A 56,724-nucleotide genomic window follows, 5' to 3' on the forward strand; every position below is an offset into this window, starting at 1 on the left:
GACCTCGGCGGCGCGGTCGCCGCGATCGAGCACGGCTTCCAGAAGCAGGAGATCGAACGCTCCGCCTACCGCATCGCCCAGGAGACCGACTCGGGCAAACGCGTCGTCGTCGGCGTCAACCGCTTCCAGCTCGACGAGGAGGAACCCTACGAGCCGCTGCGCGTCGACCCCGCCATCGAGGCCCAGCAGGCCCGACGCCTCGCCGCCCTCCGCGCCGAACGCGACCAGCAGGCCGTCGACACCGCCCTGACCGCGTTGAAGAAGGCCGCCGAGGGCGACGACAACGTCCTCTACCCGATGAAGGACGCCCTCAAGGCCCGCGCCACCATCGGCGAGGTCTGCAACGCCCTCCGCGACGTCTGGGGCACCTACTGCCCCACCGACAGCCTGTGACCCGACGGGCCTTGACCCGATAGGCCTCGGCCCGACGACCTCCGATCCGACGGGCCTCGACCCGACAGCCTCCGACCACGAACGGAACACGACCATGACCAAGTTCCCCTCACCGGCCGGTGGGCCGCTGCGCGTGCTCGTGGCCAAGCCGGGCCTCGACGGCCACGACCGCGGCGCCAAGGTCGTCGCCCGCGCGCTGCGTGACGCGGGCGTCGAGGTCGTCTACACGGGACTGCACCAGACGCCCCCGCAGATCGTGGCGACCGCGCTCCAGGAGGACGTGGACGCCATCGGACTGTCCGTCCTCTCCGGGGCCCACGTCCCCCTGTTCGGCAGGGTCGCCGAACTCCTGCGCGAGCACGACGCCACCGACATCACCCTGTTCGGCGGCGGCATCATCCCCGACGCCGACATACCGGCCCTCAAGGAACTGGGCGTCGCCGAGCTCTTCACCCCCGGTACGCCGACCCGGCGCATCGTCGACTGGGTGAAGGGCCATGTCAGGCAACGCTGAGCCGACGGGCCACAGGGCGGCCCCCGTCCGTGCCGGTGCCGTTCACCGTGGCGGCGCCGGTCCCGTTGCCGGTGCCCGTGCTCAGCGCCGGTGCGGTGACCCGGGCCCGCGCCGGAAGCAGGGACCGTCCGACGGGACCGAGGAGACGGTCGGCGACCCGGCCGGCGCGGGCGTCCATGCCGATCACGGTGGTGCAGTGGTGGCTGATCGCCAGACTCGCCCGACGGTTCAGGGAGGCCGGTGCGGCGCCCCCGACGACCAGGACGGGCAGGCGCCGCGCCCGGTCCGACAGGGTCTCCACGAAGTCGAGCAGCGCGTCGTCGGCCCCGTGCAGACCGTCGAGGATCAGCACGAGGGGCCGCTGTCCGGTCGCCATCTCGAGGAACTGGTACCAGCCGTCCAGTCGCTCCGCGGTGGTGAACCCGCGCCCGGCCCGGCCGGCGGCCGGATCGAGCAGCGGTTCGAGCCGGGACGCCAGCCGCAGTGCCCGGCCCGGGTCGGCGCACAGAGCGCGCAGCGTCGCGTCCAGCCGGCCGCGGGCCGTACGCGGGTCGTCCTCCGTCAGGATGCCGCAGTAGGCGGAGAGGATCGCCCGGTGCGGGCCGAACCGACCCTCCGTCGCCGCGGACGGCCGGCGCCGGACGACGACCTGGGCGCCGTGCGGATCCTCGGCCACGATCCGGCGGAAGTCGGCCAGGAACCGGGCCCGCGCCGTGTCGGAACTGTCCAGCACATACACCTGGTGCTGTCGCCGCCAGCGGGCGCTGTGCCCCATCAGGCTGAGCAGCAGGTCGAGTTCGCCCTCGTACTCGGTGTCCTCGCCGAGGTCCGCGGGGCCCGGCAGGCCCGTGTCGCCGAGGGCGTGACCCCACTGCAGGCGTCCGGCGGCGCCGCCGGACGGCCGGGTGCAGGAGCAGTCGTGCGCGACGGCCCCGTGGGTGACGGGGCAGACCTGGACCTCCCCGTCCGGTACGAGGGCGAGCATCGCCTGGCACTCGTGCAGCAGCGCCCCGCTGACCGACGGGGGCAGTACGGCGCCCTCCTCGTCGGTGCGGTGCCGCATGAACGCCTCGCCCGTCACGACGGCGGCCTTGATGACGACGTCCCCCGGGCCGTGGGCGTCACGCAGGGCGAGCGCGGCGCGCACCGCGCGCTCGGCGTGACCGTCGGCGGGCGGCAGCGCGGGGAACACACCGAGGGTGTCGGTGCCCATCGCGGCGACGACGGTGCCGCCCCGGCTCTCGATCTCCTGCCGGATCCGCGTGTCGACACGGTCGAGCACGGCGTCCGTGTCATCGCCCTGCCCGGCCTCGCCGGTGAGGCCGGTGCGCAGCATCAGCACGCTGACCTCCTGCCGCACCGGGGTGTCGGCGAGGGGCGGGGCCGCGGCCCGGGGGGCGTCGCCGGCGTCGGCGGTGGCCAGGGTGCCGGGGGTGCGGGGTGCGGGCACGGTGACGCGGGGCACGGTGGCGGCCGCGGGCGTGGTGGTACCGGCCGCGGCGGCAGCCGGCACGGCGATGACCGGCGCGGGACCGTTGGGCGCGGCGCCGTTCGGGAACCCGGCGGACGGGACGGCAGAGGCAGAGGGAGGAGCAGTAGCGGTGACCACGGCAGTGGGAGTGGCGGTGGGAGAGACACCCGTGGCAGGGAGGGCGCCGGCCGGGAGGGCGCCGGCCGACACGGCGGGGGCGGACAGGGCGGGGGCGGACAGGGTGACCGGCGAGGCCGGCGGCGGCACGTACTGCAGGGCGGGATCGTGCACCAGGATCGCCTGCTGCAGCATCTGCAGCTCACGTCCGGGTTCGAGCCCGAGGTCCTCCACCAGTGAGGAGCGCAGCCGGCTGTACACGCCGAGGGCGTCGGCCTGGCGGCCGCAGCGGTACAGGGCGCGCATGAGCTGGCCGCAGGAGCGCTCACGCAGCGGTTCGCTGTCGACGGCCGCCTCGATCTCGGAGAGCACCGTGTAGTGCCGCCCGCAGTCCAGCTCGGCCTCGAAGTAGTCCTCGAGGACATCCAGCCGGCTGTTCTGCACGGCCGTCAGCTCCGGCCACACGACCCCCACTTCGACGAGGTCGGAGAGGACGGCGCCGCGCCACAGTCCGAGGGCCTGACGCAGTCGCAGGGCCGCGTCGTCGGGCCGCCCCGCCGCGAGCTCGGCGCGGCCCTCCTCCACCATCCGCCGGAAGCAGTGCAGATCGATCCGCGCGGGATCCGTCTCCAGCGTGTACCCAGGGGACTGGGTGCGCAGGACGGCACCGCTCCCCGCCTCTTCGGGGGAAAGCTTCCTGCGCAGCCCCCAGACGGCGTTCTGCAGGATCTTGCGCGCCGTGACGGGGGCCTCCCCCACGCTCCACAGCGCGTTCAACAGCCTGGAGGTGGGGACCACTTGGTTGGGCTGCAGCAGGAGGAAGCCGAGCGTCGCCCGCTGCTTACTGCCCCCCAGATCGATCACCTGGCCGTCGGCCACGACCTCCAAGGGTCCGAGCATCCGAAACCACATCACTACCCCCGTAACAGGTGAGGTTCGCCAACGGGCGCACGCCCGGACGCTTCCACCGGCACAATACAAACCGATGGTCCGGTTTACAACCGGGTCAGGGTTCCAGCTCTTCACGAAAGCCACACAGGCAACAACAGGCCAGCAATTGGCCCGACTTTATGGCTATTTGCCCAGCTCTTACGGCCACATGAAGGCCACCGTCCCCCACCCTCGCTCCCGGAAGAGACACCCGCACTCACCCCCACGACACCCCTCCCGACCTCGAAAAACTAGATACTCATCCTGTTTTCGGCGATGCGGTGGGCCGATTACCGGGCGATGACCGCCGCCGGGGTTACCGACGAGTGACGGATCCGAGAACGACGCGTTCCCGGGGTTCTGCTTCCATGGGGCTCGGCTTCCACGACCCGAGAGAACTGCGAGATGAGCCGCCTCATGAGACAAGTGCGAGCAGAGGAGACACGCAACGCGCTGCTCCTGGCCGCGGCCCGGATGTTCGACCGCGAGGGCTACGACAGGACCACGCTCGCCGCGATCAGCGACCTCGCCGCGGTGAGCAAGGGCGCACTCTCGTTCCACTTCAGCAGCAAGGCCGAACTCGCCGACGCCGTCCAGTACCTGTCCTGCGAGCGCGCCCGAGCCGAACTCGGCGCACTGGACGATCCGACCGTCCCCGCGATCGAGGCTCTGGCGGCCGTGGTGCGGGCGGCGGCGCACGGACTGGCGACGGACCCCCTGGCCCGGGCCGGCCTCCGCCTGGTCCGCGAGCGCGGCACGTCCCCCACCTCCGCCCTGGACTGCCGGCAGGCCTGGCGCACCGCGCTGGAACGCGTGGTACTGCGCGCCTACGAGGAGAGAAGCCTGCGCCCCGGCGTCAACCCCACCACCGTCGTCGACCTGGCCCTGGCCCTGGTCCTCCACCAGGAGGCGGTACTCCCCGACCGCGACCGGGACTCCTGGCTGACGGACGTCTGGAACCTGGTCCTCCCCGCACTGACCCACCCCACAGCCCCCACCCGAACCACCCCGGCCCTCACCACCGGCGGAGAACCCAGCGGCAGGTGAGCGGGAGGGACCGGCACGGCGACTGAGCGGGAGAGGTGCCGCGGCAACCGACCGGGGTGAGGGGCGGCCGACGGTCCGGACCGGACGGGGTGCGGGGCCGACCCGACGCCCCGGGGGGTCCGGGGCGGAGCTCCCGCGCGGGGTCCGGGGCGGAGCCCCGGGGCTTGACCCCTCACCCCGCCGAGCCGGACGGGCGGCCGACGGGCGGGCGGGCGATCAAGGTCGCCCAGGTGCAGGTGAACAAGGCCGGCGACGGGCTGACACCCCCGGGTCCGGCAGGGCGAAGAGCCCCCGGGCGCGGGGTGCAGAGCCCCCGGGCCGCAGGGACCGAGATCCCCGCACGGGTCCGGGGCGGAGCCCCGCGGCGTGACCCCTCACCCCGCCGAGCCGGACGGGCGGGCGGGTGGGCAGGACCCGCGTACACGCGGACCGCCTCCTACACCCCCCGAACCTCCTCCAGCACCCTCGTCCCCCGATCCGGCCCGAAGTCCAGCTGGGCGAAGATCGCCGGCAGCGCCACGCTCGGCAGCGTGTACCCGAAGATCATCGAGATGCGCTCCTCCAGGTCCTTCCACCCGGACGTCATCTCGGAGACGACCTGCGCCCCGATCCAGGAGCTGACCAGGAAACGACCCAGGTCGGCGGGGACGACGTGCGGATACACCTCGCCGTGTTCCTTCGCCGCGGCGACGACACCGGCGAACCGCTGCGCCCACGCCTCCCACGGCCCGTCGTCCATCAGTTCCTGCAACTGGGGCTCCATGGCCAGCTTGGCGCCGGCGCGCAGCATCATCTCCTGGGGCAGCCGGCACGCCAGCGCCATCGCCTCGTCCACCAGTTCCTGCAGCTTGTAGGTGCGCGGCGGATAGCCCTGTTCGGTCACCTGCTGGGCGAAGATCCCCTGGACCAGTTCCTCCTTGGAGGAGAAGTGGAAGTACAGGGCTCCCCTGGTGACGTGGGCCTTCTCGAGGATCTGGGCGATGCTGGCACCGTGGTAACCATGCTGCGCGAAGACCTCTGCCGCCGCTTCCAGAATTGCTCCGCGGGTTCGGATTCCGCGCACTTGCTGGGCCATGCCGTGACCTCCCGTCCGCGCCATGCCGCCCCCTTCGGCTGACACGGATCCCCGAGTCCGGTCGTACAGAGCACGCCGGAGAAAAGAAACCAGATGACTAGTACTTTATCAACTTCGGACACCGGGTCGCGCCCGGCCGTCGATCCCTCACCTCTCCTTCACCAGGCACCCGCCCCGCCGTCGACGGACAGCGTGGCGCCGGTGACGAAACTGGCGAGGTCGCTGCAGAGCCAGGCCGCGGCCTGCGCCACCTCTTCCGGCTCGGCCACCCTGGCCTGAGGATTGCGGCGCCGCATCCGTTCCTCCGCCCCGGGATCACGGGCGAAGACCCCTTCGGACATCTCCGACCGGGTGAGACCGGTGGCGAGGGCGTTCACCCGGATCCCGTGCCCGGCGTACTGCGCCGCCGCCGACTTGGTCAGCCCGAGGACGGCGTGCTTGGCGGCGACGTAGGAGGGCCCGGCGGAGGTGGCGCGCAGTCCGGCCACACTGCTGTTGTTGACGATCGCGCCGCCCACGCCGCTCGCGATCATGGCCCTGATCTGGTGCTTCATGCACAGCCAGACGCCACGGAAGTTCACGTCGAGCACTGTGTCGAACTGCGCCTCGTCGGTCTCGTGCAGCAGCGCCGGCTCGGTCACCACGCCCGCGTTGTTGAAGGCGGCGTGGAGTGCGCCGTACCGCCGTACCGCGGCGTCGACCGCGCGGACCACGTCGTCGGCGTCCGTGACGTCCCCCTGGACGCAGGAGACTTCGGCTCCCTTGTCCCTCAGTTCGTCGGCCAGCAGCCCGAGTCGCTGCGTGCGACGCGCCATGAGCACGAGCGCGGCCCCCTGTTGGGCCCCCACCCGGGCGGCGGCGGCTCCGATCCCGCTGCTGGCCCCGGTGATCATCATGACCTTGCCGGCCAGCATGCCCCCCTGCTCTCTCATATGGCGGCCCGCTCCCGTATGCCGTCCCACACGGTGCCGGCCGCCGCCTCGGCGTCGATCCGGCGCAGCAGCGGCTCGTCGATCTCGTCGAGCGCGCCGACCAGGTGCCGCACTCCGGCCTCCCGCATGAGCCGGCGCTGGTGGCCGTGCGGGAAGTCACTGGGGTGGCCGATGAACGGGACCCCGAGCTCCCTGGCCGTCTCGGCGACCCGGGCGACGTCGTCCACGAACAGGACCTCGTGGTGGTCGAGTCCGGCCAGCTCGACGGTGATCTCGTGGATGCCGGGCCGGAAGTCGTTGGTGCACACGTAACCGGGCGCGTCGAACAGGTCGGCGACGTCGCCGAGGTACCGCTCGAAGTGGGAGGCGTCGAGCCCGCCGTAGCAGATCGTCCGCAGGCCGAGCCGGCGCAGCCTGCGCAGCAGTTCCACGGCGCCGTCCAGGATGCGGACGGGGTGGTCGCGGAGGTACCGCTCCCGCTCGCGCAGGTAGATCCCGATCGTCTCCGCCGGGGAGGTCGGCAGCCCGCCGGCCTCGGCGAGCACCCGGCCCGCGACCAGCTGCGGCTGGGAGAAGATCCGGCGTTCCAGTTCGGCGGAGTAGGTGCCGCCCCTGCTGGTCACGAAGTGGTGGATGACCGGACTGAACGTGTCGTTGAGCAGCACGCCGTCGATGTTGAGTGCGGCCAGACGGAGCGTACCGAGATGCTCGGACAAGGGAACTCCCCTCTCTGCGGACAGGCGCGGACCGCCCGCCACGACAACGCGACGGACTTACAAACCAGATGACCGGTCCAGATACTCACACGGTCGTCCACGAAACGTCCACGGATTCGGACTCTTCGTCTCGGATCCCAGATAGCCGCGGCTCACCCCGGCCCGCCCCCGCGACACGACCGGCCCACCCGCCCGCCCCGCACGCCGACGCCCTGCCGACCGCATATGCACTCCGATTGCGGGCGCACATGGGTGCGTTGACGTGCTGTGGAGGCGCTCCGGGGACAGCCCCCGGCGGCACAGCGGCCGTCCATCCTCTCCGTCGACTCCCGCTCCGCCCCCGGATCGGCCTCCCTCGAAAACCTGGAAAAAAAACCGATCAGTCTGTACTGTAACGGCCGTCGCGCCCCGAGCACTCGTTCTCTTGCTCGGTTCGGCCCGTCCGAGCCGCACCTGTGTTCCGGCAGCACCCACTTCACACAACGCCCCTGGGGGAGAGGCACATATGACTACCTTTGCCCGCATCGGTAGCAGCGTCACGGAATACCAGGCACCACAGGCATCACCCCACCGGCCTCCGCGAGAGGACCTGGGCCCGCTCACCACGACCGTCCCGAAGGAGTACGTCCACCGCGCGGCGGTCACCGAGGTGTTCCTCACCGGCTGGCGGCAGACCGACACCGACGCCTGCACGGTCACGGCCCAGTGGCCGCGGGCCCACGTGTTCTACGGCCCCTCGTACGGTCTGCACGACCCGCTGCTCTTCGTCGAGACGCTCCGCCAGACCGTGCCGCTGCTGTCCCACGCCGTCTACGGCGCGCCCATGGACCACAAGCAGATATGGCAGCGGCTGCAGGTCGCGCTCGACCCGACGGCGCTGTACGCGGGCCCGACCCCCGCGGCGCTCGAACTGCACGTGCGCTGCACGGAGGTCGAGCGGCGGGCCGGTGTCCTGCGCGGGATGCGGATCGACGTCACCGCGACGCGCGACGGGCACCGCCTCGGCACCGCGTCGACGTCCTTCACCTCCCACAGCAGGGCGCTCTACCGGCGGCTGAGGGGGGAGTACGGGGACGCCGACGCGGCGATGGCGAACGCCGTCGCCATGCCGGCACCGATCCGTCCCGAGCTCGTCGGCCGGGACCGCCGGGACGACGTGGTCCTCGCCAACCGGGACCGCGACGGCCGCTGGCAGCTGCGCGTGCACACCCTGCACCCGGTGATCTTCGACCACCCCAACGACCACGCGCCCGGCATGCTGCTCCTGGAGGCGGCCCGGCAGGCGGTCCAGCACCACGTGGGTCCGGTGCCGGTCCTCGCCACCGGCATGGAGGCGGCCTTCCACCGCTACGTGGAGCTCGACGCGCCGGCCTGGGTGGCCGCCACCTCCCTCGCCGACGGCCGGGTCCGCGTCGTCGTCGAGCAGGACGACGCCCTCGCCTTCGAGTGCGTCGTCACCCCGTCCCACCCGGCGGGCTGACCGCCGGACCGTCCTCGACGCGCCGGGTGCGGACCGAGCGGCCCTCGGCCCGCACCCGGTGGGCGTACGCCGACCGCGCCCGGTGGGCGTACGCCGCGCCCCCGTGTTCCCGCCCCGCCCGCCGAACCCCCTGCCTCCCGTCACCCGGCCGCACGCCCCTCCGCCACCCGGCCGCACGCCCCTCCGCCGTCCCCCTCTCCCGTTACTCCCGCCCCCTGTTCTCCTCCGTAGTGATCGACGACACACATGACCGCGCCGTCGGCGGGAAGCCGCACAGAGGAAGCAGCACGGCGCCCGGGCGATGGCCGACCCCGACGGCGCCCCGGTGCGCGGTAGGCTGCCTGACCGGAACGGGTCGTCTTCCGTCGTGCCGCGCCGGGGACGAACGGGCGGGTCGGCGGATTGCTGAGGAGACCGGGTGTGGAGCACACAAAGGGCAGGGGAGCACCCGCTCCGGCGCACGGCGCTGCCGTGCTGGAGGTGAGCCCGTTGTCCGGCCGTCCCGGAATACGCGTCAGCGGGGACATCGGTGTCCTCACCCGCCCCTCCTGGGAGGCGGCTCTGGCCGACCTGGCCCGGCGGCACACGGAGGTGTCGTACGTGGAGCTGTCGCGGGTCGGGTTCGTCGACGTGGCCGGGGTGTCGGCGCTCGCGGTCACGGCCATGAACCTGCCGGCCGGACGGGTCGTGGTGGAACACCCGCCGCCCCAGGTGCCACGGGTGCTGGCACTGTTCTGGCCGACTCTGCGTGGGATCGAGGTGGCACCCCGATGAGCTCCGTGGCCCTCAACGAGATGTTCGCGCACCCGGCGTTGTTCTACCGCACCGGACAGGAGTACGCCGAGCAGACGGTCTCCTTCGTACGGGACGGCCTGGCCGCGGGTGAGCCCGTGGCGGTGGCCGTACCCGGCCCCAACCTGGAACTGATCAGGTCCGGGCTGGGAGCGGACGCCCAGGACGTCCTCCTCCTGGACATGACAGAAGCGGGCCGCAACCCGGGGCGCATCATCCCCGGAGTCCTCAGGGCCTTCGCCGACTCCCACCCCGAGAAGCGGGTGCGGATCATCGGCGAGCCGATCTGGGCCGGACGCAGCCCGGTGGAGTACCCGGCGTGCGCGCAGCACGAGGCGTTGATCAACGCCGCCTTCGAGGGCCGTGCGGCGACGATCCTGTGTCCGTACGACGAGTCCCGGCTGGACGCGGAGGTCCTGGCCGACGCCCGGGTCACGCATCCCACCGTCATCACCGGCGGTCGTGAGCAGGTCAGCGGGGTCTACGACTGGCAGGCCGTCGTCGCCCGGTACAACGAGGCGCTGGTGCCCGCCGCGGACGCCGCCGTCTTCCCCTTCGGCGCCGAGGAGCTTCCCGAGGCCCGCCACTTCGCCGTGGGCCGGGCCGGCCTGCTGGGCCTGACCGGACAGCGGCTGCAGGACGTCGAGCTGGCGGTCGCGGAGCTGACCACCAACAGTGTCGTCCACGGCGGCGGCCGGGGCACCGTGCACATCTGGGCCGAGGCGGGACAGGTGGTGTGTGAGGTCCGTGACCGGGGGCGGCTGATCGATCCGCTCGCCGGGCGCAGGCCGCCGACGCGGGGTCAGATCGGCGGCCGGGGCCTGATGCTCGTCCACTACGTGGCGGATCTGGTGCGCGTGCACACCTCGGACGAGGGCACCGCCGTCCGCTTCTACCTCAGCCACTGAGACGGCGCGACCGCTGAGACGGCGCACCGGCCGAGACGGCGATCCCCAGCACCGGGACGGCCGTCCCCGGCCCTCCGGTCACCGGTCCCAGGGTCCTGGGCAGCACCCGTTCACTCTCGGACGGCTTGTGCCGGCGCTGAACCCGCTCCTGGTGACCGCCGGAACAGGCGGCGGTCACCGGGTCGCACCCCGGGCGACGACGCGGGCGGGCCGCGCCTGCCGGGTTCGCGCACGTCGTCTGCTTGGCATCCCGGCGCGCCCCCACCCGGTGCTCGGCCCCCGCCCGGCACTCGCCGCACCCCGCCCGGTGCTCGGCGTCCCCAAGAGCAGTCGGTGCGCCACCGGGCGGTCGGCGCACTGGATCAGGTGCCCGCTCAGGCAACCGCTCAGGCGCCGGATCGGCCGGTGCAGGCCCTGCCGTTGAGGCTGAAGCCGTACGGCGCGCTGTTCCGGTCCTGCCAGGAGGCGAGGAAGCCGAAGGTGAGGGAGCCGTCGGCGGGGACGTTCTTGTTGTAGTCGGCGGCGGTGGCGGTGACGCGGGAGCCGTGCTGGGAGAACCTGGCGTCCCACATCTGGTCGACCTGCTGGCCGTCGCGGAAGGACCAGGAGACGCTCCAGGAGGCGAGGGCCTCCTCGGTGGTGACGGTGACCGTGGCCTGGAAGCCGTCGGGCCACTGGTTGACCAGGTCGTAGTCGACCGCGCAGGCCGCCGCCCGCCCGGACGCGCCGGTGCCGGCGGTGGACGAGGTGGTGCCCTGGGGTTCGGGATCGGGTTTGTCCGTCGTCGGGGTCGGGCCGCTGTCGGAGGGCTCGGGCGCGCCGGAGCCGGTCGACGATTCCGACGGGTTCGACGGGCCCGACGGGTCGGAGGGGTCGGGGACGGCGGACGGCAGGGACGGGCTGCCGGGGCCCGCCACCGGGGTGCTGTCGGTGGGCGAACCGCCCTGCGCGGCGGTGTCGCCGCTGCCGCCGAACGGCATCAGCGACACGGCTAGGGCCAGCACGGAGACGAGGCCGGCGGCGACGAGGAGCCCGCCCCGCAGGGCGCGCGCCCGGCTCGCGGCGGGGTCCACCGGTTCGCCGTCCGGGTCCGGTGTGTCGGGACGTCCGGCGCCCATCCGGACCTCGGCGGCGCGGCGGCGGCGCTCCAGGTAGGCGAGGCCGCCCCAGCCGATCACCCCGCCGGCCAGGGCGGCGGGCAGCCCGCCGCCGTGCAGGCGCAGACAGGCGGCGGCCTCCGCGCAGTCCACGCAGGTGGCGAGGTGCCGGGAGAGGTCCTCGGGGGTGTCGGCGACGGGTGAGCGGGTGACGGCGTCGAGGAGCCGGACGTAGCTGCGGCACTCGGCGTCCATCGGCGTGTCGAGGTGGTTGCGGTGGCAGCGGTCCCGGAACAGGCCGCGGACCTGGTTCAGCTCCTCCATCGCGGCGGCCGGGTCCAGCCCCTGCCGGCGGGCGACGGCGCGCAGCGGCAGCGCCTCCACCTCCGCCAGCCACAGCAGCGCGGCGTCCGGTTCCTGCATGTCGCGCAGGCCGCGCAGGGCGATGGGGCGGCTCAGCGGCGGGCCGGTGTAGCGGGCGGCCTTGTCCGAGTTCAGCCACAGGCGCAGGTCGGGGTCGAGTTTGTGGCCCTGCCCCTGCGCCTCCCAGGCGGCCGCCGTGGTGCGTACGGCGGTCAGCAGCAGGGGGATCCGGGGCAGCCGGGACGAGCGGCGGCCGGCGCTGTGCCGGGAACCGTCCTCGGCGGCACGGGCCTCGCGTATGCCGAGCGCGAACGCCTCGCGGGCCAGTTGGTTGGCCGCGGTCGAGCCGGACGTGCACAGGTCGGCGTACGACAGAACGGCGTCCCAGCACTCCGAGAACAGCGCGGCCTCGGCGGCGTCCTTCGGGGTCGGCAGGTCGGGCATGGGTCTCCTGCATCCACAAGCGAGGTCAACTCACCATGACGGCAATGGAGTTGGGGGGAACCTCGCGGCAGGGGCAGAGCTTTTCACGACTTCCGCACAACTGACAAGCGCCCTGTTCGGATGTCCGGACAGGACGGACGCGCCCCACGACTTCGGCCTTTCGTGGCTGTCGTACGGGCGCGGACCGCCCTGTGACTCAATGCCGTGCCGTTCGTTTGAACGTCGTCACCAGAACGTTATCGAACGGTGGCGGTTTCCGGCTCCTGCGCCGGAAGGCTGTCCATGAAGGAGCTGACGGAGAAGACGGCGCGGCCGGGGCCGGGCGGGCCGTAGCCGGGGGGCGAGGACAGGCCGAAGTCGTCCATCGTGGCGCGGTAGGCCTCCAGCAGGCGGATGTGGTACTCCAGCGGCGCGCCCTGCGGGTTGGCCTTGCCGAGGGGGGTCGTCGGCTCCGGGCACCAGGTGGTGAAGCGCGGGGTGATGCCGTGCGACATGAAGAACCGCAGGCCCTCCGTGGTCGAGGCGATCGCCTCGTCGACCGTCGTGAAGCCGAACGGCTCGGCCATCTCGACGCCCGCGACGAAGTTCGGGATGACGTTGCGCGCGCCGAAGACCTCGGCCGAGTCGAGGATCCGCCGGTGCCACTCGTCGCGGCCGACGTAGCGCTCCTTGCCCGGGCAGTACAGCTCGAACAGGCGGCGGTCCCACACCTCGTAGTTGGGGTGGTAGATCTGCACCCCGTAGTCCTTGAACCGCTGCACGTCGTCGCGCGGGAGGGCCTGGGCGACGACCTTGCCGATCCAGCGGCCCGGGAAGCGTTCCTCGATGGCCTTGGCGTAGTGGCCGTAGAAGTCGGCCTCGTCGCGGCCGGCGACCGTCTTGGTGATGGCGCCGCCGGTGAGGGTGTAGGCGGTGGACGCCCTGGCGGTGTCGTACCGGTCGATGATCTCCAGCGCCTCGAGGACCTCCTCGACGTCCTTGACCCCCGTGTACGGCCGGCCGGCGGCCTTGTGCTGGCGCCAGTTGTGGTTGATGTCGCAGTACTGGCACTCCTCCTTGGCGCCGAAATACTGGCAGACCCGGAAGACGGTGAGGTAGATCAGGTAGCCCCACTGGATGGTCGGGGCGACCTCCATCACGGACTTCCCGTTGGAGAGGGTGTGCCGGTAGTACTCGGGCATGGGCGGCACGCCGACGTCGGCGATGCGCTTCCCGTCCAGGTAGAGCCCGAGCAGCCCCGCGTCGTCCGCCGCGACGCGGTACGGCGAGGAGGGGTTCACCCGGACCGACACGACCGTCCGCCGCAGGTCGTACGGGCCGCCGGTGAGGATGATCTCCTCCGGCGGACGCCTCAGCGCGGCCTCGCCCAGCTCGGGGAGGGTTCCGTGGTCGAAGGAGAAGATGAAGTACGACTTCGGCTTGACCTCGCCCGTCTCGTTGTCGCTGAGGGCGGACGGGTCGAAGGCCACGCCTCCGCGCAGCAGGTCCTCCTTGAAGACGGCCTCCCGCGGCACATGCGGAAACCGCTCCATCAAGTCCTCGACCAGCGCGGTACGGCTGTCCATCCGTCTCTCCTCCCGGCTCAGGCGTACGACTCCTCACGGTATGCCCCTGCCCGGGCGGGGGTGGGGGCGGGGGGCCTCGTGTTGTCGGCACGGTAGGTTTCACCTGGGGATCTGTGAGTTCTCGTTCTCCTCGGGAGGGGCGACCGCATGGCCGAGACCGTGACCAACTGGGCGGGCAACATCACTTTCGCGGCCACGGAGCTGCACCGCCCGCCCACGCTCGACGCGCTGTGCTCGCTCGTCGCCGGCAGTACCCGGGTGCGGGTCCTGGGCAGCGGGCACTCCTTCAACGAGATCGCCGCGCCGGATGCCGACGGGGTACTGCTGTCGCTGGACGCCCTGCCCGTCGACATCGACGTCGACACGACGGCCCGGACCGTGCGGGTCGGAGGCGGCGTGCGGTACGCCGAGCTGGCCCGGCGGGTGCACGCGCACGGGCTCGCGCTGCCGAACATGGCCTCGCTGCCGCACATCTCGGTGGCCGGGTCGGTGGCGACCGGCACGCACGGGTCGGGGGTGCGCAACGGCTCCCTCGCCGCCGCCGTGCGCGAGGTGGAGATCGTCACCGCGCCGGGGACGCCCGGCGTCATGGGGCGGGACGACAAGCGGTTCGGCGGCGTCGTGACCTCGCTGGGCGCCCTCGGTGTCGTCACCGCGCTCACCCTCGACCTGGAGCCCGCGTTCGAGGTCGAGCAGCACGTGTTCACCGAACTCCCCCTGGACGGGTTGGACTTCGAGACGGTGGCGGGTGCCGCGTACAGCGTCAGCCTGTTCACCGACTGGCGGGCGCCAGGATTCCGGCAGGTGTGGCTGAAGCGGCGCACCGACCAGCCCCTGGCCGACTTCCCGTGGGCCGAGCCGGCCACGGAGGCGCTGCACCCGGTGCCGGGGATGCCCGCGGTCAACTGCACCGAGCAGTTCGGGGTGCCGGGGCCGTGGCACGAGCGGCTGCCGCACTTCCGGGCGGAGTTCACGCCGAGCAGCGGAAACGAGCTGCAGAGCGAGTATCTGCTGCCGCGCGGGCATGCCGTCGACGCGCTGCACGCGATCGACGGGATCCGGGAGACGGTCGCCGGTGTCCTGCAGACCTGCGAGGTGCGGACCGTCGCCGCCGACGAACAGTGGCTCAGCCCCGCGTACGGGCGCGACTCGGTCGCCCTGCACTTCACGTGGGTGGCGGACACGGAGGCCGTGCTGCCCGTCGTCCGGGAGCTGGAGAGCGTGCTGGAACCGTTCGCGCCGCGGCCGCACTGGGGCAAGGTCTTCGCCATGCCGGCCGAGGTGGTGCGCGGGCGGTATCCGCGGATCGACGACTTCCGGGCGCTGGTGCGGCAGGTGGATCCCTCGGGGACGTTCACCAACGCGTTCCTGACGGACGTCCTCGGCCTCACCCGGTGAGGCACCTCCGCACTTCGTAAACCCCCTTTCCTAACCCCTTGTCGAACCTCTCCGTACGCCATAGCCTGACGCCGCGCCGGTGCCGACCCCGCCCCGGCCCGGGCACGAAAGGGAGGGGGGTTCTCCGGTGAAGCGCACATCACGCGACATCCGCACCGCGAACCGCTACGAGGTGCTGCGGCAGATCATCGCCCGCTCCCCCACCTCCCGGCAGGAGCTGGCCGCCGCCACCGGCCTCAGCCTCGCCACCGTCGCCACCCTCGTCGGCGAGCTGCTCGACCTCCGCATGATCACCGAGGTCGGGTTCGAGGACTCGGCGGGCGGCCGCCCCCGGGGCCTGGTCGCCGTCAACACGTCGGGGGGCGCTCTGATCGGCGTGGACATCGCGGAGACGTACGTCCATGTCGAGCTGTTCGACCTCGGACTGAACGTGCTGGCGCGCGCCGAGGAGGACATGCGCCCCGGGGAGAGCCGCCCGGAGCAGGTGGTCGGCCATGTCGCCGCGGCCGCCGGCTCGGTGGTCGCGCAGGCCGGCGTGGAGGCGGCCCGGGTGCTGGGCGTGGGCGTGAGCGTGCCGGGCCAGGTGGACCGGCGCACCGGCGTCTGCGAGTACGCGCCCAACTGGGACTGGCACGACGTGCCCTTGCTCGACCTGCTCTCCGAGCACATCGCGTATCCGCTGTACCTGGACAATCCGCTGCGCGCCTGCGCGGTGGCCGAGCTGTGGTTCGGGGCGGCGCGCGGCCACGGGGACGCCGTGGTCGTCAACCTCGGCACCGGGGTCGGCGCCGGTCTCGTCCTGGGCGGCGGGCTGCACCGCGGGGTCAGCAACAGCGCCGGCGAGTGGGGGCACACCACCCTCGTGCTGGACGGCCGGCTGTGCCACTGCGGCAACCACGGCTGTGTGGAGACGTACGTCGGCGCGCCCGGCATCATGCAGAACCTGCGTGAGCTCAGCCCGGACAGCCCGCTGTTGCACCCCGACGACCAGACCGCCACGGTGGACGCGCTGGCCCGCGCGGTCGCCGCGAAGGATCCGGTGGCGGTGAAGGTGGTCCGCGACACCGCCCGCTATCTGGCGGCGGGCATCGCCGACCTGGTGAACCTCCTCAACCCCGAGGTCGTCGTGCTGAGCAGCTGGGTCGCCGCCCGGCTCGGCGAGCCGCTGCTGAACGAGGTCCGTGAGGCCGTCGGCCGGCACGCCCTGCGCCGGCCGCTGGCCTCGACCGGGATCGTGCTGTCCCCGATCCCCACCGACCCGGTCTGCCTGGGTGCGGCGACGTTCGCCCTCGAAGGGGCGCTGCAGTCGGCGGGACAGCGCAAGCGCGTCCCCAGCAGGTCGCACCCCGCCGCGAGTTGACCCCGGATCCCTCCCCGGGCTGCTGCGTCTCCCTCCTCCCCCTCCCTCACGTCCGGTATCCCGAACGCTACGCAACGCTTCGAACAGACTTCGTCCAACCCCTTGCCGAAGCCTTAGCCGAAGGTTAACGTCCCGCACCGCAACGCCATTCGAGCCACCTGGCGCTGAAGCCGTGTTGAGCCGCAGCCGCACTCGAGACAAGGACGTCAGCATGTCGGCAATGAGCAACAGCAACTGGTCCCGCCGTTCACTCTTCCGGGCCGCCGCGGGCATGGCGGCGGCCGGAACGCTGGCCGCGTGCGGCAGCAACAACGGGCGGGGCGGCGGGGGTTCGGGTGCCGGTCTGGTGCAGTACTTCCACGCCTACGGCGAGGCGGGCACCGAGCAGGCCATCAAGAAGTACGCGGCCGCGTACGACGAGGCCAGGGTGACGACGCAGTGGATCACCGGGTCCAACTTCGAGAGCAAGCTGTTCGCGAGCCTGCTCACCGACAACGCTCCGGACCTCTTCGAGTTCCACCCGCAGATCCAGCTCATCAGGAGCGGCCAGGTGGCCGACCTCACCGACATCATCGAGCCGGTCAAAAACGACTTCAACCAGGCGGACATCCAGTCGCACACGGTCGACGGGAAGACATACGGCGTCCGGATGATCGACGACCCGCAGTTCTTCTTCTACCGCCCCTCCCTCCTGGAGAAGGCCGGCGTCGAGGTGCCGCAGACGCTGGAGGAGCTGCTGGAGGCCGCCGCCAAGCTCACCACGGACAAGGTCAAGGGCGTGTACCTCGGCAACACGCTGCACGCGGTCATCCGGCCGATGATCTGGGCGGCGGGCGCCGACACCCTCGACCAGAACAACAAGCCCGCCTACCACACGGACGGCGTCGTCGAGGGCCTCAAGCAGATGCGCAAGCTGTTCACCAGCGGCGACCTGCTCCTGGACGCCCCCGCCGATTACTGGGACCCGTCCGCGCTCGTCCAGGGCCTCGCCGCCATCCAGTTCTGCGGCATGTGGGCCATGCCGGCGATGCAGAAGGCACTCGGCGACGACCTCGGCGTCTTCCCGTTCCCGAAGGTCGGCGCCGCCGGCAAGCCCGCGGTCTACAACGGCGGTTGGTCGATGTTCGTCAACGCCAAGGGCGACCGGGTCGAGGAGGCCAAGCAGTACGTGAAGTGGCTGTGGATCGACCAGAAGGAGTACCAGGAGGACTGGGCGCTCTCCTACGGCTTCCACATCCCGCCGCGCACCTCGATCGCCCGGTCCGCCGAGAAGCTCAAGTCGGGCCTGCCGGCCGAGGGCGTCAAGCTCTTCACCGACCACGGGCACTTCGACAACATTGGCTGGACCCAGGCCATGATCAAGGCCACCGAGGACGTCTTCGCCGACTCCGTCCGCAAGGACGGTGACCCGGAGGCCGCGCTCGACAAGTGCGACACCGCGGTCAACGCCGAGCTCAAGAAGCTCTTCGGATAGGCCGGCGGACGGAGACCGACATGTCGACGACCACCACGCGCGACCTCGCGCACCCCGCCCCGGCGAAGTCCGCGAAGGCCGGGCCGCGACGGGGGCTGCGGGGCAGCGGCACCCTCAACTTCTGGCTGTTCACCGGACCGTTCCTCATCGGCCTGCTGATCTTCGTCTACGTCCCGATCGGCTGGAGCATCTGGCTCAGCTTCTACGAGGCCCGTTTCACCGTCACGCCCAGCACGTTCGTCGGGTTCGACAACTACGTGTCCATGCTGGAGAACGACGCCTTCACCGGCGCCCTCGTCACCTTCACCGTCTTCGCCGCGATCATCGTGCCCACCACCTGGGCGCTCTCCCTCGGACTGGCGCTGATGGTGAACCGGCTGCGGTTCATGCGGGCGTTCTTCCGGTCGGTCTTCTTCCTGCCGACGGCGTGCAGCTACGTCGCCGCCTCCCTCATCTGGAAGATGTCGCTCTTCAACGGCGTCCGCTTCGGTCTGGCGAACACCGTGCTCGGCTGGTTCGGCGTCGAGAACATCGCTTGGCTCGCCAACCCCGATCCGCCGTGGTACTGGCTGGTCATCGTCACCGCGCGCCTGTGGCTGCAGTCCGGTTTCTACATGATCCTCTTCCTGGCCGCGCTGCAGAACATCCCGGACGAGCTGTACGAGGCCGCCGCGATCGACGGCGCCAAGCGGGGCTGGCAGACCTTCCGGTACATCACGCTGCCGCAGCTGCGGGCGACCTCGACGGCCGTCGTCCTGCTGCTGCTGGTCGCCGCCTACCAGGCCTTCGACGAGTTCTTCAACCTGCTGTCCAAGACCACCTGGGGACGGCCGCCGCTCGTCGAGCTGTACTACACCGCCCTCGGCGACAACCAGGACTACGGCGCGGGCAGCGCGGGCGCGGTGGTCCTGACGCTGCTGATCGTCCTGGTCACCCTGTTCCAGGGCAGGATCATGGGTTTCGGAAGGGGTGACGAGTCCAAGTGACCACCACCGCACCAGAGGTGAGGAAGACCGCCCCGGCCCCCGGGACCGGCCGCGCCGGCCGCGGCCGGGGGGTGATGGGCTCCACCGGCCTGTACCTCGCCGTCGGCGTCGCCGCCCTCCTCTTCCTGGTCCCGTTCTACGTCCTCGTCCGCAACGCCCTGTCCACGGACGCCGAGATCACCGGAGAGGACTGGGCCCTCTTCCCCACGGACATCCAGTGGGGCAACGTCACCGAGCCGTTCGACGACCCGACCGTCGACTTCGGCCAGTCCCTGTGGAACTCCCTGGTCGTCGGTGTCCTGCACACCGTCGGCACGCTGCTGGTGTGCTCCCTGGCCGGCTACGGCCTGGCGCGCATCCCGTACCGGCACGCCGACAAGGTGTTCTACGCCGTGCTGTTCACCCTGATGGTCCCGACCGCCGTCACCTTCGTCCCCGGCTTCGTGCTGGTGTCGTCGCTCGGCTGGATCGACACCTACCGGGGTCTGATCATCCCGGGCCTCTTCAGTGGTTTCACCTGCTTCCTGTTCCGGCAGTACTTCCTGGGGTTCCCCAAGGAGCTGGAGGAGGCGGCGCGCGTGGACGGACTCGGCTACTGGGGCGCCTACTGGCGCGTCGTCGTACCGAACTCGCTGAACTTCTTCGCGGCCATCGCGACCATCACCTTCATCAACGGCTGGAACTCCTTCCTGTGGCCGCTGGTCATCGGCCAGGACCCCAGCGCCTGGACGGTGCAGGTCGCGCTGTCGTCGTACATGACCAACCAGACCGTCAACTACCACCTGATCTTCATGGCCACCGCGATTTCCCTCCTGCCCCTGCTGCTCGTCTTCCTCTTCCTCCAGCGCTGGCTGGTGCAGGGAATCGCCCAGACCGGCATCAAGGGCTGACGCCTTCACATCGAGACCTGGAGACAGATGTCTTTCCGCACCACCGGCACCGCCACGGCCGTCGACTACGTCGAGGACGTCTCACCGGGCAGCGGGGCCCTTCCGCCCCGCGCCTGGTACGCGTCCTCGGACGCGAAGTCCCTGACCCTGAACGGAAACTGGCGCTTGCGTCTGTCGGCGACGGCCGACGCCGAGGACGACTCGTTCGCCGAGGAGGGCTACGACGCCGGGGACTGGGCCGAGGTCACCGTCCCCGGCCACTGGGTCCTCCAGGGTCACGGCTCCCCCCTCTACACCAACCACCTGTACCCCTTCCCCGTCGACCCGCCCCGCGTCCCGACCGAGAACCCGACCGGCGACCACCTGCGGGTCTTCGACCTGCCGGAGGACTGGCCGGCCGACGGCGGCGCGGTGCTCCGTTTCGACGGCGTGGAGTCCTGCGCCCGGGTCTGGCTGAACGGCACGGACATCGGCGAGTTCAAGGGATCACGGCTGCCGCACGAGTTCGCGGTCGGCCATCTGCTGAAGACCGCCGGCAACGTCCTGGCGGTCCGCGTCCACCAGTGGTCTGCCGGCTCGTACCTGGAGGACCAGGACCAGTGGTGGCTGCCCGGCATCTTCCGTGACGTGACGCTGCTGCACCGCCCGGCGGGCAGTGCCCTCGACTTCTTCGTGCACGCCGCCTACGACCACGTCACGGGCGAGGGCACCCTGCGCGTCGACTCCGACGTCGACGGGCGGGTGACCGTGCCCGCCCTGGACATCGATGTCGCGACGGGTGAGCCGGTGACGGTCCCGGTCGAGCCGTGGAGCGCGGAGGCACCCCGGCTGTACGACGGCGAGCTGGTCACCCGGGGCGAGCGGGTGCCGCTGCGGATCGGCTTCCGCACGGTCGTCCTGGAGGACGGTCTGATCAAGGTCAACGGCCGGCCGGTCCTGTTCAAGGGCGTCAACCGGCACGAGTGGCATCCCGAGCGGGGCCGCGCGCTCGACCCGGAGACGATGCGCGAGGACGTGCTGCTGATGAAGCGGCACAACGTCAACGCCGTCCGCACCTCGCACTACCCGCCGCACCCGGCCTTCCTCGACCTGTGCGACGAGTACGGCCTGTGGGTGATCGACGAGTGCGACCTGGAGACACACGGCTTCGTCGAGCAGGACTGGCGCGACAACCCCGTCGACGACGACCGCTGGACCCCGGCCCTGCTGGACCGCGCGGCCCGCATGGTCGAGCGGGACAAGAACCATCCGTCGGTGGTGATCTGGTCGCTGGGCAACGAGGCCGGCACCGGACGCGGACTGACCGCGATGGCCGAGTGGATCCGCGGCCGTGACACCTCCCGCCTCGTGCACTACGAGGGCGACCCCGACTGCCGCGACACCGACGTCTACTCGCGGATGTACGCCTTCCACGAGGAGGTCGAGCGCATCGGCCGCGGCCTGGACGGCGGCACCCTGAAACGGCGCGAACTCCCCTTCGTCCTGTGCGAGTACGGCCATGCCATGGGCAACGGCCCCGGCGGCATCGCCGACTACCAGCGGCTGTTCGAGGCGCACGAGCGGCTCCAGGGCGGCTTCATCTGGGAGTGGATCGACCACGGCATCAAGGACGACCGCTACGGCTACGCGTACGGCGGCGACTTCGGCGAGGAGCTGCACGACGGGAACTTCGTCTGCGACGGCCTGCTCTTCCCGGACCGCACCCCCTCCCCCGGGCTCGTGGAGTTCAAGAAGGTGATCGAGCCGGTCGCGATCAGCGGCGACGGCGCGGACGGCACCGTGCGGATCGCCAACAAGCAGGACTTCGCGGATCTGTCGGGGCTGGCCTTCACCTGGGAGTTCCAGGTGGACGGCGAGACGGCCGGGTCGGGCACGCTGTCGGTTCCGGCGCTCGCCGCGGGCGAGTCGGCGGAGGTGAAGCTGCCGCAGCCGCCGGAGGGCGACCGGGCCGGCGCGGAGACGTGGTGGACGGTCCGGGCCGTCCTGGCCGAGGACACGGCGTGGGCGCCCCGGGGCCACGTGGTGGCCTGGGGCCAGGTCCCCGTCACGCCGAGGACGTCACCGTCGGTGCCCGCGACCGGCGGCCCGGTGGCCGGCGAGGGGCTGATCACCCTGGGTCCGGCCTCCTTCGACGCCCGCACGGGGGCGCTGCGGTCCGTCGGCTCCGTGGCGGTGACCGGGCTGCGGCTGGACGTGTGGCGGGCACTCACCGACAACGACGAGGGCGCCCCGTGGCAGTCGGACGTCCGGCACGGTGAGCTGTGGCGCACGCTGGGCCTGCACCGTATGCGGCATCGTCTGGACGCGGTGGAGCTGGGCGAGGACGCGCTCACGGTACGGACCCGGGTGGCGCCCGCCGCCCGGGAGGTGGGCCTGTCGACGGTGTACCGGTGGACGTCGGACGGAGACCGTCTCCGGCTGACCGTGTCCGTGACCCCCGAGGGCGACTGGACGGTGCCGCTGCCCCGGCTCGGCGTCCGCTTCGGGCTGTCCGAGGCCGACGCGGTCACCTGGTTCGGCGGCGGACCGGGCGAGGCCTATCCGGACACCCGGGCGGCGTCACAGGTGGGCCGTTGGCAGTCGACCGTCGACGGTCTGCAGACCCCCTACGTCCGTCCGCAGGAGAACGGCGCCCGCGCCGACGTCCGCTGGGCCGAACTCGGCGGACTGCGGATCGAGGGCGACCCGGAGTTCTGGTTCACCGCCCGGCGCTGGACGAACGAGCAGCTGGACGCGGCGCGGCACCGCACCGACCTGGTGCCGGGCGGGACGGTGTGGGTCAACCTCGACCACGGCCAGCACGGCATCGGCTCGCAGTCCTGCGGTCCGGGTCCGCTGCCGCGGTACTTCCTGAACGTCGCCCCCGCCGAGTTCTCGTTCGTGTTCTCGCAGGCCGGCTGACCGACGGCCCGCCTCGTCGGCATGCCGACACGGCGAATGACGTCCGCCGAGGCCGGCCGGGCCCCGCCCCGGCCGGCCTCGGCCGTGCCCGTTCAGCCGCCCTGCCGGGCGCTCGAGGCGGCCATCGCCGGGGACCCGGCCGCCCTCGCCTCGTTCGACCAGTACGACGACCCCTTCCGGCTCTCGCTGACGGACTTCGTCTCCAGGGCCCGCTCGGCGGTGCACGGCCTGTAGCGGACGGGGGCGCGGACCGACGGGCACCGGAGTGCCGGTCAGCGCCGCCCGGACCGCCGTACGGGTGTCGCCAGCGCCACCCCCGCGATCGCCACGCAGCATCCCCCGGCCAGCAGCCCGACCGGTGCGGTGCCGTGCCGTTCCGCGGCCCAGGTCAGGACGGCGGCGCCCACCGGAGCCGCCGCGTACTGCAGCGTCCAGAAGGCCGAGGTGACCCGGCCCAGGAGCGGTTCGGGGGTGACCTCCTGGCGCAGGGACATGGAACAGGTGCCGGCGACGGCAACGCAGGCCAGGAAGAGGGCGGCGAGGGCGGCGACGACGGTCACCTCCCGGGCCCAGCCCAGTCCCGCGACGGCGACGCCGCTCAGCGCGACCGCCGTCGTCCAGGTCGGGCCGAATCCCAGCCGCCTGCGCACCCGCGCCACGAGCAGGGAACCGGCGACGGTCCCGAGGGCGCCGGCCGCCAGCACCGTGCCGACGGTGCCGTCGTCGTGTCCGAGGTCGTGCTTGAGGTGGTAGATGACCAGGTCGTTCAGGCCGAGGGTGAGGAAGCTGAACCCGAACAGCAGGGCGGTCAGGGCCCGCAGCACGGGATGGCCGTACAGGAACGCGACCCCGGTGCGCAGGTCCCGCCACAGTCCGGCCCGTCGTTCCGGCCGGTCGTCGGCGGGCCGCTCCCGTACCCGTACGACGGCGAGGCAGGCCGCCGACACGCCGAAGCTGGCCGCGTCGACGCCGACCGCGGCGGCCGGGCCGGTCCAGGCGGCGAGCACTCCCGCGCCCAGCGGTCCGAGGACACCGGCCGCGGCGGCGGTCGCGTTGAGCCGCCCGTTGGCCTCGGTGAGGCGCGCCGTGTCGACGAGACCGCGGACGACGGTGACGTAGCCGACCGCGAACAGCATGCCGACGGCCTCGCACACCGGCAGCACCGTGTACAACAGCCAGATCCTCGGTCCGAACAGCCACACCAGGGGGATCACCCCGTACAGCACCATGCGGACGAGGTCGCAGACGATGAGCAGGCGGCGCCGGTCCACCCGGTCCACCACCGCCCCCGCGAACACCGCCGCCACGACCGAGGCCGCCCCGCCCACCGCGGTCAGCAGGCCCATGCGGGCGAGGGAGCCGGTGGCCTCGAGGACCAGCAGGGGCAGCGCGATCAGGGCGAAGGAGTCACCGAGGAAGGAGAGGGTCTGCGCGGCCCAGAAGGTCCCGAAGTCCCGCTGCCGCCACAGGGGCCGGCCGGAACCCGGCGTGACCTTCCGCTCCCGGCTGCCACGCGCCTCGTACGTCACCCGGTCCCCCTCCCAAGTCCCCCGAAACCCTACGGCGTTCGGCGGCGGACCGAGGGCCGCAGCACCCGCGATCCCCGGCCCCGCTCCCGCGGGAGCAGCCGTGTGCCGGACGCCGCCGGCGACCCCGCCGCCGCGTCCGTCCCGTCCCGCTCGCCCCGAGCCACGCGGCGAGGCCCGCGTCCACCGGCCTGCCGGTCGGCCTCGACCCGAACGCGTGACATCAGGAAGGGCCGGCTTCGGGCGGGGGCGGTCGGTGCCGGACGATGTCCTTCATGTACGACCCCTTCCCTGTGCCGGGCCCCCGCGAGGTCCGTCCCGGCGAGCACCCCCTGTGGGACGAGGCGTTGGCGCTCGTCAACCGCGACCTGGCCGCACTCCTGCCGGACCGCGGTCCGCTGCGCCTGCTGGCCCTGCCGCCCTGGGAGCCGGAGGACTCCGGACGCGGGCCGGTGTACGTCGCCCTGCCCGACGGGCGCTGGCACGGCAACGACCTCGGGCACGACTCCGAGGCCACGCCGGCCGCCGCGCTCGCCGCCGTCGCCGAGGCCGCGCAGGACACGGTCATGGAGTGTCTGTGGCAGGTCTGGCCGGTCTGCGCCGAGCATCGCGTCGGGATGCACCCGCGGGAGGAGGACGGCCGCCCGGTGTGGTGGTGTGCGGGCGGCCGTGGCGAGCGGGACCCGGCCCATGTGCGGGCGCCGGTCGGCGGGCTGGACGCGTTGCACCGCCCGCGCGGGGCGGGCCGCGGGCGGCGGTGACCTCAGTGGTCCGCGCAGCAGGGCGTCGGGGCGGGCACCTCGAAGGGGACGAGTGCGCCGCCCGCGGCGGGCATGGCGGTGAGGACGAGCTCCCCGTCCTGCCACTGCGGCCGCACGTGATCCCGCGTCACGAGCGGTGTGCCGGGACCGGGAGGACCGGCCGCGCCACCCAGCACCGTCACCCGGTCGATCGCGGAGACGGACAGCACCTCCGCGACCGTCATCGTGCCCCGCAGGGCGTCCACCCCGGGGTAGAGGACGGCCCGGCCGACCGGGTCCGGAGCGCCCTCGGCCACCTCGTACCCCCGGGCCACGAGCCGCTCGCGCAGCCCCGCCGCCACCGTCTCCTCCTCCACCGCGAGCGAGACGGCGACGCGCGGCCGGTCGCCCCGCACGAGGTGCGTGCAGCCGAACACCCCCTGCGGCAGGTGGAGTTCGGCCGCACACGTGCGCAGCAGGTGATCGGCCGCGCGCAGGTCGCGCAGGCCGGCGTCCACCGTGAGGACGTACCGCGTCACGACGGCAGGATCCACACCGGGTTGGAGTAGAACCACAGGTCGAGCCACGGGTCGGCGTCGCCGACGACGTCGATCGCCGGGCCCGCCGGGTCGACGGCCGCGCCCATCGCCCCGACGGCGGAGCGGTTGCCGTCGGTGCCGCGCAGCCGGACGTACGACGGCCGGTCGACGCGGCCGAGCCGGTAGGTGAGCCGGACCGTGCCGGTGGACTTGTTCACCTCGTACGACGTGACGACCTTGGCGGTCGGCGCGGTGAAGGTGTCCTGGTCGGCGACCGGGCCGGTGACGTCGCCCTGGATGACGTCGACGCGCGCCAGCTTGGGTGTGAAGCCCGCCCAGTTGGGGCCGTCGGCCAAGGCGATGTCCGCCGTGAGCGTCACGGCCGTGCCCTTCTTGACGTGCAGGGCGCCACCGAGGGTGGCCCAGCGGCCGCCGCCGGAGACGCGCACGTCGAGGCCGCTGACGAGCTGCCCGTGGTCGACCCAGATGCGGCCGGCGCGGATGCCGTCCATCACGGCGGCGTAGGAGAAGCCGTCGGCGCCGACGTGGGTGCGGCTGTACTGGCCGGGCCAGTAGTCGCCCTGGGTGGTGTCGATCCTCCCGCCGTAGACCGGGTCCGCGTAGCGGCCGTCGGCGGTGAAGTCGCCGCCGGGGCCGCGGACGGCGGTGTCGGCGTAGACCTGGTGGGAGTCGGAGTTGGCGGTGATCCACCAGGGCTTGCCCTCGGCGAGGAGGCTGTCCCACAGGCCGCCGACGGTGGCGGTCATCCAGTCGAAGCCGCCCCAGGTGCGGTAGCTCTCCAGCGGGTAGCCGGCGAAGGAGTTGGCGCTGGGGTTGTTGTCGTAGATGCCCCGGGCGCGGGCCGGGCCGAGGGGCGCGGGCAGGCCGGCGGCCTGGTGGCCGGGGGCGCCCTCGAAGCCGACGGCGATGCGGTGGTCCGGGTCGGTCGCGTCGCGCCAGGCGCGGATCTCGTGCGGGGAGTCGACGCCGCGCCGCGCGGGGTGGTTGGCGAGCATCAGGGCGTCCTTGACCTTGCGGCGGCGGACCTGCTCGCCGAGGAAGGCCAGGCCGGCCACGGCGAGGGCCTCGTTGGCGGGCGTGGAGTCGGAGGCGCCCTGCACGCTGCCGTCGTAGTCGGTCTCGAACTGCTTGAGGACGGAGACCTCGTTCCTGCCGGGGTGCACGAAGACGGTGCCGTGCTCGGCGCCCGGGATGTTCCACTCCAGGCCCTGGAAGACGAGGGTGTCCTCGTGGGCGGAGCGGGCCTCCTGGATGTCCGGGTTGACCTTCTCCACGCCGATCTTCGCGTGCGTGGCGCTGCCGTGGTCGGTGATGACCAGCCAGTCCATGCCGTGCCGGGCGCCTTGGCGGACCTGGTCGACGACGCGGTACTTGCCGTCGCTGCTGTACTGGGTGTGGATGTGGTGGTCGCCGGCCAGCCAGAGGAAGCCGTTGCCGCGGCGGCCGTCGGTCGCGGCGTACGCCGGGGCCGTGGCCGCCCGGCCGAGGACGCCGGCGGCGGTCAGGCCGGCGCCGAGGAGTCCGGCACGGCGCAGCAGGGAGCGGCGCGACCGCTGCTCGGGGCTGAGCTCCTCGTCGGGCACGGAGGTGTCGAAGGCGGCGGGCAGGGCGCCGCCGCTCCCATGGCCGTGGCCGTGGTGGTGACCCTCCTCGGGTCCGTGACGGTGGTGCGCGTGACCGTGTCCCATGGTGCCCTCCCGGTTGCCGCTGCCTTCCGCGGCTGCCTTCCACGGCGCGAGTGCGCCGCGTGGGGAGGATCGGGTCGGAACATGAACGTCGGACGACCGACGGGTGAGCGGCGGCCGACCCGGACACGTCCGGCTCACCTCGTCCCTCACTGTTTCCTCAACCACCCCTGTTCGTCACACTGTTGGACATCGAACGTGAGCAGCGTTCAGCTCCCCGCCCTTTTCCCCTCCCGACCGGAGACACCCCCACCATGAGAAGACTCCTGGGCACCCTCGCGGCCGCCGCCCTGGCCGTGACCGGCCTCGCGGGCACCGGCGCGACGCCCGCCGCGGCAGCCACCACCGGCACGTTCGACGTCCTGACGTACAACGTGGCGGGTCTGCCCGAGGGCCTGAGTTCCGGCAACCCGGCGACCAACACCCCTTTGATCTCACCGCGGTTGGGCGCGTACGACATCGTCAACGTCCAGGAGGACTTCAACTACCACGCGGCGCTGTACGCGGGCGACGACCACCCGTACCGCACGGCGACGAGCGGCGGCGCGGCCTTCGGCGACGGACTGAACACGCTCTCGGACCACCCCTTCGAGGACTTCGAACGGGTCCGCTGGACCGACTGCACGGGCACCAACTGCCTGACCCCCAAGGGCTTCACGCTGGCCCGGGTCCGGCTGGCGGAGGGCGTCTTCGTGGACCTCTACAACGTCCACACCAACGCCGACGCGACGGACGACGCGCTGGCCGCCCGCCGCGCCAACATCGAGCAGCTGTCGGACTTCATCCAGGCGAACTCCTCCGGCAACGCGGTGATCGTGATGGGTGACACGAACACCCGCTACACCCGCGCCGGCGACAACATCCGCACCCTCGTCGCCGAGAACGGCCTGACGGACCCGTGGGTGCAGCTGGTGAGGGGCGGCACGCCGCCGGCCCAGGGCGCGGACGCGCTGCTGTGCCCGACCACGGCCCCGCCGAACGACTGCGAGGTGGTGGACAAGGTCCTCTACCGGGGCAGCGAGCTGCTGTCCCTGACGGCTACCCGGTACAGCAACGAGTGGGCGTCCTTCCTCGACTCCGCGGGCGGCAACCTGTCGGACCACTTCCCGCACGCGGTCGACTTCTCGTACACCGTCAGCCCGGCGTTGAAGGCCAGCGACTTCTTCGGCGGCCCGCACGGCACGGCGTTCAACGACGCGGACGACCTGCCGACGGCTGTCGCCCCCCGCACCCTGACCCTGAGGGGCGGCTCCCGCCTGGACGCGGTGTCCCTGACGCACTACGGCGGCACGACCCTGACCCACGGCGGCACCGGCGGCACGGCGGCGTCCCTGACCCTGGCGGCGGGCGAGCACCTCACCTCCGTCAAGCTGACACAGGGTCAGAAGGACGGCCGTACGAGGATCTTCTCGGCGGCCTTCACCACCGACAGGGGCCGCACCCTGTCGGCCGGTACGGCCACCTCGGACACCAGGACCTTCACGGCTCCGGCCGGCTGGCAGATCGTGGGCTTCACGGGACGCGCGGGTGCCGAGGTGGACAAGCTGGGGGTGGTGTACGCGCCGGCCGGCTGAGCCGGGGGTCCGTCGCCTCACCGCCGCCCAGGACGGTCCTTCCCCTGGGGCACCGTCCGGGCGGGCACCACCGGCCGCCGTGCCCGACCGTCGGGCGCGGCGGTCTCGGCGGTTCGGAGCGCTTGCGGTGGCTCCACCGGTCGAGCGGTCACCGCGGCTAGACGCGGGACACCGTTCCGCAGCTCTCCGTGGTGTTGTGCTCGAGCGCCTGACTGCGGTCGTACGGATCCGTGGCCGGGCCGGTGGGTGCGGGGCCCGTCGGCTCGGCGCTGTCGAACTGCGGGTGCAGGAAGCCGTCGTAGACGTCACAGGCCGAGTTGGACAGCTCCTGGTCGTACCGGACGAGGACCAGCCGGCCGGGGGTGACGTCGTAGTGCGCGGGGTCGGGGAGTTCGAGGTCGAGGACGCGGCGCACGATCGTGCGGGTGACCTCGGTCGAGCCGTCGGCGCGGGCCACCGGATAGACGAAGGTGTAGTCGGCGTGCACGGCGACGCCGGCGTGCTCCCCCTTCTTGACGGTCATGTGCCCACGCGTCTTGACCACGTCCCCGACGACCCGGACCTCCTCCGGATCGAAGCGGCTGAACAGCAGCACCGGGTCGTGCTCCTTGTCCGGGGAGCGCAGGGACGTCGTCAGATCGTCGAGGAGGTCCGGCTGCTTGGGGTCGAGCACGGAGAGCGCGGCCGTGGGGTTCTCGCCGCGCAGCGTCGCGGGGTCGAGGTTCGCGCCGACGAGCAGTTTCCTGGTCAGTTCCAGGGCCTGCGCGACCCGTTCCTCCGACGCCGAGCCGACGGCCTTCGCCGCGGGCGGGACGACACCGGCCGCACCGTCGGCCCACCGCAGGGCCGGGGATCCGGCGAACGGCTGGTCGAGGGTGGGGACCTGCTCGGCGACCGGGGCGGGCGCGCCGGTCGGGGCGGCGGTCTCGGCGGGGAGGGGGGACCCCGCGGCGGCCTGCGGCTGCGCCGATCCGAGGGGGTCGCCGGGCAGCAGCGACGGCTTCAGCGACACGACGACCGCACCGAGCGCCAGGGCCACCCCCAGAGCCGACCACAGCGTCCGGCGCCGGCCGGCCCGCCCGTCCGGCTCGCGCCGGGCGGGACCGGTCCGCCAGCCCTCGGGCTCCGCCTGCCGCCGCAGCCGCTCGGTCACCATGCGGGCGCGCGCCGAGGGCTCCTCGGGAGCGGAGGCCGCCCCTCGTTCGCTGTCCTGGAGGAACGCCCGCAGTTCCTCGTCGGATATGGACGAGCCGTTTGCGGGCTCTTCTGGGGATCTGCCGGCCACGTGCGCTTCCCATCGTTGTCAGGTTGCTCCCGGACGTGGGCCGGGCCACCGCCCCGGAGGGAGCGTGACGACGACAGCGAACGGACGTGCCGAACGCACAGAATCCCCCACCCAACTGTTCACGAGTGGGGAAGTTGTAAACGATCAGCGACCCCACCACAAGCCACGCACACGCCTCCCGCGACCGCAGTGAACATGATCACGCCGCATTCACCGCGAAGTCACCGCTTCCGGACAGCCCCTAGGATCTCCACCGACCCGCCAAGCACCGTCCCCCTACCAGCAAGGCGCCGCCCCATGCCCCGAGCCGGCCTCACCCCCGACCGTCTGGTCGCGGCCGCCGCCGATCTCGCCGACGAGGTCGGGTTCGACAACGTCACCCTCTCCGCGCTGGCCCGCCGCTTCGGCGTCAAGGACGCGAGCCTGTACTCGCACGTCAAGAACCTCCAGGACCTGCGGACCCGCGTCGCGCTGCTCGCCGGCGCCGAGATGATCGACGGGATCGCGGTGGCCGTCGCCGGGCGGGCGGGCAAGGAGGCGCTCGCCGGGTTCGCCGGGGCCTACCGCGCGTACGCGCTGCGGCATCCGGGGCGGTACGCCGCCACCCAGATCCCCGTCGACCGGGACCTGTTCGCCGACAGCCCGGCCTTCCGCCGCACCGCCGAGATCACCTACGGCATGCTCCGCGCCTACGGCCTCGAGGAACCCGACCTCACGGACGCCGTCCGCCTGCTGCGCAGCACCTTCCACGGCTACTGCGTCCTCGAGGCCGGCGGCGGCTTCGGGGCGCCCCGGGACGTGCAGCGCTCGTGGGAGAAGGCGATCGACGCACTGCACACGGCCCTCACGCACTGGCCGCGTGAGGACTGACCCCGGCCGGACCGCCGCCCGCGCCTCCACGCCCGCCCGGGGCGGCCGGCCCGCCACCGCTACTGCTTCCGCTCCCCCGCGCTCCGCTCCACGCAGAACTCGTTCCCCTCCGGATCCGCGAGGACCGCCCAGCCGGTGCCGTCGGGATTGCGGCGGTCGTCGACCAGGGTGGCGCCGAGGCCGAGCAGGCGCTCGACCTCCTCCTCCCGGGTGCGGTCGTGCGGCTGCAGGTCGAAGTGGATGCGGTTCTTGATCGTCTTGCCCTCCGGGACGGTGACGAAGAGCAGACCCGCGCCCTCGATCAGCGCTTCCTCGTCACCCGGCTTGTCGTCCTCGTGAACGGCCTGGCCGAGGACCTGCGACCAGAAGGTCGCCAGCGCGTAGGCGTCGGAACTGTCGATCGTCACATGGCGGATCGTGGAAGTCATGCCGGGGATTCTCACGCACGCCCCCGCGCCGGGCAACGCAGTTGCTCCGGTCGCCGCACCGGGCCCGGCCCGCGGGCAGGGGGACGATTCCGCCGCCGTACCCGCCGCACCCGCCCCCACGCCACCGCCGTACCCTGTGCACCCGTCGACACGCCACCGCCGTACGACCACCGCACCCGGTCGGCGCGTCTCACCAGTACGGCCCACGCGGACGGGGGAGGTCGGTCGGGATGCCCGGCGAGGCGAGGCGCGGTTTCGTCCATGACGTGTGGCGGTTCTTCTGGCTCCCGCGGGGGATGCCCCGCCGGCCCGCCCCGGCCGGGGCCCTGCTGCGGGTCTGGCTGTTCTGCCTGGTCGCGGGCGCCGTCGCCACCGCCTTCGGCCGGGTGGACCACGGCGCGCACGTGATGCTCGTCGTGGCGCAGGTCGCCCCGCTCCAGGACGTGGCCGACGGCGTCCGGCACCGCTGGCCGGCCTTCCTGACCGCCCTGGCGGCCGGCTGGGCCGTCAACAGGCCCGCGTACGCCGTGCTGCCCGGCTCGCACGAGTCCTGGGGCCTGTACTGCGTCCACGCGCTGATGACGTTCGCCACCCTGGCGACGTTCGCCGGCGTCACGCGTCTGCCGCGTCGCCGCCCGGGCGCGTCGTGACCGGCACGAGGTCCGGCGAGACGACCGCTCCGTCCGTCACCCGCAGGCGCACCTCGTCTGCCCCGCTCCATCGGACGTGGATCTCGTCCGCCTCCACCCGCACCGACACGGCTTCCTCCAGCGGTGCCGGGTCCGGTTCGGCGGTGAGCCGGACGAGGGCGACGAAGAGACGGTCACCGTCGCCGGTGACCCCCGTGAGGGAGTCGTCCAGTCCGTGGACGGGCACGAGGTCGGCCCGCACCCCCTCCCCGGTGGCCCACCCCGTCACCCGCACCGGCGTCCCGGGCCGCACCCCCGTCACCAGATGGGCCCGCACCTCCGCCGCGCCCCGCGCCAGCACGACGCTGGTCACCCGCGCTCCCCCGCCCGCCGTGTGCCGGGAGGCCACCCAGCCGTCCCCGGCCCCCAGCGGTTCGATGCCGGTACGGGCCGGGTCGTTCCCGACGATCACGCTGTTGTCGTACGACGCCGCGGGCGCCGTCACCGTCGAGTACGCGAGCCGCGTGTAGTACGGGTCGTAGCGGACGTCCTCGCTGCCGTGGTTGTGCAGGCGGACCAGGCCGTCCGAACGGGTGGACTGCAGCAGCCAGTTGGGGGCGGCGATCGGCGTGACCGCGTCCGCGCGCTCCGCCGGGCCCGGCGCCTCCCGCGCCGTCCACACCTCGTGCTCGGGCGGGAGCAGCAGCCCGATGAAGCCCTTGCTGGCCCAGTAGGGGGAGGCGGGTCCCGAATAGCCCTGCAGGACAGCGGGGTCGGGGCCGTGCCAGCCGAGGGTGAGCAGGCCGCGTTCGTCGACGGCTCCCCGCTCCAGGAAGTACTTCAGGGCGCCGGAGGCCAGGCGGCGGGTCTCGCCGGGCGGCAGCGGGGTGTGGCCGGTCAGGGCGCCGAGCCACAACGGGGCCGTCGTCGCGAAGCGGTAGGTGAGGGAGCGGCCCTGGTGCAGGGGGGCGCCGTCGCCGCCGAACAGGCGGGCGTAGTCGGCGAGATGACGGGAGAGCCGGCCTCCGTACAGGTCCAGCAGGCGCCTGTCGTCGGCGAGCCAGGCGTGCAGGACCGGATAGAGGTGCATCGCCCAGCCGTTGTAGTAGTCGAAGGCGCGGCCCGCTCCGTCCGTGTACCAGCCGCCGCCGACGTACCACCGCTCGATGCGCTCCAGGCCGCGGTCGACCGCCTCGCGTGCGCTATCCGGTTCCCAGCCGACCGCGTGCAGGAATCCGCCGACCGTCACGGGAAAGAGTTCCCAGTTGCACGGCCATGGTTCGGCGGTCAGCGCGTCCCCGAGCCAGGCGGCGGCCCGCTGCCGCACGCCGTCGTCCAGGCGGTCCCAGAGCAGGGGCCGCGTCAGCCGCAGCGCCAGGGCGATCGAGGCCGCCTCGACCAGCGGCTGGCTCCGGTCCTCGACACGGGGCCAGACGCCGCCGACACCGGCGGCGAGACCGTCCGCGTACCGCTCCAGGGCCGTCTCGTCGCGGCGGAAGGCGGCGAGCAGGAGGGTGCGGGCGTAGCCCTCCAGGCCGTCGGAGAGACGGCCGGACCAGCTCTCGCGGTCGCCGGGGAGGTGGTAGAGGGCACGGTCCTCGGTGGCGTACGGCTCCACGGCGGCGAGCAGGGCGTCGGCGGCCGCCTCCCAGTGGGCGCGGGTGTAGCCGGTGCGGGGGCTGAGGGCGGGGTCGGGCGGGGGCAGGCGCATCGCGGTGTTCTCTCGGTCGGGGGCCGGGGCCTGGGGGCGTCCCGGTTCCGGTCGGGGCGCCCCCAGGGGCTCATCCCACCCGCACGGTGCCCGCGGGCACCAGGTGCTGGGCGACGAGTGCGTCGCGGACCAGGCCCGCGTAGACCGTGGCGCCGTGGACGGAGGTGTGGGTGTTGTCCCGTTTCTCGTTGTAGAGGTACAGCGCCTTGGATCCCTCGACGCCGAGGGACTCCACCATCTCCTTCGTCCGGGCGGTGAGGTCGATCAGCGGGACGTCCCGCGCGGCGGCGACCGAGCGGACGACCGCCGGGTGGTCGACGCCGAGGCCGTTGACCAGCAGGGCGGTGCCGTTGTTCAGCGTGCCGTCGGCGTTGAACCAGCGGCGCACGATCGGGGTGACGAGGACCGGCTCGCCGCCTTTGTCGCGGACGCCCGCCACCAGCGTCTCCAGGTTCGCCCGGTAGGTCGCCTCGTCGGTGGTCTTGTCGTTGTGGGCGAGCTGGATCAGCACCAGGTCGCCGCGGTGGATCTGCGGCTGGACGGTGGCCCACAACTGCGGGTTCCCCAGATAGGTGACCGTACTCTCCCCGGAATCGGCGTAGTTGGCGACCGAGACACCCTTGCGCAGGTACTGCGGCAGCTGCTGGCCCCAGCCGGAGTAGGGGTCGCCGGGCTGGTCGCAGACGGTGGAGTCGCCGACCAGGAAGATCTGGCGGGCGTGCCGTGAGGGGGTGACGCGGATGTCGGCGAGGGCGGGGGCCGAGCCGCCGAGGACCAGGTCGAGGCCGGCGGTTCCGGCGGCGCCGGTCGGCTCGCCCTCGGGGGTGCGGACGTTCACGGTGAAGCCGCGGGTGACGCGTTCGCCGGCCGGGACGGCGGTCTCGGGGAGCAGGGAGCGCCGCGTCTCGCCGCGGATCGCGGTGCTGGACGCCGCCTCGCCGCCGAGGCGGACCGTGACGTCGTAGGTCCCGGGCGGGACGTCGAAGTGGCAGGCGGTGGCGGTGCAGTGGTCGACACCGAGGGCCGGGCGGCCGGTGTGGGCGTGGGCGGCGGGCACGGCCGTCAGGGCGGCGGTCACGGTCAGCGCCGCCAGCGCGGCGGGGGTGAAACGTCTCACTACGGCTCCTCCGTCAGGGCGACAAGGCCTGGCGGCTGGACCGTACCGCCTCCGGCAAGCGCTTTCTAGCCCCTGGAGTCTTTTCACAAAATCGCCAACCTCCCGCCGGTGAAAGCCCTTTCGCGAAATCGATTCAACTGTCACTCTGACGAATCACCCGCACCCCCCACACCTCCCGAAGGAGGCACCCCCATGCCCGGATCCGACAGCCAGCCGGTCCGACGCCGCACCTTCGTGCGCGCGACCGTCGGCATCGCGGCCGCCGCCGGCTCGGCCGCCCTCGCCGGTCCGCTCGCCACCCCCGCGTCCGCCGCCGCCTTCGGCTACACCGACGACGGCTCCAACTACGTGGTCGACACCGGCGCCCACCTCGTCTTCAAGGTCAGCAAGACCAACGGCGACCTGACCTCACTGGTCTACCGGGGCGTCGAGTACCAGGGCTACGGCGGCATGAACTCGCACATCGAGTCCGGCCTCGGCACCTCCACCGTCACCGTCAGGCAGTCCGGCACCACCATCCTGATCTCGGTGGCGTACGGCACGCTGAAGCACTACTACGCGGCCCGCAGCGGCGAGAACAACATCTACCTGTGGACGAACAAGGCCGACACGTCCGTCTCCGCGACCCGCTACATCCTCCGCGTGAAGAAGGGTCTGTTCCCCAACGACGAGCCCGACTCGTACACCTACACCACCTCCACCGTCGAGGCGTCGGACGTCTTCGCGAAGTCCGACGGCCAGACCCGCTCCAAGCACTACTCCAAGCTGCGGGTGATGGACTACGACTACATCGGCTGGACGGCCGGCGGCGTCGGCCTGTGGATCGTGCGCAGCAACCACGAGAAGGCCTCGGGCGGCCCCTTCTACCGCTCCCTCCTGCGCCACCAGAGCGCCGACGGCGGCGGCCTGTACGAGATCCTCTACTACGGCCAGAACCAGACCGAGGAACAGCGCTTCGGCCTCCAGGGCCCCTACGTCATCGCCTTCACGGACGGCGGCGCGCCCTCCTCCTCGCTGTTCCCGGCCACCCTGACCACCCCGTGGGCGGACTCGCTCGGCCTCTCCGGATACGTCGGCGCGAGCGGGCGGGGCCGGGTCGCCGGCGTCGGCATCACCGGGCGGAACACGGCGTACCCGTACACGGTGGGGCTCGCCAACCCGGCGGCGCAGTACTGGGCGGCGGTGCGGGCCTCGGACGGTTACTTCTCGATCGGCGGGGTGCTGCCGGGGACGTACACGCTGACCGTCTACAAGAGCGAACTGGCAGTCCACAGTAGGCAGGTGACGGTCTCCGCCGGCGCGACGACCACCCTGAACTCGATCGCCATCCCGTCGTCCGACGACCCGAGCAACGCGACCGCGATCTGGCGGATCAACGACTGGACCGGCACGCCGAGCGGCTTCAAGAACGCCGACCTGATGACGTACGCGCATCCGTCGGACGTGCGGGCCGCCTCCTGGACCGGCAATGTCGTCGTCGGCAGCGGCAGCGAGACCTCCGCCTTCCCCTGCTACCTCTGGAAGGACGTCAACAGCGGCCTGCTCGTGTACTTCCGGCTGACCGCGGCCCAGGCCGCCGCCGCGCACACCCTGCGCATCGGCGTGACGACGGCCTACGCCAACGGCCGGCCGCAGGTCGTCGTCAACGACACCTGGACCTCGGCCACCCCTTCCCCGCCCACCCAGCCGAACACGCGGTCGCTGACCAACGGCTCGTACCGGGGCAACAACCACACCTTCAGCTACAGCGTCCCGGCGAGCGCGTGGCTCACGGACACCAGCCAGTACAACGTGCTGAAGATCAACGTGGTGAGCGGTTCGGGGACGACCGGTTTCCTCAGCGCCGGGACCTCGATCGACGCGATCGACCTGCTGGCCTGACCCGCCGGCGTCCGCTCAGGTCCCGCGCGTCCACTGCTGGTTGGTGCCGCCGCTGCACGTCCACGTGATGACGGCGGCGCCGTTGGCGGTGGACGCGCCGCTCACGTCGAGGCACTCGCCGCTCGCGCGGGACTTGACGTTGACGTAGCCGCCGGTCGTGGTGAGCGACCACTGCTGGCTGGTGGCCGTGGCGTCGCAGTTCTCCTGGGTGACCGTGCTCGCGTTCTCCTGCACGCACAGCGAGCTGTTCCTGACGACCAGCTGGTAGTAACCGCTTCCGACGGACTTGAACCAGTACTTCTGGTTGGTGCCGCCGTTGCAGTCGTACTGCTTGATCTGGGCGCCCTGCCAGAGGGACTGGCTGGTGACGTCCGCGCACTTGGAGGAGTGGCGGGCGATCAGCGTGTGGTAGGTGGCGCTCGTGCCGGTGACGGTGCCGGCGGCCGTGTCGATGGTGATCTCCGGCGACCAGGACATGGTCATCGAGGTCGCGCTCGGGAAGGCCAACGGCAGCCACACGTACCGCGAGTCGTTGACGGTCCCGCCGAAGGAGTTGCCCCAGCGGTCGCCCAGGTACAGGTACGAGGTTCCCGAACTGCCCTGCACCGGCAGGACGTACGCGGTCTGCGAACCGTACGTCGTCGAGTCTCCGACGTTCGTCATGGCGGTCCACGGGCCGGTGATGCTGGTGGCGGTGGCGTACTGCTGCTGGTTGGGGTTCCAGCCGGTCGCGCCCGAGGTCAGCATGAAGTAGACGTTGCCCCGCTTGAACAGGGCCGGGGCCTCGCGGTGGCCGCCGTGCCACGGGTCGGCGACCAGACTCGCGATGCCGGTGTAGTCGGCGGTGAGCCGGTAGATGTGCAGGTCGTAGTTGTCGCGGGCGGCGGAGATCATGTAACCGGTTCCGTCGGTGTCGACGAAGACGGTGATGTCGCGGGACATGTGCTGGCCCAGCGGACGGAAACTGCCCTGCCAGGTGTAGTTGCCGTCGACGGTGTCGGAGACGGCGACGGCGGCGCGCGCCTCGCTGTAGTCGACGCCGTTCTCCTTGTGCATCCACATCACGAACTTGCCGGTGGAGGCGTTGTACATGACCTTCGGGCGCTCGATGTTGGCGGTGGCCAGCTCGGGGGAGCTCGCCTCGGTCAGGACGTGGTTGCGGAACTCCCAGTTCTTCAGGTCGGTGGAGCGGTAGGCGTCCACGTATCGGAAGGTGTTGTCGGCGTTGCGGTGCTCGCCGAACCAGTAGTAGTAGTTTCCGACCTTGAGGACCCCGCCGCCGTGGGCGTGCACGGGGTTGCCCGAGGTGTCGGTGAACTGGATGCCGTTGGCCACGGTCTGGGGTGCGGCCTGGGCGGGGCCGGCGGTGGCCAGGGCGCCGACGACCGCCAGGCAGAGGGCCAGCAGGACCGCGTACGCACGTCTCATCTCACGCACTCTCCTTCACGGTGTCGGCGACGGGGACGCCGAAGTCGGGGGTGCCGTCGGGCTTCCAGCCGAGGCGCTGGATCCGGGTGTGGCGGTTGGGGTCGTTCAGCGGGTCGCCGACGATCTCCTTGTACTGGCGGGCGTGGTAGACGAGGACGTCGGTGCGGCCGTCCTCGGCGACGGTGAAGCTGTTGTGGCCCGGGCCGTACTGCCGGGTGGTGTCGTTGCTGGTGAAGACCGGGGTCGGTGACTTGGACCAGTTCGCGGGGTCCATGAGGTCCGCGTCCGCGTCGGCCGTCAGCAGGCCCATGCAGTAGTTGAAGTCGGTGGCGCTGGCCGAGTACGACAGGAACAGACGGCCGTTGCGCTTGATCACGGAGGGACCCTCGTTGACCTTGAAGCCGACGCACTCCCAGTCGTACTCCGGGGTGCTGAGCCGGACCTGAGGACCCGTCAGGGTCAGGGGGCCGGCCATCTCCGACAGCCAGATCGCGGTGTTGTTGCCCATGCCGGGTTCGTGCTGCGCCCAGGCGAGGTAGCGCGTGCCCCGGTGGGTGAAGGTGGTGGCGTCGAGGGAGAAGGTTTCCCAGGCGGTCTTCAGCTGCCCCCGCTCGACCCAGGTGCCCTTGAACGGGTCGCGGTGGCTGTTCTCCAGGACCCAGATGCGGATCGCCCAGATGTCCTCGGCGGGCGCGGAGGCGAAGTAGATGTACCACTTCCCGTCGATGTGATGGATCTCCGGCGCCCAGATGTGAGCGCCCATGACACCGCTGGTGTGCTTGCGCCAGATGACGGACTCGGCGGCCGTCCCGATCCCGCGCAGGGTGCGGGACCGGCGCAGGATGATCCGGTCGTACTCGGGTGCGGTGGCCGTGAAGTAGTAGAAGCCGTCGGTGTGGCGGTGGATGTGCGGGTCGGCGCGGTTGCGGACGAGCGGGTTGACGTACGGGACGGCCGCCCCGTGACCCGCCGGTCCGGCGGCGTGGGCGGTGGTGGCGGGCACGGCGGTGAGGGCGCCCGCGGCCAGGGCGCCCTTCAACAGCGCGCGCCGGCCGGGGGGTTCGGGCAGGAAAGCGTCTTCGCGACTCACGCGGTCTGCCTTTCTTGAGGCTCTGCAGCATGGGGGGACACAGAAAGAAACAGAAACGTTCGGCATTTCGCACAAAATCTTCCATCCCGAACGCCGAAAAGGTAAGGGCGGGTTACGGCGAGGTCAACGGGTCGGGCGCCACGAACGTGGGGCACAGGGGCCGAACCCGGCCGCCCGCGAGATTTCTGTTATCGGCGGGCGCGTGCTCCGTCTCCGACGACGTGCGCAGCCATACCCACACGACAGCGGCGGCCGCCGGAGCCCTGGCGGTCACCGCCCTCCTGCTCGGTACCCCGCCCTCCTACGCCGCCGGTCCCCGTGACGTGACCGCCGACGTCCTCGCGGGCCGGAACGTCACGCTCGACGGCGACACGGTGGTGACCGTGCCGGCCGGCACAACCACCTACGACGGTGTGTTCAGCGGCGTCGGCACCCTCACCGTGCGCGGGACCGGCACACTGATCCTCACCAGGGACAGCGACTTCACCCTGCCGCGGTCCCGGCAACGGCAGGTCGTGCGCATCCTGGGCGGCAACCATCCGTACGTCACCGTGACCCGCCCGGACCCGCCGGCCGTCACCGTCGCCCTGGGCGCCACCCTCCAGTACGGCGACGGCGGCACGACCGGACTGATCGGCCACTTCCCGTACGACACCCCGGCCTTCCGGCTCAACCAGGACAACATCCGGATCGACGGCACCCTGCGGCTGTCCCTGCAGAGCGCCTACAACCTGGGCACCATCAGCGGCGCGGGGCTGATCACCCAGCCGAGATTCCTCTGGGGCACCTGGGACCTGTCGGGCACCCACCCCTTCTCCGGGGTGATCGACAACGGCACCCAGCTGAACGCCGGACGACCGGAGTACGCGACCTCACTGCCCCACGTGCGCAAGGTCCTCAACCAGGGCACCTTCACGGTGGACACCCCGCTGGGCCGGACCGTCACCATGGGCATGGACTTCTACCAGCGCGAGTACGGCAGCGACATCAACGTGCAGTCCCGGCCCGGCGGCAAGGTGGTCCTGACGGGGCAGTACAGCTGGTCGGACCAGGGCGGCGACACCGACCCGTCGCTCAGCGACCCGGCCCTGAACTGGACGCCCGCGCGCAGGAACGTCAACAAGCGCGGCACCAACATCAAGGGCGCGAACGTCCAGTGGGGTGACGGCACCACCGACAGGATCTTCATGCCGGGCACCGCCGAAACCGTGTACATCAACCTGCTGGCGGCCCGCTCCCGTTCCACGCTCACCTTCGACTACAACGGCCCGGTGACCCTCGGCGCCCCCATCGGTGGCGGCCGGTTCCACGACACGCTGTCCGCGCCCGGCGCCGGCGACATCGTCATCGCCGGCACCGAGGGCAACGACGTGACCTTCGCGGCCGCCCAGTACTACGACGGTTCGACGACCGTGGAGAAGGGAGCGGTGCTGCGCCTGGGGTCGGGCACGGCCGGCGGTGACGGCTCACTGCTCACCGGGACCGAGCGGCGGCGCGTCGTCAACGACGGCACGCTCGTCGTGCGCAACACCAGGAAGGCCATCTCCCTGTCGCGACTCGGCGGGAGCGGTTCGCTCGTGCAGTCCGGGGCCGCGACGACGACGCTCACCGGGCCGGCGGTGACCTACACCGGGACGACGAGCGTCCGCAAGGGCACCCTGGCGCTGCGGGACGGGGCGACGCTCGTCAACTCCCGCGCCGTGACGCTCACGTCGGCGGCGGCGCGACTGGACACCGGGGACTCGGCGCTGCGGGTGACGAGCACGCTCAGCGGCACCGGCACGGTGAAGGGGAGCGTCACGAACGAGGGTGTGGTCGCGGGCGGGGTGACCGTGACCGGCGACTACACGCAGGACACCCGGGGCGAACTCGTGGTGCGCAGCAAGCCGTTGACGGTGGGCGGCGAGGTGCGGCTGGCCGGGGACCTGGACCTGTCCGCGGCCGGTGTCGCGCCGGCGAAGGAGATCACCGTCCTGGACCACACCGGGCGTGCCGCCGTCACCGGCGCCTTCGAGGGGCTGAAGGAGGGCGGCGAGGTGAAACTCGCCGACACCGTTTACCGGATCAGCTATCGGGGCGGGGACGGAAACGACGTCGTCCTGACGGCGGCTTCGGCAAGTCCCTCGGCGGAGGTGCGCAACCAGGGATCGTCGGGCGCGGTGACGACGCGGGCGCGGGGTGCGAACGCCTCCGACAGCGGTGGGCTCGGGTGGTGGCCGTACCTGTTGGCCCTGGGGATGCTGGGCGGCCTGGTGATGCCGGTGACATGGCGCAGGCGGGGCGGCAGCCGGCGTGCGGGCGGACGGCACGCGGCGTAGGAGGCGGACGGCGTAGAGAGCGGCGGCGTAGAGGGAGGCGGCGTGAAGGGGGGCACCATGCGGTACGGGGTGGGGGACCTCGCCCGGGTGCCGGCGGGAAACCCACCCGCACGGCCCGCGCCCGCACCCGTCGGGCGTCCCACATCGTGAACGTCCAGTTCACAACCTGGACGCGCCGGGGCCGTCCCCCGTCACGTCGACTAGCGTCGGGTCATGACCAGCGACACCCCTTCCCCGCAGGACCGGACCCTCACCGAGGCGCTCGCCTCCGGTGCCGTCGTCCTCGACGGCGGCATGTCCAACCAACTGGAGTCGGCCGGGCACGACCTGAGCGACGACCTGTGGTCGGCGCGGCTGCTCGCCGAACGGCCCGAGGCGATCACCGAGGCGCACCTCGCCTACTTCGAGGCGGGCGCGAACGTGGCGATCACCTCCAGCTACCAGGCCACCTTCAAGGGCTTCGCCCAGCGCGGGATCGGCCGCGAGGAGGCGGCCCGGCTGCTCGCGCTGAGCGTGGAACTGGCCCGGGACGCCGCCCGGCAGGCGCGGGACAAGGGGGTCACCCACCCGCTGTGGGTGGCGGCCTCGGTGGGGCCGTACGGGGCGATGCTCGCGGACGGCTCCGAGTACCGCGGTCGCTACGGGCTCACCGTGGACGAGCTGGAACGTTTCCATCGGCCCCGCCTCGAGGTGCTGGCGGCCGCCGCCCCCGACGCGCTCGCGTTGGAGACCGTGCCGGACGCCGACGAGGCGAAGGCGCTGCTGCGGGCGGTGCGCGGGCTCGGGGTGCCGGCCTGGCTCTCGTACAGCGTCGCCGGGGACCGTACCCGGGCGGGGCAGCCGCTGGAGGAGGCGTTCGCCCTGGCCGCCGACGTGGACGAGGTGATCGCGGTCGGCGTGAACTGCTGTGCCCCCGAGGACGTCGAGCAGGCCGTGGCGACCGCGGTGCGGGTGACGGGCAAGCCGGTCGTGGTCTACCCCAACAGCGGAGAGGCCTGGGACGCCGAGGCCCGCGCCTGGAACGGCCGCTCCACCTTCGCCCCGGAACAGGTCCTCGGCTGGCGGGAGTCGGGCGCCCGGCTGATCGGCGGCTGCTGCCGGGTGGGTCCGGAGGCGGTCGCCTCGATCGCCCGGACGCTGACGACGGCCTGACCGTCCGCCGACCGCGGCACGGGCGAGGCGCCGCTCTCCACCCGAGGGCCGCACGGGCGAGGGCCTCACACGAGAAGCGGCAGCACTGTCGACGGCGTCGGAACGCCCGTACGGAGAGCGACAGCACCGCGACGATGGCGCAACCCCGTACGGAGAGCGACAGCACCCTCCACGGCGGCGCAACCCTGTACGGCGAGCGACAGCACCGTCGACGACGGCGAGACCCGTACGGAGAGCGACAGCGCCGTCCACGGTGGCGGAACCCCGTACGGGGGGGGCTGCAGGGCCGTCAGTGGCGGCGGGCTCCCCCCACGCGGCGCAGGCGGCGCACCGCCGAGCGCAGTTCGGTGGCGCGCGGGGGCCGGGCGATCAGTGGGTCGGGGGAGGCGGGAAGGCCGGGTCCGGCGCTCGTCGGGGCGGTCGTCCACAGCGCGAGTTCGCGATCCCGTGGACCGTGTGCCGTACGGGCGATCCCGTCGCCGTCGCCGAAGACGCGGACCGGATGCGTCGCGTCCCAGGCCCGCCAGCCGGGGTCGCCCGTGGCCGCGAACCGCACCCACGCCCCGTGCATCGCGTCCGCCAGTTCCTGCGGGGCGCCCTCGCCGGCGAGCTTCGCGGAGTCGGGCACGTCCCCGGTGTCGAAGACGAAGCCCAGCTCCAGGGCGTGGCAGGAGCCGAGGCCGGGCCGCAGTGACGGCCAGGCGAACTCGTACACGTACGACGAGCCGGGGCGGGCGTCGGCCAGGCACTGCAACGGCCGGCGCAGCAGATGATCGGTGACCATCTGGCCGACGGTCTCGGCGGTGCCGGCCCCGGGGTGCAGGGCCCGGTAGCCGCGCGGTACCTCGTGGCCGCAGCGGCAGCGGGCCATGGCGCCGACCAGGGCGACGGCGCCGAGGCGGTCGACGCGTTCCAGCAGGCCGCCGGGGACCAGCCACAGCCGGTACTCGTCGCGGGTCCAGCCCAGCAGCAGGTCGGTGCCGCGGGCCGCGTCGCCGTCGACCAGCGCCTGGAGGGGGTCGCGCGGCACGAGGTCGCCGTCGATGACGATGCCGAAGGCGGGGCCGCCCAGCACCGGGCTGCTCAGCCGGCTGATCTCGGCCTGGGTGCGCAGCAGCAGGTCTCGGTCGACGGCCGCGAACGCCTCCGCGGTGGCCGGAATCCTCAGCCGGTTCGCCATGCGGCGGACCATGCGCCGCACCTTGTCCCGCTCGAAGGCCTCCGGCGGGCCGCTCTGCAGGACGGCCCGCCGGACGAGGCCCTGCGCCGGCGGGGCGGCGAGCAGGGCGCCGACGCTGATGGCGCCCGCGGACTGCCCGGCCAGGGTGATCCGCGCGGGGTCGCCGCCGAAGGCCTCGATCGACTCGTGCACCCAGCGCAGCGCGGCGAGCTGGTCGCGCAGGCCGGGGTTGGCGGGGACGCCCGGGAACAGCCCGTACCCCTCGACGCCGAGCCGGTAGTTGACGGACACGAACACGATCCCGTCGCGGGCGAAGTGCCGCCCGTCGTACACCGGCACCGCCGACGACCCCCTGGTCAGGGCCCCGCCGTGCAGCCACACCAGGACCGGCAGCCGGCCGCCCGGCCCGGGCTCGGGTGTCCACACGTTGAGGTTGAGACAGTCGTCCCCCGGCACCACCGGGTCGGACAGGTACTGCGCGAAGGCCTCGGAGTACGGCGGCTTCGGCGCCGTCGGCCCGAAGGCGCCCGCGTCGCGCACCCCGTCCCAGGGCTCGGGGGGCTCCGGCGGCCGGAACCGGCGGGAGCCGAAGGGGGGTGCCGCGTAGGGGATCCCCCGGAAGACGGCGACGCCGTGCTCGTACCGGCCGCGTACGGCGCCGTACGGGGTGCGGGCCACCGGGTCAGTCCGGGGGCTGGCCACGGGGTCCGTCCTGTCTGCCGTCATCTGCCCACCAGCCCTTCACCGCGCTCGTGCACCGGTAGGACAAGAGCACCACAGGGGCGCCCGGTATTCCGGTGCACGAGCCTCCCGCAGGGCTGTTCGGCCTACCCGAGGATGCCGCGGCCGAGCCGGCCGCGGCCCTCGCCGGTGCCCGTCCTCCCGGTCCCGGAGGTTCCCTCCCAGGCGGTCCGGCCGACCGATTGACCGGCCCTCCACCCGGACTTACGTTAGAAGGCGCTTTCAGAAAGCGTTCCCCGGCACCGCAGGAGAGTCATGCCCAGCGCCCAGCTGCCCAGGGCCGTGTTCGCCATGGATCCGGTGCATCTGCCCCTGCTGTTCCCCGCGCGGCTCCTGGCCCGGCTGCGGCGGACGGCCGAGATCGACCCGGCGCTCGTCGTACGGGACGTCACCGACCCCGCCGCCGCGTCCGCACTGGCCGGCGCGGATGTCCTGATCACCGGCTGGGGCTGCCCCCACCTGGACGCGGGCACGCTGACCGCGGCACCCCGGCTGCGTACCGTGCTGCACGCCGCCGGCTCCGTCCGCGCCCTCATCGGCGAGCCGCTGTGGAGCCACGGGATCACCGTCTCCAGCGCGGTCACCGGCAACGCCGTGCCCGTCGCGGAGTACACGCTCGCGATGATCCTGCTCGCCGGGAAGGACGCCTTCACGCACCGCGAGCGCTTCCGCCGCACCCACGCCCACCCCGTGCCCGCCGAGACCGCGGCCACCGGCAACCTCGGCCGCCGCGTCGGCGTCATCGGCGCCTCGCGGGTGGGCCGCCGTCTGCTGGAACTGCTGCGGCCGCACGACTTCGAGGTCCTGCTGCACGACCCGTACCTCGACGCCGCGGAGGCCGCCGAGCTGGGCGCCCGGTTGCTGCCGTTGGAGGACCTGCTGCGGTACAGCGACATCGTCAGCCTGCACGCGCCCGACATTCCCGAGACCCACCACCTGCTCGACCGGGCCCGGCTCGCCCTGATCCGCGACGGCGGCGTCCTGGTCAACACCTCGAGGGGCGCCCTGGTCGATCACGCCGCCCTCACCGACGAGCTGGTCTCCGGCCGGCTGCACGCCGTTCTCGACGTCACCGAGCCCGAGCCGCTGCCCGCGGAGTCCCCTCTCTACCGGCTCCCGAACGTCTTCCTCACCCCGCACATCGCGGGCTCCCTCGGCAACGAGCTGGAGCGGCTCGGCCGCATCGTCGTCGAGGAGCTGGAACGGCTGGCCGAGGGCCTGCCCCTGGCCCACGAGGTGCGCCACGCGGACCTGGCCCGGGTGGCCTGACGCGGGGCCCCCGGCCCTCCCCCGCCGTTGTCCACGGACCCTCCCCGACCGTTGTCCACAGGCCACGCGACCTGGGGGAACGATCGGCTACGGTTTTCGCACCGGCGTGGGACCGGGCCCCGGCCCGCCCGGTGAGCGGGGGACGAGGGTGAAGGAGCCACAGCGGTGAGTCGGCGCAGGATGACCGGTGACGCCGGCCGGGCGACCATCCGGGACGTGGCGGAGCGCGCGGGCGTGTCCGTGGCGAGCGTCTCACGCGTGCTGTCGGGCACCTACCCGGTCTCCGAGGACCTGCGCCGCCGGGTGATGGAGGTGGTCCGCGACCTGGACTACGTCACCAACGCGCACGCCCGCTCCCTGGCCGGGGGCGGCACACCGACGGTGGCGATCCTCCTCAACGACATCACCGGCGCCGCGTTCGCGCACGTGGCGAGGGGCGTCGAGGGAGCGGCCTCCCTGCGCGGCTGGCTGTCCCTCGTCGGCACCACCGGCGACGACCCCGACCGTGAACTCACCCTCGTCCACCTCATGCGCCAGCAGGGCGTGGCCGCCGTCGTCCTGCTCGGCGGGGCGTCCGACTTCGACGAGTACCAGCTGCGCATGGGCCGCTTCGCGCGGTCCCTCGACGCAGCGGGTTCACACCTCGTCCTGGTCGGCCGGCCACCGCTGGAGGGTGACGTCCCGGCCACAACGGTCGACTACGACAACGAGTCCGGCGCCTACGCCATGGCGAGCCACCTGCTGTCCGCGGGCCACCGCCGTGTGCTGGTCCTGCCGGGGCCCGCCGGGCTGACCACGGCGCAGGGCAGGTTGCGGGGGGTGACGCGCGCCTTCGAGGCGTACGGGGTGGCGTTCGACCGGGGCCTGGTGCGGCACGGCCCGTACGACGACGGGTACGGGTACGCGGCCGTGGAAGCGGCCCTGCGCGACACGCCGGACTTCACCGCCGTGCTCGCCGGCACCGACGTCGTCGCCGCCGGTTCCCTGCGGGCCCTGCGCGCGGCGGGCCTGCGGGTGCCGGACGACGTGTCGCTCGTCGGTTACGACGACATCCCGCTCGCCTCGCAGCTCACCCCCCAGCTGACCACGGTGCACGTGCCGTACGAGGAGATGGGCCGGGTCGCCCTGCGCGCCGTGGCCGACCGGTGGGAGGGAGCCCGGCCGGGGGGCCGGCGCAAGGGCGGCGGGGAGCGCGAGGACCTGGTGCTGGGCACCCATGTGGTCGTACGGGACTCGGTGCGGCCGCCGAGGCGGCGGTAGCGGACAGGCGCGGGCCGTCCGGCCGATCGTCCTGCCGGGGGCCGGGGCCGAGGGGCACGCCGCCCTCGGCCCGGAGTTGAGAGTCGCGCGAGTCGCGGCGCGTCACGGGGGCACCATCCGCCACTCCCGGTGTCTTCCCGTCACGCTGAGGGCACACCTAGGATAGCAAGCGCTTTCTGCGAGCCGTCGGTCAGGGACGGCTCCGAAAAGGGCGGTGGTCGAACTTTCGCTGGCCCTCGGGCGGGCCGGAGAGGTGGTTCCCGATGGTCCGCACGGCGAGTGCGAGCGTGACGGCCGGACCGACGCTGGCGGTCGTGGCCCGTGAGGCGGGGGTGTCCGTGCCGACGGCCTCCAAGGTGGTCAACGGCCGCGAGGACGTGGCTCCGGAGACCCGACGCCGTGTCACGGAGGCGCTGGACCGGCTCGGATATGTGCGCAGACCGCGCTTCGACGCGACGAAGCCGCCCCGGCTGGTGGACCTCGTCGTGCACTCGCTGGAGAGCTCCTGGTCGGGTGCGGTGCTGCACGGTGTGGAGGAGGCGGCGCACGACGCCGGTCTGGACGTGGTGGTCTCCGCGGCGCTCTCCCGCACCCGGGCGGGCCGCCCGCAGCGCGGCTGGCTGGACAAGCTCACCGCGCGGGGTTCGGCGGGCGTGCTGTTCAACCTGGCCGAGTTGACGGAGTCCCAGTACCTGTGGCTGGAGCAGCACCGCATCCCGTTCGTGATGATCGATCCGGTGGTCGAGCCGCCGCCGGGCGTGGTGTCGGTGGGCGCGGCGAACTGGCAGGGCGGGGTGACGGCGACCGAGCATCTGCTGGCGCTGGGGCATGAGCGGATCGCGGTGATCGCCGGCGCGCGGCGCAGGATGTGCAGCGACGCCCGGGTGGCGGGCTACCGTTCGGCGCTGGCCTCGGCGGGCGTGGGGCACCGTCCGGAGTACGTCCGGCACGGTGGGTTCGACGAGACGGTCGCCCGTCGGCGTATGCGTGAGCTTCTCGATCTGCCGGAGCCGCCGACGGCCGTGTTCGTGTGCTCCGACCGTATGGCGCTCGGGGTGTACGAGGCGGTGGCGGAGCGGGGGTTGCGGGTTCCGGACGATGTGAGCGTGGTGGGTTTCGACGACCTGCCGGAGTCGCGGTGGGCCAGCCCGGCTCTGACCACGGTCCGTCAGCCGCTGGCCGAGATGGCGGCGACGGCCTTGCGGTTGCTGGTGCGGATGATGGACGGGGAGCGTCCGGAGGGGACGCGGACGGAATTGTCGACACGGTTGGTGGAGCGCGCGAGCACGGCCCCGCCCGGGCGGTGACGGGCCGGCCCCTCCGCCCGCCACCGCCGCACGCACGGCGGGTCACCCGCCTTCCCGGCCGCGGGCCCCGGCTGCGCGGCTCACGCCCGCGTTCGCTCCCGTCCCGCCCGCAGCCGCGCGACGTTGCGCTCCAGCAGCCGGGTGGCGGTGCGTACGCCGACGCCGTTCGTGCCGTCGGCCTCCGGGAGGCGGCCGTCGGTGCGGCGGAGGTCGGTGAGGGCGGTGTGCACGGCCTCGTGCGCGGCGAAGAGGCAGGGGGTGCTGTAGATGGCGACGTCGACGCCGAGGTCGTTCAGTTCGGTGAGGGAGAGACGGGGGGATGTGCCGCCGGCCATCTGGTTGAACAGCAGGGGCTTGTCGCCGATCACGTCGCGGATGCGGCGGATGTGGGCGGTGCTGCGCACTCCGTCGACGAGGACGACGTCCGCGTCGGTGGCGGCGAGGGCCTCGGCGCGGTGCAGGATGTCGGTCTCGTCGGTGGCGTCCGTGCGGGCGACGACGAGGAGGTCGCGGCGGGCGGCGAGGACGAGTTCCAGCTTGGCGAGGTACTCGGGCAGCGGCAGCACCTGCTTGCCGTCGGCGTGGCCGCAGCGGCGGGGCCGTTTCTGGTCCTCGAGGACCACCCCGGACGCCCCGATGCGCTCCAGGCTGTCGATCACGTGGCAGGTGACCTCCGGGTCGACGTAGCCGTCGTCGATGTCGACGAGGAGGTGGTGGTCCGGGAAGGCACCCCGCAGCCGCTGGACGAAGGCCGTCATGTCCGGCCAGGCGATGAAGCCGATGTCCGGCAGTCCGTAGTAGGAGGCGGCGAAGCCGAAGCCGGAGACGAACATCGCGTCGTAGTGCTGGACACGCCGATCAGCGGGGTCGTGCCGGGTTCGGCGATCCGCTCGCGCAGCTTGGTTCCGTAGGTCAACGTCCGGGCTCCTCCTGCTGTGCCTGTACCGGGACAAGAGGATCTCCGTGGCGGGGTACGGTGCCGTCCCCGTGCGGGTGTCACTCACCCCGATGGCGCAAGCGGTTCACCGCAGAAACGTCACTGGCCGGCTTGTCGCTCCTCGGTTCCGGCCGCCCAGTCGATTCCGCCGCGCAGGTGGGCGAGGAAGTCGGGGTCGCGGTAGGCCTGCGCCGTGTGGCCGAGGGCGGTGTAGAAGACGCGGCCCGCTCCGTGCCGGCGGCACCAGACGAGGGGGTGGTCGGTGCCCATGCCGCCGCCGTCGTAGGAGGACTCGTCGGCGGTGACGAGGACGCGGACCCGGTGGCGGGGGTTGGTGCGGAAGTCGTACCACTCGTCGGTGAAGTCCCAGACGGGCGGCAGGTGACGGGTGGCGGGATGGTCGCGGTCCTCGACGACGGCCTTGCCGGGCTGGAGGTCGGGGTGGCGGGCGAAGCGGGCGCCGAGGAGTTCGCCGTAGTACGGCCAGTCGTACTCGGTGCAGGCGGCCGCGTGGACGCCGGCGAACCCGCCGCCGGTCTCGACGTACCCGGCGAGGCGTTCGCGTCCGGCCGGGGTCAGGACGTCGCCGCTGGTGGAGAGGAAGACCACGGCCGCGTACCCGTCGAGCGGGGCTTCGAGGGTCGCGGGGTCCTCGGTGTGGTCGACGGTGTACTGCCCGAGTGACCGTAGGGCGGTGACGGCGTCCGGGATGGAGTCGTGGCGGTAGTCGGTGGTGCGGGTGTACACGAGCAGGCGGGTGGTCATGTGCCCTGACCCTATGCAGCGGGGGGTTGGGGGCCCAGGGGTGTCGGCGGGGCGAAAATTTCGGGTGCCCCCGGAAGCAGGGGAAGTGGGGGAAGCCGGGGGTCAGCCGCCGGCGTCCACGTCGTTGTCGGGTGCGCCGTCTCCGGCCGGGGGCAGGTCGCCGCGTTCCACCGGGGTGCCGCCGGCGGGGGCGGGCGGGAGGAGGGTGTCGAGTTCGTCGGGGGTGGGCCGGTGGACCTGGTGGGCGGCCTCGCGCAGGACGTCGCGGGGCACGCCCTCGCCGCCGATCCGGATGAGGAACCCTTTCCTCGGCAGGACGTACTCGGCGCCCCCCGCGCCGCCGCGGTACCAGGCGTCACCGTCGCGGGTGCAGGTCGCGGGGGTGCCGGAGGAGTCGGCGGGCGGCTGGGTCGGGCAGGTGCCGGCGGTCATCGTGCCGCGGTCGACGGTGAGGGTGAGGTGGGTGCCGTCGCGTCGCGAGACGTAGGTCGCGGAGAAGCCGTCGCCGCCGTACACGCCGACGGACTGCTGGGCGAGGGTGTAACCGGGGGCCTCGGTGGTGTGCACCAGTTCCGGGGCGACGCCGAGGGCCCGGGCCCTGCTGGTCAGCTCGGCCGGGTCGGCGGCGTCCGCGTCCTGGGTGCCGCAGGCGGCGAGGAGGACGGGGGTCAGCAGCAGCGCCGGCAGGGCGCGGACCGTACGGATCATGCGGCCATCCTGCCGCACAGGTGTTCCACAGACGCGTCCTTTTCGGTGACGGGGCGCGTAGGCTCGGGCGGGATGAACACCATTCCTCCCCGGCTCGATCACCTCGTCCTCGCAACTCCCGATCTGGCGGCCACGGTCGCCGAGTTCACCCGGCGCACGGGCGTGGCGCCCGCCCCCGGCGGGGCGCACGTGGGGCTCGGCACCCGGAACCATCTGGTGGGGCTGGGCGGCTGCGCCTATCTGGAGATCATCGGTCCGGATCCGCGGCAGCCGGCGCCCGCGGGTCCGCGGCCCTTCGGTGTCGACGGGCTGGACACCCCGCGGACGATCACGTGGGCGATCTGCCCGCCCGACCTGGACCGTGCGGTCGTGGCGGCGCGGGCATGCGGCTACGACCCCGGCGACGTACGGGAGATGAGCCGGCGCCGGCCCGACGGGACCTTGCTGGAGTGGCGGCTGACCGACGGCGGGGATCCGCATCCGTCCGGTCTGGTTCCCTTCCTCATCGACTGGGGTGCCACGGTCCATCCGTCCGCCTCGGGGCTGCCGGTGCTTCCCCTGCTGGAGGTGTCGGCCACCGCCCCCGACCCGGACGGGATCCGCCCGCTGCTGGCCGCGCTCGGTACCGGGATGCCGCTCGCCGAGGGCCCGGTGGGCATCTCGTTCACGGTGGACACGCCGAACGGGCCGGTGACGTTCGACTGACGGAACGGGGCGGTTCCCGGCCCGGCGGCCCGGCCGACGGAACGGGCACGCTCGGTGAGGCCGGTCAGGTCCCGGCGGGTGAGGAGGGTGTCCGATTCCTTCAAGACCGGCCGCCCGGCCGCTGCCTACGGTGGCCGTATGACTCCACGATTCGATGCCATCGGCCTGGTCGTCTCCGACATGGCCGCCTCCGTCGCCTTCTACCGCCGGCTCGGGTTCGCCTTCCCCGAGGGGGCCGAGCGGGAGCCGCACGCCGAGGCCGGACTGCCGGGCGGGCTGCGGCTGTTGCTGGACACCGAGGAGACCGTCCGGTCCTTCCGTCCCGGCTGGCGGGCGCCGTCCGGCGACGGCCGGTCCTCGCTCGCGCTGCGCTGCGAGGGTCCCGCCGAGGTGGACGCGGTGTACGAGGAACTGGTGGGCGCCGGATACGACGGCGAGCTGAAGCCGTGGGACGCCTTCTGGGGACAGCGGTACGCCGTCGTGCTCGACCCCGACGGCAACGGCGTCGACCTGTTCGCGCCGCTAGCCCAGTAGGTCCGTCAGCGTCGTCCCCGTGAACTCCCGTACGTCGCGGGCGAGGTGGGCCTGGTCTGCGTAGCCGGCGCGGGTGGCGGTGTGCGCGTACGGGAGGCCTTGGCGGGCCAGGGCGAGGGCCCGTTGGAGGCGCAGGACGCGGGCCAGGGTCTTGGGGCCGTAACCGAAGGCGGTCAGGGAGCGGCGGTGCAACCGGCGGGTGCCGAGGCCGAGTTCGTCGGCGACGGCGGCGACGGGGCGGCCCGCGGCCAGGGCGGTGACCAGGTGGCGCAGTGCGGGGTCGGGTGGGGCCGCCCGCTCCAGTGCCAGGTCCTCCAGGGCCGTCGCGGGGTGCGGGGCGGCCTCGACGCGGGCGCGCAGGCGTCGTACCTCCGCGGCCGGCCACAGGTCGGTCAGGTCCACACGCCGGTCGCGGAGTTCGTGGGCGGGCACGCCGAGGAGGGCGGGCGCGGTGCCGGGGTAGAAGCGCAGGCCGGCCCAGGGTGTGGGCGGGCCGTCGGGGCGGTGGGCGTGGGTGTCGGGGCCGGCGACCAGCAGTCTGCCCTCGTTCCACAGCAGGTCCATGCAGCCGTCGGGCAGGACGGGGCGCGCGCCGGGGCCCGCCGGGGTGTTGGTCCAGACGACCGCGCCGGCCAGCCGGGAGGGGCGTTCCTGGTACACGCCGACAGGCTACGCCGCCCGGGTCCGGTGTTCCTGCGGGCTGACGCCGTACACGCGTTTGAAGGCGCTGGAGAGGGCGAAGGCGCTGCCGTAGCCGACCTGGCGGGCGATCGCGGCGATGGTGTCGTCGGTGTCGCGGAGCAGGTCGGCGGCGAGGGCGAGGCGCCAGCCGGTGAGGTAGGTCATGGGGGGTTCGCCGACGAGGTCGGTGAAGCGCCGGGCGAGGCCGGCGCGGGAGACGCCGGCCTTCGCGGCGAGCGACGCCACGGTCCAGGGGTGGGCGGGGTCGTGCTGGACGAGGCGCAGGACGCGGCCCACGACCGGGTCGGCCATCGCCCGGTACCAGGCCGGGGCCTCGGCTTCGGGGCGGGAGAACCAGGCCCGCAGGGCGGCGATGACGAGCAGGTCGAGGAGCCGGTCGAGGACGACTTCCTGGCCTGGTTCGTCGCGGCCGATCTCGTCCGCCAGCAGCGGTGTGAGGGGGCACTGCCAGACGTCGCAGGTCAGGGACAGCAGCGGCGGCAGTGCGTCGAGGAGCCGGCCGCTGATCCCGCCGTCCCCCATGTACGTCCCGATGAACACGACGGTGGAGCCGTCCAGCCGGTCGCCCCAGGCGCGTACCCCGAGGTCCATGGAGCCGTTCAGCAGCCGCCCGTCGGGGTGGGCGCACTGTCCGTGCGGCAGGATCAGCGCCTGCGGGGCGGTGGCGGGGTCGTCGGCGCAGGTGTAGGCGCCGGGGCCGCGTGCGATGGCGAGGTCGCCCGCGGTGAGCCGGATCCGTTCGCCCTCGTCGGGGACGACCCAGGCGGCGCCGCGCACCACCAGCATCACCGTCAGGGGGGCGCGGTCCTCCACCCGGACCGCCCACGGCGGGTCGAAACCCGCCCGGATCATGAGGGCGCCACGGGCGCGGGGACCCTCCAGCAGACCTGCGAGGGGGTCCCCGCGCGACGGGGGTCCCTCCCGCTCCGGCGAGACCGGGGGCGGGGTAGCGTCCGGGCGGGCGGGAGCGTCCATGCCGTCAGCGTAGACACGCGCTTATGGGAATGAGCCGTTCAGCGATGGGCCCGTGCGGCGGGGGGAAGTCGACTGGGCGCATGACACAGGACACGGCACGGGACATGACGGTGGTGGTGACCGGCGCGACCGGTCGTACGGGCGCGCGGGTGGCGGGTGCCGCGCGGGCCGCGGGGCCGACGGTGCGGGAGGCGTCGCGGGCGACGGGCTTCGACTGGCGGGAGAAGTCGACGTGGGCGGAGGTGCTGCGCGGCGCGGACGCGGCGTATCTGGCGTATCCGACGGACGTCGGTTCCCCGGAGGCGGCCCGGGCGGTCGGCGAGGTCGCGCGGGAGGCGGTCGCGCTGGGTGTGCGGCGGCTGGTGCTGTTGTCGGCGCGGGGCGAGGAGCGGGCGCTGCCGACGGAGGGGGCGCTGCGCGGGTCGGGCGCGGACTGGACGATCGTGCGGGCCGCGTGGTTCGCGCAGAACTTCAGCGAGGGACCGCTGGTGGAGGAGCTGCGGCTGGGCGGCGGGCTGGTGTTTCCGGCCGCCGCGGAGGTCCGGGAGCCGTTCGTCGACGTACGGGACATCGCGGACGTGGTGGTGGCCGCGCTGACGTCGGGCGACCGCTGGGTGCGGCGGGAGATCGAGGTGACGGGGCCGCGGCTGGTGGCGTGGGGCGAGGCGGTCGCGGAGATCGCCGCCGCGGTCGGGCGGGAGCTGTCGTACCGGCCGGTGCCGGCCCGTGCGTACCGCGAGCACCTGGTCGGGTTCGGTGTGCCGGCCGGGGAGGCCGACTTTCTCGTGGAGTTGTTCGAGGAGTTGCTCGACGGCCACAACGCGTCGCTCACGCAGGGGGTGCGCGAGGTGCTGGGGCGGGAGCCGCGTGACTTCGCGGCATTCGTGAAGGAGGCCGCCGCGGCGGGCACCTGGGCGTGACCCGCGGCGTTCACTTGTCGGGGGGCGGGGGCTCCTCCCCGCTCCCGCTCCCCTTCGGGTAGGTCTTGGCGTGGGTGCGCAGTCGGGCCGTGACGTCCTCGGGCGGCAGGAAGCGGGACCAGCGTTCGGGGAACTCGGACGGCATGTCGGGGTCGTCGGGGTCCTCGTGGGCGCGGGCGGCGGCCATGCGGGCGACGTACTCGGCGGCCTCCTCCTGGCGCAGGCGTTCGTTGGCGGCGCGCGCCGCGGCCGTCGCGGCGGCCGGCCAGACCCGGTCGATGGCCGCGTTGACGGCGGCTCCGACGAGTACGGCGAACGCGGACACGCCGATCCACAGCAGGACGGCGACGGCGGCGGCGAGGGAGCCGTAGATGGTGGCGCCCTCGATGGTGTTCTGCAGGTAGATGCGGAGCAGGAAGCTGCCGAGCACCCACATCGCGAGGGCCACCAGCGCGCCGGGCACGTCCTCGATCCACGGGGAGCGCACGGGCACGGACACGTGGTAGAGGGTGGTCAGGAACGCGATCGACAGGACGATCACGACCGGCCAGTACAGGACCTGGACGACCGTCGTCGACCAGGGCACGACCCGTACGACGGCGTCGGGTCCGGCGACCATCAGGGGCAGCGCGACCGACCCGATCAGCAGGGCGGCGATGAACAGCAGGAACGCCACCAGCCGGGTCTTGACGATGCCGCGGACGCCGTCGAGGCCGTACATGACGGTGATGGTGTCGATGAAGACGTTCACGGCGCGCGAGCCGGACCAGACCGCGAACAGGAAGCCGATGGAGATGACGTCGGGGCGGCCGCCCTTCATGACGTCGTCGAGGATCGGCTGGGCGATCTGTGCGACGCCCTTGTCGGACAGGACGGTGCGGGAGGCGTCGAGGAGGTTGGCCTCGAGGCTGGAGATGGTGTCGGTGCCGGTCCAGTCGTCGACGTAGCCGAGCAGGCCGATGAGGCTGAGCAGCAGCGGCGGCACGGACAGCAGGGTGAAGAACGCGGCCTCGGCGGCGAGGCCGAGGATGCGGTACTCGATGCAGGAGTTGACGGTGTCCTTCAGCAGCAGCCAGGCGGTCTTGCGTTTGGAGACGTTGCGGTAGAGGGCACGCGCGCGGTGGAGACGCCCGGTGGGGCCCTCGGGTCGCTCGGATGACTGACTTGCTGGCTGCACGCCCTAAAGGTATCCGCCGTACGTGGCTGCGCTCACCTCCGGTGGGGCGCCGTCATGGCGGGTGACGGGCGTCCGGGCCGGTGTGCGCGCGGGGCGGCCCCGTGTCCGGGGGCCATGACCGGCGTGGCCGGGGGTACGTTCGCGGTATGGCAGGCAGCACGCACTCTGTGACGAACCAGCCCCCGCCCCTCCTCGGGTACGACGTCTACGGCGCCGACCGGGCCCTGGTGGCCGCCGTGGAACGGCATCTGGATCCGGAGCTGCTCGACGAGGCAAGCGGTGAGCTGTCCGCTCTGGGGCGGGCCGCGGGGTCGGCGCAGCTCCACGAGTGGGCGATGCAGGCGAACGAGAACCCGCCGACGTTGCGTACCCACGACCGCTACGGCCACCGGATCGACGAGGTCGACTTCCATCCGGCCTGGCACCGACTGCTGGGCAAGGGGGTCGGGGCCGGTCTGACGGCGGCCTGGGCTCGGCCGGGCGGGCATGTGCGGCGGGCGGCGGGTTTCGTGGTGTGGACGCAGGTCGAGGCGGGCAACGGCTGCCCGCTGTCGATGACCCACGCGGCGGTTCCCGCGTTGCGTGCCGACGCGGCGCTGGCGGCGGAGTGGGAGCCGCGGCTGACGTCGACGATCTACGAGCGTGAGCTGCGGCCCGCGAGCCGGAAGGCGGGCGCGCTGTTCGGGATGGGGATGAC

The 56,724-nt window shown here is 72.7% G+C and carries 48 protein-coding genes and 1 pseudogene (1 of these 49 only partly in view); 27 read left to right on the forward strand and 22 right to left on the reverse strand.

Going from position 1 to position 56,724, the window contains the following annotated elements; genetic code table 11:
• Together ACIBBD_RS33130 and ACIBBD_RS33135 are read left to right on the forward strand one after the other, a co-directional pair.
• Positions 1–393 (forward strand): methylmalonyl-CoA mutase family protein (locus ACIBBD_RS33130; RefSeq protein ID WP_399423267.1); only part of this gene is annotated, 393 nt, incomplete at its 5' end.
• A 94-nt stretch (positions 394–487) separates the two neighbouring features.
• A complete protein-coding gene (locus tag ACIBBD_RS33135) occupies positions 488–907 on the forward strand; it encodes a cobalamin B12-binding domain-containing protein (RefSeq protein ID WP_399423268.1) in 420 nt (139 codons plus the stop codon).
• Here the strand turns inward: ACIBBD_RS33135 and ACIBBD_RS33140 are convergent.
• Positions 894–3,395 (reverse strand): BTAD domain-containing putative transcriptional regulator, encoded by a 2,502-nt coding sequence (locus tag ACIBBD_RS33140; protein ID WP_399423269.1) that lies wholly within the window; start codon positions 3,393–3,395, stop codon positions 894–896. The two genes, ACIBBD_RS33135 and ACIBBD_RS33140, sit on opposite strands and share 14 nt — an antisense overlap.
• Before the next feature lie 447 nt (positions 3,396–3,842).
• Here ACIBBD_RS33140 and ACIBBD_RS33145 point away from each other — a divergent pair, with 447 nt between their 5' ends.
• Positions 3,843–4,472: a TetR family transcriptional regulator gene (locus ACIBBD_RS33145; RefSeq protein WP_399423270.1), complete on the forward strand. Its 630-nt coding sequence runs from the start codon at positions 3,843–3,845 to the stop codon at positions 4,470–4,472.
• A 436-nt stretch (positions 4,473–4,908) separates the two neighbouring features.
• Here ACIBBD_RS33145 and ACIBBD_RS33150 read toward each other — a convergent pair whose 3' ends face one another.
• The 3 genes from ACIBBD_RS33150 to ACIBBD_RS33160 all read right to left on the reverse strand — a co-directional run bounded on the left by ACIBBD_RS33150 (position 4,909) and on the right by ACIBBD_RS33160 (position 7,195).
• Positions 4,909–5,547, reverse strand: coding sequence for a ScbR family autoregulator-binding transcription factor (locus ACIBBD_RS33150; RefSeq protein ID WP_399423271.1), 639 nt, complete (start codon positions 5,545–5,547; stop codon positions 4,909–4,911).
• A 158-nt stretch (positions 5,548–5,705) separates the two neighbouring features.
• Positions 5,706–6,479 (reverse strand): SDR family NAD(P)-dependent oxidoreductase, encoded by a 774-nt coding sequence (locus ACIBBD_RS33155; protein ID WP_399423272.1) that lies wholly within the window; start codon positions 6,477–6,479, stop codon positions 5,706–5,708.
• Complete coding sequence (locus ACIBBD_RS33160) at positions 6,476–7,195, reverse strand: HAD family phosphatase (RefSeq protein WP_399423273.1); 720 nt, start codon at positions 7,193–7,195, stop codon at positions 6,476–6,478. The genes ACIBBD_RS33155 and ACIBBD_RS33160 overlap by 4 nt, the downstream gene beginning before the upstream one ends.
• Positions 7,196–7,700: 505 nt before the next feature.
• On the opposite strand from ACIBBD_RS33160, the gene ACIBBD_RS33165 reads away from it, so the two are divergent.
• From ACIBBD_RS33165 to ACIBBD_RS33175, 3 genes are all read left to right on the forward strand, one after another.
• On the forward strand, positions 7,701–8,675 hold the full coding sequence (locus tag ACIBBD_RS33165) for a ScbA/BarX family gamma-butyrolactone biosynthesis protein (RefSeq protein WP_399423274.1): 975 nt from the start codon (positions 7,701–7,703) through the stop codon (positions 8,673–8,675).
• Positions 8,676–9,095: 420 nt separating this feature from the next.
• Entirely contained in the window at positions 9,096–9,449 is a 354-nt protein-coding gene (locus ACIBBD_RS33170) for an STAS domain-containing protein (protein WP_399423275.1), read from the forward strand.
• Entirely contained in the window at positions 9,446–10,375 is a 930-nt protein-coding gene (locus ACIBBD_RS33175; protein WP_399423276.1) for an anti-sigma factor RsbA family regulatory protein, read from the forward strand. Before ACIBBD_RS33170 ends, ACIBBD_RS33175 begins: the two co-directional genes overlap by 4 nt.
• Positions 10,376–10,761: 386 nt before the next feature.
• On the opposite strand, the gene ACIBBD_RS33180 is transcribed toward ACIBBD_RS33175, so the two are convergent.
• Together ACIBBD_RS33180 and ACIBBD_RS33185 are read right to left on the reverse strand one after the other, a co-directional pair.
• Positions 10,762–12,279: a cellulose binding domain-containing protein gene (locus ACIBBD_RS33180; protein ID WP_399423277.1), complete on the reverse strand. Its 1,518-nt coding sequence runs from the start codon at positions 12,277–12,279 to the stop codon at positions 10,762–10,764.
• A 236-nt stretch (positions 12,280–12,515) separates the two neighbouring features.
• Entirely contained in the window at positions 12,516–13,844 is a 1,329-nt protein-coding gene (locus ACIBBD_RS33185) for a radical SAM protein (protein ID WP_399423278.1), read from the reverse strand.
• A gap of 147 nt (positions 13,845–13,991) precedes the next feature.
• Between ACIBBD_RS33185 and ACIBBD_RS33190 the strand changes: the two genes are divergently transcribed.
• From ACIBBD_RS33190 to ACIBBD_RS33220, 7 genes are all read left to right on the forward strand, one after another.
• Positions 13,992–15,242 carry a D-arabinono-1,4-lactone oxidase gene (locus ACIBBD_RS33190; protein ID WP_399423279.1) on the forward strand — a complete coding sequence of 417 codons (1,251 nt, stop codon included), beginning with the start codon at positions 13,992–13,994 and terminating at the stop codon, positions 15,240–15,242.
• A 127-nt stretch (positions 15,243–15,369) separates the two neighbouring features.
• Entirely contained in the window at positions 15,370–16,602 is a 1,233-nt protein-coding gene (locus ACIBBD_RS33195) for an ROK family transcriptional regulator (RefSeq protein WP_399423280.1), read from the forward strand.
• A gap of 211 nt (positions 16,603–16,813) precedes the next feature.
• Positions 16,814–18,076 carry an ABC transporter substrate-binding protein gene (locus ACIBBD_RS33200; protein ID WP_399423281.1) on the forward strand — a complete coding sequence of 421 codons (1,263 nt, stop codon included), beginning with the start codon at positions 16,814–16,816 and terminating at the stop codon, positions 18,074–18,076.
• 20 nt (positions 18,077–18,096) lie between these two features.
• A complete protein-coding gene (locus tag ACIBBD_RS33205) occupies positions 18,097–19,062 on the forward strand; it encodes a carbohydrate ABC transporter permease (RefSeq protein ID WP_399423282.1) in 966 nt (321 codons plus the stop codon).
• Complete coding sequence (locus tag ACIBBD_RS33210; protein ID WP_399423283.1) at positions 19,059–19,952, forward strand: carbohydrate ABC transporter permease; 894 nt, start codon at positions 19,059–19,061, stop codon at positions 19,950–19,952. The genes ACIBBD_RS33205 and ACIBBD_RS33210 overlap by 4 nt, the downstream gene beginning before the upstream one ends.
• 27 nt (positions 19,953–19,979) lie before the next feature.
• On the forward strand, positions 19,980–22,853 hold the full coding sequence (locus ACIBBD_RS33215) for a glycoside hydrolase family 2 TIM barrel-domain containing protein (RefSeq protein WP_399423284.1): 2,874 nt from the start codon (positions 19,980–19,982) through the stop codon (positions 22,851–22,853).
• Positions 22,854–22,874: 21 nt separating this feature from the next.
• Positions 22,875–23,087 (forward strand): hypothetical protein, encoded by a 213-nt coding sequence (locus ACIBBD_RS33220; RefSeq protein WP_399423285.1) that lies wholly within the window; start codon positions 22,875–22,877, stop codon positions 23,085–23,087.
• Positions 23,088–23,125: 38 nt separating this feature from the next.
• On the opposite strand, the gene ACIBBD_RS33225 is transcribed toward ACIBBD_RS33220, so the two are convergent.
• Entirely contained in the window at positions 23,126–24,382 is a 1,257-nt protein-coding gene (locus ACIBBD_RS33225; RefSeq protein ID WP_399423286.1) for an MFS transporter, read from the reverse strand.
• Positions 24,383–24,654: 272 nt separating this feature from the next.
• Here ACIBBD_RS33225 and ACIBBD_RS33230 point away from each other — a divergent pair, with 272 nt between their 5' ends.
• Entirely contained in the window at positions 24,655–25,140 is a 486-nt protein-coding gene (locus ACIBBD_RS33230) for a hypothetical protein (RefSeq protein ID WP_399423287.1), read from the forward strand.
• A 2-nt stretch (positions 25,141–25,142) separates the two neighbouring features.
• On the opposite strand, the gene ACIBBD_RS33235 is transcribed toward ACIBBD_RS33230, so the two are convergent.
• Both ACIBBD_RS33235 and ACIBBD_RS33240 read right to left on the reverse strand, forming a co-directional pair.
• On the reverse strand, positions 25,143–25,658 hold the full coding sequence (locus ACIBBD_RS33235; protein WP_399423288.1) for a hypothetical protein: 516 nt from the start codon (positions 25,656–25,658) through the stop codon (positions 25,143–25,145).
• Entirely contained in the window at positions 25,655–27,367 is a 1,713-nt protein-coding gene (locus tag ACIBBD_RS33240; RefSeq protein WP_399423289.1) for a PHP domain-containing protein, read from the reverse strand. Before ACIBBD_RS33240 ends, ACIBBD_RS33235 begins: the two co-directional genes overlap by 4 nt.
• 251 nt (positions 27,368–27,618) lie before the next feature.
• Here ACIBBD_RS33240 and ACIBBD_RS33245 point away from each other — a divergent pair, with 251 nt between their 5' ends.
• Complete coding sequence (locus tag ACIBBD_RS33245; protein ID WP_399423290.1) at positions 27,619–28,938, forward strand: jacalin-like lectin; 1,320 nt, start codon at positions 27,619–27,621, stop codon at positions 28,936–28,938.
• Positions 28,939–29,095: 157 nt separating this feature from the next.
• On the opposite strand, the gene ACIBBD_RS33250 is transcribed toward ACIBBD_RS33245, so the two are convergent.
• Positions 29,096–30,223, reverse strand: coding sequence for a hypothetical protein (locus ACIBBD_RS33250; RefSeq protein WP_399423291.1), 1,128 nt, complete (start codon positions 30,221–30,223; stop codon positions 29,096–29,098).
• Between the two features lie 297 nt (positions 30,224–30,520).
• On the opposite strand from ACIBBD_RS33250, the gene ACIBBD_RS33255 reads away from it, so the two are divergent.
• The gene (locus ACIBBD_RS33255; RefSeq protein WP_399423292.1) at positions 30,521–31,093 is read left to right on the forward strand and encodes a TetR-like C-terminal domain-containing protein; all 573 of its coding nucleotides are present in this window, start codon (positions 30,521–30,523) and stop codon (positions 31,091–31,093) included.
• A gap of 59 nt (positions 31,094–31,152) precedes the next feature.
• Here the strand turns inward: ACIBBD_RS33255 and ACIBBD_RS33260 are convergent, their stop codons facing one another.
• Positions 31,153–31,521 carry a VOC family protein gene (locus ACIBBD_RS33260; protein WP_399423293.1) on the reverse strand — a complete coding sequence of 123 codons (369 nt, stop codon included), beginning with the start codon at positions 31,519–31,521 and terminating at the stop codon, positions 31,153–31,155.
• Between the two features lie 230 nt (positions 31,522–31,751).
• On the opposite strand from ACIBBD_RS33260, the gene ACIBBD_RS33265 reads away from it, so the two are divergent.
• A complete protein-coding gene (locus ACIBBD_RS33265) occupies positions 31,752–32,171 on the forward strand; it encodes a hypothetical protein (protein ID WP_399423294.1) in 420 nt (139 codons plus the stop codon).
• Here the strand turns inward: ACIBBD_RS33265 and ACIBBD_RS33270 are convergent.
• Together ACIBBD_RS33270 and ACIBBD_RS33275 are read right to left on the reverse strand one after the other, a co-directional pair.
• Positions 32,134–33,861: a DUF2264 domain-containing protein gene (locus tag ACIBBD_RS33270; RefSeq protein WP_399423295.1), complete on the reverse strand. Its 1,728-nt coding sequence runs from the start codon at positions 33,859–33,861 to the stop codon at positions 32,134–32,136. The genes ACIBBD_RS33265 and ACIBBD_RS33270 overlap by 38 nt on opposite strands.
• Before the next feature lie 70 nt (positions 33,862–33,931).
• On the reverse strand, positions 33,932–34,978 hold the full coding sequence (locus tag ACIBBD_RS33275) for a rhamnogalacturonan acetylesterase (RefSeq protein WP_399423296.1): 1,047 nt from the start codon (positions 34,976–34,978) through the stop codon (positions 33,932–33,934).
• A 192-nt stretch (positions 34,979–35,170) separates the two neighbouring features.
• Here ACIBBD_RS33275 and ACIBBD_RS33280 point away from each other — a divergent pair, with 192 nt between their 5' ends.
• Positions 35,171–36,859, forward strand: a complete 1,689-nt coding sequence (locus tag ACIBBD_RS33280) for a rhamnogalacturonan lyase B N-terminal domain-containing protein (RefSeq protein WP_399423297.1) — start codon at positions 35,171–35,173, stop codon at positions 36,857–36,859.
• Between the two features lie 15 nt (positions 36,860–36,874).
• Here ACIBBD_RS33280 and ACIBBD_RS33285 read toward each other — a convergent pair whose 3' ends face one another.
• Together ACIBBD_RS33285 and ACIBBD_RS33290 are read right to left on the reverse strand one after the other, a co-directional pair.
• A complete protein-coding gene (locus ACIBBD_RS33285; protein ID WP_399423298.1) occupies positions 36,875–38,287 on the reverse strand; it encodes an RICIN domain-containing protein in 1,413 nt (470 codons plus the stop codon).
• A gap of 1 nt (position 38,288) precedes the next feature.
• On the reverse strand, positions 38,289–39,377 hold the full coding sequence (locus ACIBBD_RS33290) for a family 43 glycosylhydrolase (RefSeq protein WP_399423299.1): 1,089 nt from the start codon (positions 39,375–39,377) through the stop codon (positions 38,289–38,291).
• A gap of 221 nt (positions 39,378–39,598) precedes the next feature.
• Between ACIBBD_RS33290 and ACIBBD_RS33295 the strand changes: the two genes are divergently transcribed.
• Both ACIBBD_RS33295 and mmuM read left to right on the forward strand, forming a co-directional pair.
• On the forward strand, positions 39,599–41,695 hold the full coding sequence (locus ACIBBD_RS33295) for an autotransporter (RefSeq protein WP_399423300.1): 2,097 nt from the start codon (positions 39,599–39,601) through the stop codon (positions 41,693–41,695).
• Positions 41,696–41,908: 213 nt separating this feature from the next.
• A complete protein-coding gene (gene mmuM / locus ACIBBD_RS33300) occupies positions 41,909–42,847 on the forward strand; it encodes a homocysteine S-methyltransferase (protein WP_399423301.1) in 939 nt (312 codons plus the stop codon).
• Between the two features lie 289 nt (positions 42,848–43,136).
• Here mmuM and ACIBBD_RS33305 read toward each other — a convergent pair whose 3' ends face one another.
• Entirely contained in the window at positions 43,137–44,753 is a 1,617-nt protein-coding gene (locus ACIBBD_RS33305; RefSeq protein ID WP_399423302.1) for a carboxylesterase/lipase family protein, read from the reverse strand.
• A gap of 270 nt (positions 44,754–45,023) precedes the next feature.
• Between ACIBBD_RS33305 and ACIBBD_RS33310 the strand changes: the two genes are divergently transcribed.
• The 3 genes from ACIBBD_RS33310 to ACIBBD_RS33320 all read left to right on the forward strand — a co-directional run bounded on the left by ACIBBD_RS33310 (position 45,024) and on the right by ACIBBD_RS33320 (position 48,604).
• On the forward strand, positions 45,024–46,037 hold the full coding sequence (locus ACIBBD_RS33310) for a hydroxyacid dehydrogenase (protein ID WP_399423303.1): 1,014 nt from the start codon (positions 45,024–45,026) through the stop codon (positions 46,035–46,037).
• A 180-nt stretch (positions 46,038–46,217) separates the two neighbouring features.
• On the forward strand, positions 46,218–47,297 hold the full coding sequence (locus ACIBBD_RS33315; protein WP_399423379.1) for a LacI family DNA-binding transcriptional regulator: 1,080 nt from the start codon (positions 46,218–46,220) through the stop codon (positions 47,295–47,297).
• Positions 47,298–47,560: 263 nt separating this feature from the next.
• Positions 47,561–48,604 (forward strand): LacI family DNA-binding transcriptional regulator, encoded by a 1,044-nt coding sequence (locus ACIBBD_RS33320; RefSeq protein ID WP_399423304.1) that lies wholly within the window; start codon positions 47,561–47,563, stop codon positions 48,602–48,604.
• 80 nt (positions 48,605–48,684) lie between these two features.
• Here ACIBBD_RS33320 and ACIBBD_RS33325 read toward each other — a convergent pair.
• From ACIBBD_RS33325 to ACIBBD_RS33335, 3 genes and pseudogenes are all read right to left on the reverse strand, one after another.
• Positions 48,685–49,520 (reverse strand): annotated as a pseudogene (locus ACIBBD_RS33325) (oxaloacetate decarboxylase).
• 120 nt (positions 49,521–49,640) lie between these two features.
• Positions 49,641–50,306, reverse strand: coding sequence for a ThuA domain-containing protein (locus ACIBBD_RS33330; RefSeq protein WP_399423305.1), 666 nt, complete (start codon positions 50,304–50,306; stop codon positions 49,641–49,643).
• A 102-nt stretch (positions 50,307–50,408) separates the two neighbouring features.
• The gene (locus ACIBBD_RS33335; RefSeq protein WP_399423306.1) at positions 50,409–51,014 is read right to left on the reverse strand and encodes a hypothetical protein; all 606 of its coding nucleotides are present in this window, start codon (positions 51,012–51,014) and stop codon (positions 50,409–50,411) included.
• Positions 51,015–51,086: 72 nt separating this feature from the next.
• Here ACIBBD_RS33335 and ACIBBD_RS33340 point away from each other — a divergent pair, with 72 nt between their 5' ends.
• The gene (locus tag ACIBBD_RS33340; RefSeq protein WP_399423307.1) at positions 51,087–51,719 is read left to right on the forward strand and encodes a VOC family protein; all 633 of its coding nucleotides are present in this window, start codon (positions 51,087–51,089) and stop codon (positions 51,717–51,719) included.
• Between the two features lie 138 nt (positions 51,720–51,857).
• A complete protein-coding gene (locus ACIBBD_RS33345) occupies positions 51,858–52,253 on the forward strand; it encodes a VOC family protein (protein WP_399423308.1) in 396 nt (131 codons plus the stop codon).
• Here the strand turns inward: ACIBBD_RS33345 and ACIBBD_RS33350 are convergent.
• Positions 52,242–52,913 (reverse strand): helix-turn-helix domain-containing protein, encoded by a 672-nt coding sequence (locus ACIBBD_RS33350; RefSeq protein ID WP_399423309.1) that lies wholly within the window; start codon positions 52,911–52,913, stop codon positions 52,242–52,244. The genes ACIBBD_RS33345 and ACIBBD_RS33350 overlap by 12 nt on opposite strands.
• A gap of 9 nt (positions 52,914–52,922) precedes the next feature.
• Positions 52,923–53,930 carry an AraC family transcriptional regulator gene (locus ACIBBD_RS33355; protein ID WP_399423310.1) on the reverse strand — a complete coding sequence of 336 codons (1,008 nt, stop codon included), beginning with the start codon at positions 53,928–53,930 and terminating at the stop codon, positions 52,923–52,925.
• Positions 53,931–54,010: 80 nt separating this feature from the next.
• Between ACIBBD_RS33355 and ACIBBD_RS33360 the strand changes: the two genes are divergently transcribed.
• Positions 54,011–54,850 carry an NmrA family transcriptional regulator gene (locus ACIBBD_RS33360; protein WP_399423311.1) on the forward strand — a complete coding sequence of 280 codons (840 nt, stop codon included), beginning with the start codon at positions 54,011–54,013 and terminating at the stop codon, positions 54,848–54,850.
• A 10-nt stretch (positions 54,851–54,860) separates the two neighbouring features.
• Here the strand turns inward: ACIBBD_RS33360 and ACIBBD_RS33365 are convergent, their stop codons facing one another.
• The gene (locus ACIBBD_RS33365; RefSeq protein WP_399423312.1) at positions 54,861–56,027 is read right to left on the reverse strand and encodes a YihY/virulence factor BrkB family protein; all 1,167 of its coding nucleotides are present in this window, start codon (positions 56,025–56,027) and stop codon (positions 54,861–54,863) included.
• 146 nt (positions 56,028–56,173) lie between these two features.
• Between ACIBBD_RS33365 and ACIBBD_RS33370 the strand changes: the two genes are divergently transcribed.
• On the forward strand, positions 56,174–56,724 hold the 5' end (the start) of the coding sequence (locus tag ACIBBD_RS33370) for an acyl-CoA dehydrogenase family protein (protein WP_399423313.1). The gene runs 1,084 nt beyond the window's last position; only the first 551 of its 1,635 coding nucleotides appear in the window; the start codon lies at positions 56,174–56,176; the stop codon falls past the right edge of the window.

Origin of the sequence: Streptomyces sp. NPDC051315 (assembly GCF_044455165.1) — a bacterium.
Classification (GTDB): domain Bacteria; phylum Actinomycetota; class Actinomycetes; order Streptomycetales; family Streptomycetaceae; genus Streptomyces.

Coding starts and splice junctions, on each gene's coding strand:
- ACIBBD_RS33135 (WP_399423268.1), top strand. CDS start 488: ATGACCAAGTTCCCCTCACCGGCCGGTGGGCCGCTGCGCGTGCTCGTG.
- ACIBBD_RS33140 (WP_399423269.1), bottom strand. CDS start 3,395: ATGCTCGGACCCTTGGAGGTCGTGGCCGACGGCCAGGTGATCGATCTG.
- ACIBBD_RS33145 (WP_399423270.1), top strand. CDS start 3,843: ATGAGACAAGTGCGAGCAGAGGAGACACGCAACGCGCTGCTCCTGGCC.
- ACIBBD_RS33150 (WP_399423271.1), bottom strand. CDS start 5,547: ATGGCCCAGCAAGTGCGCGGAATCCGAACCCGCGGAGCAATTCTGGAA.
- ACIBBD_RS33155 (WP_399423272.1), bottom strand. CDS start 6,479: ATGAGAGAGCAGGGGGGCATGCTGGCCGGCAAGGTCATGATGATCACC.
- ACIBBD_RS33165 (WP_399423274.1), top strand. CDS start 7,701: ATGACTACCTTTGCCCGCATCGGTAGCAGCGTCACGGAATACCAGGCA.
- ACIBBD_RS33175 (WP_399423276.1), top strand. CDS start 9,446: ATGAGCTCCGTGGCCCTCAACGAGATGTTCGCGCACCCGGCGTTGTTC.
- ACIBBD_RS33180 (WP_399423277.1), bottom strand. CDS start 12,279: ATGCCCGACCTGCCGACCCCGAAGGACGCCGCCGAGGCCGCGCTGTTC.
- ACIBBD_RS33185 (WP_399423278.1), bottom strand. CDS start 13,844: ATGGACAGCCGTACCGCGCTGGTCGAGGACTTGATGGAGCGGTTTCCG.
- ACIBBD_RS33190 (WP_399423279.1), top strand. CDS start 13,992: ATGGCCGAGACCGTGACCAACTGGGCGGGCAACATCACTTTCGCGGCC.
- ACIBBD_RS33200 (WP_399423281.1), top strand. CDS start 16,814: ATGTCGGCAATGAGCAACAGCAACTGGTCCCGCCGTTCACTCTTCCGG.
- ACIBBD_RS33205 (WP_399423282.1), top strand. CDS start 18,097: ATGTCGACGACCACCACGCGCGACCTCGCGCACCCCGCCCCGGCGAAG.
- ACIBBD_RS33215 (WP_399423284.1), top strand. CDS start 19,980: ATGTCTTTCCGCACCACCGGCACCGCCACGGCCGTCGACTACGTCGAG.
- ACIBBD_RS33220 (WP_399423285.1), top strand. CDS start 22,875: ATGCCGACACGGCGAATGACGTCCGCCGAGGCCGGCCGGGCCCCGCCC.
- ACIBBD_RS33230 (WP_399423287.1), top strand. CDS start 24,655: ATGTACGACCCCTTCCCTGTGCCGGGCCCCCGCGAGGTCCGTCCCGGC.
- ACIBBD_RS33240 (WP_399423289.1), bottom strand. CDS start 27,367: ATGGGACACGGTCACGCGCACCACCGTCACGGACCCGAGGAGGGTCAC.
- ACIBBD_RS33245 (WP_399423290.1), top strand. CDS start 27,619: ATGAGAAGACTCCTGGGCACCCTCGCGGCCGCCGCCCTGGCCGTGACC.
- ACIBBD_RS33255 (WP_399423292.1), top strand. CDS start 30,521: ATGCCCCGAGCCGGCCTCACCCCCGACCGTCTGGTCGCGGCCGCCGCC.
- ACIBBD_RS33260 (WP_399423293.1), bottom strand. CDS start 31,521: ATGACTTCCACGATCCGCCATGTGACGATCGACAGTTCCGACGCCTAC.
- ACIBBD_RS33265 (WP_399423294.1), top strand. CDS start 31,752: ATGCCCGGCGAGGCGAGGCGCGGTTTCGTCCATGACGTGTGGCGGTTC.
- ACIBBD_RS33270 (WP_399423295.1), bottom strand. CDS start 33,861: ATGCGCCTGCCCCCGCCCGACCCCGCCCTCAGCCCCCGCACCGGCTAC.
- ACIBBD_RS33280 (WP_399423297.1), top strand. CDS start 35,171: ATGCCCGGATCCGACAGCCAGCCGGTCCGACGCCGCACCTTCGTGCGC.
- ACIBBD_RS33285 (WP_399423298.1), bottom strand. CDS start 38,287: ATGAGACGTGCGTACGCGGTCCTGCTGGCCCTCTGCCTGGCGGTCGTC.
- mmuM (WP_399423301.1), top strand. CDS start 41,909: ATGACCAGCGACACCCCTTCCCCGCAGGACCGGACCCTCACCGAGGCG.
- ACIBBD_RS33305 (WP_399423302.1), bottom strand. CDS start 44,753: ATGACGGCAGACAGGACGGACCCCGTGGCCAGCCCCCGGACTGACCCG.
- ACIBBD_RS33310 (WP_399423303.1), top strand. CDS start 45,024: ATGCCCAGCGCCCAGCTGCCCAGGGCCGTGTTCGCCATGGATCCGGTG.
- ACIBBD_RS33315 (WP_399423379.1), top strand. CDS start 46,218: ATGACCGGTGACGCCGGCCGGGCGACCATCCGGGACGTGGCGGAGCGC.
- ACIBBD_RS33320 (WP_399423304.1), top strand. CDS start 47,561: ATGGTCCGCACGGCGAGTGCGAGCGTGACGGCCGGACCGACGCTGGCG.
- ACIBBD_RS33330 (WP_399423305.1), bottom strand. CDS start 50,306: ATGACCACCCGCCTGCTCGTGTACACCCGCACCACCGACTACCGCCAC.
- ACIBBD_RS33335 (WP_399423306.1), bottom strand. CDS start 51,014: ATGATCCGTACGGTCCGCGCCCTGCCGGCGCTGCTGCTGACCCCCGTC.
- ACIBBD_RS33340 (WP_399423307.1), top strand. CDS start 51,087: ATGAACACCATTCCTCCCCGGCTCGATCACCTCGTCCTCGCAACTCCC.
- ACIBBD_RS33345 (WP_399423308.1), top strand. CDS start 51,858: ATGACTCCACGATTCGATGCCATCGGCCTGGTCGTCTCCGACATGGCC.
- ACIBBD_RS33355 (WP_399423310.1), bottom strand. CDS start 53,930: ATGGACGCTCCCGCCCGCCCGGACGCTACCCCGCCCCCGGTCTCGCCG.
- ACIBBD_RS33360 (WP_399423311.1), top strand. CDS start 54,011: ATGACACAGGACACGGCACGGGACATGACGGTGGTGGTGACCGGCGCG.